Source organism: Bdellovibrionales bacterium, assembly GCA_016714165.1.
GTDB lineage: Bacteria > Bdellovibrionota > Bdellovibrionia > Bdellovibrionales > UBA1609 > JADJVA01.
Genome location: JADJNU010000002.1, coordinates 634,386 through 692,056 on the forward strand (window position 1 = coordinate 634,386; position 57,671 = coordinate 692,056).

Below are 57,671 nucleotides of genomic sequence, written 5' to 3' on the forward strand. Positions count from 1 at the left end.
TGATTTTCTGACTCGATTTCGTCAAAAATTCGGCGGCCATCTCCCGCGACACCGCCATTCCCCTCTTGCAGACCCTTTTCCAAGCGATGATGGGCCTTCGACCAATGATGAATCAGACGATCAATTTTTAAATCAAAATCTCTCAAAGGGAACCCGCGTTCGACATCCCACATTCGGAGATGGTTCGATCTTTGCGGTTGAGGGACAAGGAGAGAACCAAAAAGTATCTGTTCTCTTCCACAATTCATTTACAAAAAAATTTGTTGTCAAATTCGCGCGGTTACAAATTCTTGGATGAGCTCGGCAACTCAAGATTTTTTAGGGAAAGTGTGAGAGTGAATTTGGCAATTGGCTCACTTCCAAAAAGAGAAGGCACTGTCGCGTAAACTTCAACGGGAAGACTCATCCGCTCAAAACTAGAGGCCACCCTCTGCACAAAGTCAGAAATCTCTTTGCCTTTTTCGCAGGTGAAAAACACATCGGCTTCAGCTCGTTTAAGATAATCGGCCTTAAAGTCCTTAAAAAGAAATTCAATATCCTTTCCGGTCTTCTCGATGTACCTGTGGGCCATCGTCCCGACAACCAAATCCGCTCCTATCGCCATGGATCCAAAATACATCGAACCCAAGTGATTCTTACTTCGATAGTTCAGCGGAATACGAACTGTCATTTTATCTTCAGTCACTTCCACGACTCGTGGAGACAAAAATGCGATCATTGGAATTTTCCATATAGTGAAGGCATTAATTCTAATGGTCTCCTTGAGACTTGGAGGAACAAAGCCCCAATAGGTTTCAACGCTCGACAGAACCTTCTCTTTTATTCCCAGAATTTGTTGATTGAGATTCACCGTTTAACCTCCGGTCGTGTGGGACTGAGCCATAGACACCATTGCGAATGGCCGCCCATTCAGCAATGTACTGATTGACATCCTCAGGGGTCAAGATCTCCGAAAAATCCGGACTTATGTACTCCTGTTCCACACCATCCCAGCCTCTGTAGGAACGAGACTTCACTGAGCGGCCCACCTCAAAGTCGGGGACCAATCCAACCTTGCCACCTCCCCCAGGGATATCGAGAGAAAGGTTTGGCAAAGCCAATCCCGACAATCTCCCCCAGAGTTCCCGTTGAATCTCCAGTGAATTCTCAACGGATGTGCGCAAGTGATCAGTTCCCTCTGAAGGGTCGCACTGAAACATATAATATGGCTTAACGCGAAGATAGAGCAGACGACGTGACAAGGCCTGAACGATAGCTGGATGATTGTTTACCCCGTTCAAAAGAACCATTTGATTCATGACGGGAATACCGTGGTCAACAAGATATCCCAATGCCTCTGCTGCTTCAGCAGTCAGTTCCCGAGGATGGTTAAAGTGAGCCATAAAGAAGACAGGTGAAAATCGACGCATCATTTGCGCCAATTGTTTTGTGATTCGCATGGGACATACCACTGGCATTCGTGATCCAATCCGAATGATCTCAACATGCTCTATGGATCGCAAATCAGAAAGAACTCTTTCCAGTTTGAGATCGCTGAGTGTAAGAGGGTCCCCGCCACTGAGTATCACCTCCCGAATCCCCGGACGTGACTTTATATAAGACAAAGCCTCATCATACTCTGAAGCAGAAGGAAAGGCGCGGTCCTTGCCAGTAAAGTGTTTTCTTGTGCAGTATCTGCAGTAAACGCTGCAAAAATCCGTCACCAAAAATAGAGCCCGGTCGGGATAGCGATGAATGATTCGAGAGGTGGGCCGATTTAAGTTTTCTCCCAGTGGATCACGCATGGCCTGATTTCCAGGTATCAATTCAGACTGAAAAGGCATCAATATGCGACGAATAGGATCAAGTGGATTTATTGTGTCTGCCAATCGAGCATAGTAGGGAGTCGCCCGAATCTGAAATATCTCACTCGTACCAATAAAAGCCTCTTTCTCTTGAGAGGACAGGACAAATCGGCTTTCGAAGTCCGCCAAGGTGGTGAGGCAATTTCTCATCTGCCAATTGGGATTTTCCCAATCCTCTTTTGATATCCCCTGAAATGGAATGAGATGTTTAAACTCTAGCTTCATGTCGCATCTCTTAGCCCGAAATCTGGAGACTCACAAATCATTTGCCCATAATTTTAGGCACTTACCACGATAGCCCATTTTCGCCACCGGGCCTGTATCGACATCGCACACCTCTAACCGGCTGAAATAACGAACTTTTTTTCTCGAAAAAGAATAACTGTCACGAGATGGGCATTTGCGGGCTCTCTCTCTTGGGGGAGCAAAATGAATAAATACCATGTGAATTCAGAGACTTACTTTTACTTTAGAAAATTGGACGAGTTTTTGGAAGACAAAGATCAGAAGGCTACTTGCCTCTGATGGGTAAGTAGATACGGAGGTCTCTTTGTATGAAGGCTCGATCCAAAAATCACATGGGACTCAAAGTTCTCCTGGTGCTGATGGTGGCACTCAATATGTCCTGGGTACAAAAGGTATTCGACAACAACACCAATACCATCGAGATGGCCTCGAGCACTACTCCTTCTGACGCTGCAGACTCCATCGTTGCGAATCCTGCGACCAAGTCTGTGACATACAACCGGCAAATTCGGGTCAGAACCGGAAGAACGACAGAAGATCAGCAGTGGAATGTGAGGATCACTAAAGCAGAAATCGCGAAAACAGATCCATGGACAGGAAAAAATGAAGGAAAAGAGGAAGTTTATCAGGTCTCTGCTCAGGCGGAAGGCTGCTACGGAATGAATTGCCAGGCCAGCGCCACGTTCAGGACAGCTGATATCGGAGGGAACACTTCTGATGTCGCAACAGTTGTCGCGCAAATTCAGCAAAGATTTGATCCTACGCTGGATAGAAAGGCATCACTGAAAAGCAAAGAAGCCGAAGAAGCCCGAGCCGAAGAAGAAAAGGAAAAGAAAGAGGCAAAGAGACTTGAAAAATTGGAACGCGCAATCGCCGATTGCAAGGCCGACCCAGATACTGAAAAGCCATTTCGATCTGAATATGCCCGACTGAGCTGCCGAGCAGAAAAACTCGGATCTAAAGATGGAGCTGAAGCCGAAGGAGAATTTGCTGAAATTCGCGAAGATCTTCGTGCCCTCTTAACCAATGGGAATCCCAGCGAGATGGCCAGAGCGAAGGAGCTCTTAGGAAGCATGAATAGCGACAGCAGTTTGCCCCGCTCAATGAGAGCACAATTGAGTGCCATGAGGGCTGGCTCGTATTATAACGAGCAGTATCCGCAAGCACTCCAAAACTACCTGACAACACGTAACCCTATACAAATGCAGATATCCTTAGGAAAAATGAAACAACTCGATCAAGGGTTTAAGGCGGACACGGCTCGATTTGGAAATTCCTTTTACGGAAGTGATGAATTCACTTTTTGGCAAAATGAGCTTCAACACAATATGGACCTTGTCCTCAAAGATCCACGCACGGCCCTCATCGGTAACAGAGAATATTCCAATGGATCTGATTTCCAAAGTCAGAGCTTTAACATTGAGGGGAGGTTGGCGCGAGGAAGAGCCCAATCGGCCTCAGCTGGCACAGGTTATTTAGGAGGCTCGCAAGGACAATTTTGGCGCGGAGGAGATGCAAATGGATCACGCACTCCCCTCTATGATCGGAACTCTTCCATTGGCAGTAGAGGTGCAACATCATCGGTAGGGGGAATTCCACAGCTAGGTCAGTCTGTGAGTGGGCACTGAAACTCAGCGCCCCCTCTTAGTTTCGGCTCACAGTAAAATAGTCGACCCAAGAATCGAGTTTCAATCCGAGAGCCACAAAGGCCTGGCCCCATACTTCACCCCGATGGCCAAAGCCGGCTCTCACTTCAAATTTTAAGTCCATTTTTGGGTGAACCGTTGTGGTGAGTCCATAGCCGATTCCTCCAGCGAGCCTCTTCTCCTTGCGATCCTCATCATGAAGGTTGATTACACCTACGAAAATTCTTCCCAGAGGAGATACCTGAGAGGGAAAATTAACAAATTGCCAACGAAGTGAGGCCAGACCAAGCCCAATCGTCACTCCCTCAGCTCCCCCTACTCCGCCCAAAATATCGAGATATTGCTGACAGCTTTGGCTCAATGAAAATAGGCATCTGCCCACATGAAACCCTAGCTCTCCTCCCAGCCAATACATATTTTTTCTCTCCCACATCGAACCAATATCAAGGAAGTACTCCTGGTTTTGAGGAATATAAGTCTGAAGATCGACCCATTTTCCCTGCGAGGATTTTCTGCCTCCAAACGTCTCTTGAACGGTTGCAAATCCGACATTTTCTTCAGAATGAGCTTGATTCCAAATGACCGGCCACAATATGTGACTAAATATCAAAATGAGAGTGCTCAAATAAAATCGATAACAAATGCGTGAATTGAACATCTTGTTGATTCTCCTTTGCAGGGATCTCTTTTGTCACTATTTGCCTGAGGTATTGACCTGGTTTTTCAATGGAAAATAAAAAATCCAGGGGTTTCCCCCTGGACCATCCACCATCGACCCATAAGATATTTTCAGGACGAATTACTCAGTTGTTCATCTCAGCTGTATTCAAAGACGGATATAATTAAAAGCTGATGGCGGCCTTTGTTGACATTCCATAACTAAATTTTGAATCAAGAGTTCCATCCCCCTCAAAAGCTTTGCCTGGCATTAAAAGACCAAGACCTGTCTGCCAGACGACTCCTTTTTTAAGAGCATAGCTCAATTTAAAATCCAATTCGTAGCCCAAATCAGATTCCACCTCCACATTGAGGAGTGGATCTCGATTGAGATACCCGGTTACGACTGAGGATGCCAATTCCCATTTCTCATCTATTTTATATTGGAGGTAAGGAGCAAAATAAACGACGTTGCTGATGGCTTCTGTATCAACCCCTTGGAGAGTAGGATCTGCGCCTGCGCCTGAGCCAGACAAAGTCGTTCTTAAAAAGTCTCTCTTCCGAGAGGATGGTTAAATAACAAAATAGCCACGTCATAATTCTTGTTAAAAACGAAACCCTCATATTTGGAATCGGTGCTAGGATCATCCCCACTGGCAATACCGGCTTTAATGCCATATCTCAGATTCTTGGAATCAGGCCGGTATTCAAACTCCCCAGCTATTCCAAAGGCTGAAACCGAAGTCCTTTCACCATCAGCAGCTCGAACCCCTAATCTTCCTCCCTGAAAACTCACCTCAACCCCCACTCTCATGCTCTCGCGGTCGCGAACAACATAAAGACTCGTGTTCTGAAGATCTACTTTATCGCGACCGGTAGCAGCCCCTCCCAAGTTCTCTCCTGGACTTGTCCCCAAGGGAGCATCACTTCCGCTCTCGTTCGAGGTGCGCACTTGATGAAAAATACCCATTTCCAGATCAGTTTCAGGATTTTCGTATTGAAGTTGAATCAAATACTCCGTGACGTCATCGCTACGGCTGACAGTCCCCTCATTGATTTTGGCCAACATAGGCAAAAGATAAAAATTACCCATCATAATTTTGTATCCAATTAAATCGCGAGTGTCATACCAATGATCAAAAAGACCATTCCCGGAATTGTACGTCATCCCTAAGCCAAAATGCACGGGCGCTCTTCCTGCAATCAGAGCACCATGCTCCTGAACATAAGTTAAGTACAGTTGGGTCACCTCAAGAGATTGAGCCTTTTGCCTTTGAGACAATACATTGGAATCATTCACGTTTGAAGGAGTGCCATCTCCAAGTCCACTACCAAAAAATTGGCCTGCTTGCGAGTTACTGGTGAGAGTCCCCGCGTCTGAATTGAACAAATCAAAGCGACCATAAATAGTGAGACCATCGCCGGCAACAATTTTCGGTTTCAGAACCAAATGATGCAAACCGTATCCCTGTTCTCTGTTGCTGCCAGAGAGTTCGGAATTCACCAAATGATAGCCCTCGATCCGATAAATGCCGGTCCAATCAAGATCTACAGCCCCCGCAGAACAAAGGATCCCAGTTGTACCAAATAGCCCAATAAATACCAGAAGTGCTTTGCGTATCATATCTACTCTACCTCGTATGAATGGGCTCCCTCCAATGCGCCAGGAAGCCACGAAAACTAACAGAGTGGCTGTCAGGCGTTGGTCACTCCGAGAACATCTCCCTCGCGTAAAATCAGCAATTTCTGACCGTCTACTTCAATTTGGTCTCCCGCATACTTTGGAAATAGGACGCGATCTCCAACTTTAACATCCACCGGTCTGACTCGACCTTTTGCGCTCCGATGTCCTCTCCCCACAGCCACAACAGTGCCCATCTGAGGCTTCTCATTAACAGAATCTGGAATAATAATCCCTCCAGCCGTGACAGTGGCTGCTTCAACTGGCTGAACAACCAAACGATCATCTAATGGTGAAAAAACGAGCGACCAATTTTGTAATTTTCTTGAACTGCCTGCTGAATTTTGCTTTTTTTCCGTCGCCTTCAGAACAAATGAGCTCGATCGAGATTTTACAACTTCCTTTACCTTTGGTTTAGGAACCGCGTGAACTGTTTTTTTCTTAGCCGAAGCTTTGATTGCTACAACAGGCTTGGTTTTGCCCGCCCCTTTTTTCGCCGCCTTCTTTGCTGGAACGGCCTTCGCCTTTGCAACAGCCTTGCCCTTAGATGATTTCTTCACGGGAGCGGATTTAATTGATTTCTTTTCCTTGGCCAACTTCTTAGCAGAAGTGAGCATCTTTTTTTCTGCTTTAGTTGCAGTTTTTTTGTTTTGAGATTTTCTAGTTGCCACGTCTCTTCATCTCCTCTTGGAAGTATTTACTGTATAACACGTCCCATTCGGGACTTCCCTCTTGAACGCCTCTTTTTAAACTATTCACCTTTTCTCGAGCAAAAATGTCGAGCGCCTCAAGCTCTGCAACAAAGGCCGAGACCGCCTGCTTGCCAACGCGCATCGCTTTGTCCTCGTCCGTGTAGTCAACCATGTCATCATTCCAAATGCCATCAACCACAATGCGTGCAAGGTGAGATTGCCTTTCCTCCGAAATAGTCACAAGACGATCCCTTTCTCTTTAGCGAGTCTCTTCTTGAGTAAAGTAAACATCTTGAAGCGCTGAAAACTTCCCGGATTTTGCCTTTCAAGATCATCTATCATCTTGTTGACTTCAATATCTAAGGACCTCTCTCTTGCGAAATCGGACTTTAAAATATCCAGGGCCCGTTGTCGAACCTTCTCCTCAGTTTCCTTTAAGACAAGTACCTTCTGCTCAATTAATTTATCTATGATGAGTTTAGCCAAACGGCCCATTTGTTTGTCTGTCATTTTCATAACTTTGACTAAACGAATCCCTGGACCTATTGTCAATAATAACTTCTAGGGAATTACTTTGTTTACTATTTCTTCTCGTTATAAAAAGTTCCTCATTGTTCCACTCCTAGGGATCATTCTCCTTTTCGCATCCATTATCCTGTGGGTAGTTAAACTTGATAATGAGTTACGTGGGCGAATAGAGGGTTCCTGGTTTGCACCCCCCGTCGAAATTTATTCGGCTCCCACTCAGATCAAACGCGGCCAATTGCTTTCCCCCGAGGAATTGACTCAATACCTCGTAAAATTTGGAATGCGTCAACGAGATCCCGACCTGAGACTCTTCTCTGGTGACTTTGCAATCTGGAACAAGGATCAATGCCAGCTCCAATTAAATCAGACGATTCCTTCAGATGCGAGCGTTTGCGTCACATTTGTTTTCAAAACCAAGTCTCCCCAATTTTACCCATACCAGTCAGGTCTCCCCCTCTCAGTTGTTGTTTTTTCTGGCGAAGGCTCTGTCCTTTCTATCTTTGGAGGAAACCCGATATCCATGAAGGATAGCCTTGAACTTGATTCACACTTGTTTGCAGAATTCTACGCAGGCGAACCTATCCTTCGCCAAATCGTTCAAATTGGCGAAGTTCCCCTCTACTGTCTGCAGGGTATCACCGCAATAGAAGACAGTGATTTTCTGGAACACCGAGGCATAAGCCCGTCGGGGCTATTTCGAGCATTGACAAAAAATCTCGTGCAAGGGCGCTATGCACAGGGAGGCTCAACAATCACCCAGCAACTGATTAAAATTTATTTTTTGAATAGCCAAAAAACTTTGAAGAGAAAAATAACTGAATTGATCATGGCAATATTGCTCGAGACCCGTATTGAAAAAGATAAGATACTTGTCAACTATCTGAATGCTGTTTACATGGGACAAAACGGTCCATTTCAAATCATGGGATTTGGTGCCGCCGCTCAACATTATTTCCAAAAGTCAACGAGCGACTTAAACCTTTCAGAATGTGCCCTGCTCTCAGCAATGGTTAACAGTCCTGGAAGATACAGTCCTTTTGCGTCCAGCCAAAATGCGATGAAGCGCCGTCAAAAAGTATTAGACCGCATGCTCGAAATGAAGATGATTAACCAGGATCAAACTAAGCAAGCCAACGAATTCCCCCTTCCTGAGCGACCTCCACGTTCTTTGACCGATCCCGCTCCCTATTTTGTCCAATCCGTCGAGCGAGAAATACAATCCCTTCAAATTGACTCAAGTAGTGGCCTAAGAATCTTCACGACTCTTGACGAAAAATCTCAGGAAAAAGCTCAACAGACCATTGGGCAACAAATCGAAAGACTGGAAAGGGACTTCAAATCACTCGCTCAGCTCAAGGCCAAGGGCAAAGAGCTCCAAGCCACTTTGATTTCGGTGGACGTCGCCAGCGGAGAAATCATGGCTCTCGTTGGCGGACGAAGCTACAAAAGGACGCAGTTCAATCGAGCGATCGATGGGCACCGACAAGTGGGCTCCATCATGAAGCCATTTGTCTATTTGGCGGCACTGGAATCGCGCACCCTTGAAGGAGAATTTTACAACCCACTTACTCCCGTTCTCGATGAGGCTTTTGTCTATAAGCAAGGAGGGCAAAAGTGGTCTCCAGAAAACTACGACAAGAAATTTCTTGGAACAATCCCACTGTTTGCAGCCTTAAAAAACTCAATTAACTCGGCGACCGCAAAACTAGGCCTTGATTTAGGTCTAGGAACAATCCTCGACGTCGCTCGTCGTGCAGGAATAAAATCTCCGATGTCCCTGGTGCCCTCTCTGACCCTCGGGGCCTTCGAGCTTTATCCAATGGAGGTGGCTGAAAGCTATCTTACGTTGGCACGCATGGGAAGTTACAAACCTATCAGCCAAATCCGGCGTGTCGAAGATCTCAAGGGCACAATCCTTTACGAACCAAGTCATCGGCCTGAGCAGAGATTTGCTCCAGAAGTTACCGCGGTTCTCATTGGAATGATGAAGCAAACTGTCTTAGCAGGAACTGCCCGGTCTCTTGCAACCCAAGGTTTTAATTATCCTGCTGCGGGCAAAACAGGCACGACCAGCGACACAAAAGACGCCTGGTTCGCTGGTTTTACACCTGAGATTGTCACTGTTGTTTGGGTCGGATACGACGACAACACTCCCCATGGCCTCACCGGTGCATCAGGTGCCTTGCCCATTTGGGCAGAATTCATGAAATCCGAATCACAACGAAGACCTCAGCGGGATTTTGACTGGCCCGAAGGAACCGTTCTCTACCCCCTTTCGGTTATGAAATACAATTCACTCCTCAAGTACCCCGAAGACCTTCCCTTCACGGAATTTACCCTGGTCTTCCGAACGGGGGAACAGCCGGGTTTCTAGTTCTCCCAATTTTCTTGGATGGATTCTTGATGATTTAAGGACAAGGCTTCTTTCCTCCGATAAGATATTTGTGTTCCACCTCAAGATTTACTTACTTGTTATAATTACTTTTGTGAAATGTGAACCTTCTGCATGGTCCCAAGAACACTCCTCACGCAAACTCAAGGGACTCTCGCTCAAAAAAGAAACTATCGGCAACGAGTCCACACCAAGACCTGTTGTGGTTCAGGCGATCCCAAGGCGACTCCCTAAAAAGCGGGGGCCCGCTTCGCTGAACGCAGGAAGCAGGACCCTGAAAAATCCTTGCCCTTACTATTTTTATCCAAATCCTCTCGAACCCGCGGCAGGAAATCTCAAAGCCGGCACTAAGATCTGGCTGGAAGGCCTCGATTCACAATGGATGCGAGGATTTATCAGGAGAAAATCCATCTATATCCCCGTCAAATGCCTTGAACAGGAATCAGAAACGACGACTGCCGACGAAGAGGGCCAATGACAGCTCGTCATTGGCCGCTCTATGATAACTCACTTCGAAGATTTTTCTTTCTCTCCACACTTTTCATTTTCCGAACACTTTTCTTTCTCTGATTTTTCTGAACACTTATCTTTGTTTCCACACTTCTCACAGCTCATGGACTTTGAGTTCTCTGTCCCACGGTCTTTCCCGCAAGAGTGGTGACCAAAATGCCCACATGAGGCGGTTAAAAATAAGATGAAAAAATTGACTGTAATGAAAAATACTAGATTTTTTGACTTGGTCATAAACTCTCCTTTTATTAAAAAGTCGAGTACATCTTAAAGTTCTTTCACAATCAAGACTTCATTCTCCAAAAGGAACCAATTCCAGACGCAACGAGAATCGAACCTCGACTCACCAAGGATCACGAGCATATGTGGAGTCCTCCTTGGTGACGTTTTCGGTCATACACCTTACAAGGAAAATGACGTTTGCCGGCAAAGCAAAGGGCCACCCACCATTTGAAGCCTAAAGGCTCTCTGAAGAGGAAGTATGGCGTCACCTCATTTGATCTTTCAGTTGGCGGTCACATTCCAAACGGATTCAAACTCAAATTCGGAAGACGAGTGTCGCATGTTCGGGAGCAGAAAATAATCTCGCAGATACATCGTTAGAATAATCGCGGTTGGTCCAATGAGCGCATCGCGAATCGCTTAACTGCGCGGCGAGTGCCTCCGTCACGAGGGGGCACCAAGTGGTATGGCGCGACCATCGGGAAAATATTGGCCCGGACATCAAGTCAGTAAAGGTACGTTGCTCACTTTCCTGAAGAGATCCTCTTAATCGCTTCACTGGCCGGCATTGCTCCCACCGATGAGGCAGTTCTTGACGGAGATTTATCCGAAGGAACATAAGCGCCAAATACCTTTGCAGAGATTCCTTCCCCAAGGACCGATTTCTCGCTGCGAATTCGAACATTCAATTTTTCAGTTAGATTCAACTCGACGACCCCGCCTTTCGCTTTACCGATTTCTTTGGCGCCCTTGAATTCGGTAAAGCTCACATAAAGTGTTCCTTGATGGGTTTGAAATGTAATAACCTCACCATCCGCGGAAGAACCCTCAGTCCACACTCGTCCCGCGTTATCTGTAATGATGACGTTTACAAGAGACATAGGCGTGTAAGTCAATTTCATCGCGGCACTTTCATCTGAAATGAGCGGCGTAAAACGAGTGACTACTCGGCCAGCAGATGTCGACTCACTCACCCACGACACGCTTCCAAAATCAGACAAAGTGAATGTCTCTGATCGACCTTTTCCTTCTTTGGTCACTTTGCCCGTGCTCGTGTCAAATTCAACGGAGGCATATTGGGTAATCGCGAGGCTCATGCTCTTGTCAGCATTTATTTTGAAAGTGAAATCGAGTCTTACGGCTGAAAAGTCCTTAGGATTGTCCATGTAAACGCTGGAAATATCGCCTCGCTTTACCTGTAGGGAATATCTGCTCTGGCTTGAGCTGATGTACTCAATTTGTCTCCCGCTTTGGTCGGTTGTGAATGTTTGAACCTGGAGGATAACTTGCGGGCGCAATTCATCGGCCGAAATGACATCCTTTGCCCGCGCCACGGCTCCAATCAATATCAAAAAAATGAAAATTAGATTCTTCACAAAAGCTCCTTTGCTTAGTTGCCTGCAAGGTTCTTGACGGAAACCATGGCTAAAGTTGCAGAAAATTCTTCTTGATTTTGTTGTTGGCCCATTTTCAAGAAAAATCCGGTGACGATAATTCCTATTGCAAGCCCTGCTGCGAAACTTAGAGACAGACGATAAAAATTACGTCGGTTGTTCTTTTTTTGCTGAATGGCCAGAAACCATTTCAACGATTGTTCCGAAGTTGGCTCTATCGCTTGAAATTGTTTAATCAATTGTTCAAGCTTTTCGTCTTGATCGGTCATAACACTCCCCATCTTTTCATCTTGAATCTAACATTCTCTTTCGCTCGATGGATATGGCTTTTAATTGTTCCTTCGGGCATCGCAAGTGCCGAACTGATCTCTGAGATTTTCATGTCGGCCAATAAACATTGAAGAATTGTCTTTTCGGGCTCACCCAAATCGCTGATCGCCTTTTTCATCGCGATTAAGTCCGCAGAAAGATCATCATTTTTAGTTGCAGGGTCGACTGCTTGATTTGGACATTCATCATCGACAAGAGTTTCAACAAATCGCAGTTTCCGTCGCGCTTCTTTTCGGAGATTGACCGCGATTCCCCAAGCGAAAGCCTCTACGCTTCCAAGTTCGCTTCTAAAGGCCGCGCTACTGAATTTATCCAATAGGCGCGCAAACACCTCTTGAACGGATTCTTCAGCATGCGCTTTTGAATTTTGGGAAAGAAAAAACCGATAAAGTTTTGGCCCCAATTTCTGAACTAGAACTATCCATTCCTCATCACTCATGCGGAGTAAGTGATTTGGAACTCGCAATAAGTTGCAAAAATAATTGAGACCGTTTAAAGTTAAAAAACATAAATAATTTCAATAACTTACCTAAATTGTGGACTCGATGAGACGTGACACGAACCACTTCCCGGTAGCACTTACGCACCTGGATTCAATAGAGTTTTTCCAGAAGTGCTACTGGAAAAACACCGTCAACTACAGCGATCTTTTCCTCAACCAAGGCCTTTCCGCTGCGCAGATCGGCGAGAAACTCGAAATTCCGAAACAGACGGCACTCAATCAGCCGAAACGAGAAGGCATTCGCCTTGGCACCAACAAAGGCCGACTCGTCAACCCGGATAATTACTGCCTTTCCTACGCCCCATACGGCTTCTCGAAAAAAGATAGGCGAATGGTCCCGAACAATGCCAAATTGAAAATCTGCCGGCTCATCGTTTAGCTCCGCAACAATTCGAAAATGTCATTTCAAGACATCGCACGGGACCTCGAAGGGTGATGATCAGTCCACAAACGACCGGCCCGCCCATCATCAGGCCGGAAGGTTTTTTGCTTCGGTTCATTCTCTCTCCCCATAGCTATCGAATACATTTTTGCAATGACGACACCAAAATAGGGGCCTCCGATGATAAAATTGCGACGGTCGCAGCGAGGACTCCCAATATGCTAATCTGACTGATGGCAGTGAACATTGTTTCTCCTTGTCTTTGTTAATTTTATGTCGATTTAATTCCAAGAGCCTTCATTAGAACACCCCGATCCAAGGGTAAGAAACAAAACGTGATCCCAAATTCAAAAACTGCCAGCTATGCGGTGTTTTCTAACGGAAGAAAATATGATTTGCGACCAGAAGATTGGGATGCAATCTTAGCGAAAATCTCTGAAAAGTCGGAGATCTATGCCGGCTCCTCTTCCGCTGTCGCTGTGGCAAAGCCAACTCTCAATGAGAGTGGAGGCGCGAAATAGAGATATTTATTGATTGAGCATCGCGCCTTTACCGAAATCTCTTTCACCCACCCACCAGTATGATCCTTGCTCCGACTTTGCTGTGGTGACATTTTTAGTCATAATATTCGAAGGACAATGACAGATTCCGCTAAAAGAGAAGCTTATCCAAACTAGGAGGTCTGAAAAAGCTCTTTAGGGACGGGCACAGGGATTGCATTTTTCCCCGCTGATTGGAGTGTCTATGAATACATACCCTAACTTTGTATTGTCTGTTCTAGTGGGAATCCTTCTGTTTAATGCTGCCCTCATCGGTTGCGGACCAGACAATGGGAAGCGAAGGCAAAGAATTCGAAAGGACCAAGGAGTTGCGGGCAAACAGCAAGTCAAGCCAGCACAAGCAGCACAGGCAGCAGCGACGGCCGATCCTTCAAAACAAGCATCAACAGCGGCCGATCCCTCAAAACAACAGCCACCAACAACTCCTCCGGCGGGCACTCAACAAAAGGAACAAACCAATCCCGCCCCCGGCGGCAGCTCTCCGCCACCATCGACTCAAGAATCCACGACAGTGGTGCCGCCCACAGGTGAAAATACATCAGTAACTACCCGCATTGAAAATGAACTTAAGGCTCTTAAAACAGGTAAGCCGACTTCAATTCAAAATATTCCTGAAGGTCAATTTGTTCTCACTCAGATATTTGGAAAATCAAGCTACAAAGAAAATCCTGTTTACCAAGCACTCTTAATTTCAGACCTGAGCTGTCAGGATAAGACATCGCCGACAGTGCAAATTACGCAGGAAGAGTTTTTAAATAATGCCCCTAGCCATGGTAGCCAGACCCCATTGACGAGCGAGTTAACGATCCCTTGCTTCATCAAGAAGGATCCTGGTAGCAGCCTTGTTTTCGAAAAGGATATAGACCTTAAGTTTGTCATTGAAAATGGAGACACTGGAAAATTGGAGCAAACCAGCAGTCCAACGAGTGGTGCTCCCTCCAAGCCTGGAGGAATTCTTGCCATTACCCTTGATGATAAGAACGTGAAAAAACCGGCAAGTCCAGGCGACTCTGATCCTGGTGTTACCTACGCGGTCGACTCCGGCCCAGATTCCGGTGCCCAAGTTGAATTCGAAGTGACTCAGGGCGAGGTTAGCGAAATTCGCGTGTTTGTGGATCCCCCTGAAAAGAACAAGACTATCAGTCACTTTGTATTGATCTATCAAAAGCCAACCCCGTCCAAATAGGGTCATTTTGACACCAACGAAGTATTTTGGTGAAAAATTATCACTGGATTCTTCCTGTTTGTAATGAAAATTGCTGCCTATGGGCCACAGGTTTGAATAGGCGCATCTGATCGTTCTCGTTCTGGTGGCAAAGAGATTGCTCTATGTTCCAATAGGGAAGACTCCTGGGGTAAATGTGAACCTAAGACGATTTTACAATTTAGTGGCTCTACGAACCTCATCAGGTGAATCGATTGGATTTCATCCCGGAAGACTTGAGGTAGCATCCCTTGATCAGCAGGCTTGGGAGGCCTCTGCTCGCCCTTACGACAAGGAATCATCTGCAGTCCAGGAGCTTCTCAACTGGAGTCAGGAGCTGGCCAACACCCTTCTCTCTGAGAATGGCGCTCAGGTTCAAGTGACAGATTTTTCCTTGAATTTGGCTCAGATTTGCAACCTCCGTTGCACCTATTGTGGAGCGGGGGACGGAAGCTACGGAGGCCAAAAATTTCGGGCTGACTTGGGCCTCGTAGAAAAGCAATTGAGGGGTTTTCTCTCTCAGCTCACTTCTGGGGAAAGCTTTCGCGTTCAGTTTCTGGGTGGAGAACCTCTTTTGTACCCCCATGATCTTGTTAAAATCACGAAGACTGCCAAAAGAATCGCTCTCGAAAATGGAGTGAAAATCGAGTTTTCGATTATTACCAACGGCACTCTCATAACGAAAGATATCGCTTCATTTTTAGGCCAGGAGAACTTCCAGGTCACACTCAGCTGGGATGGTCCCTCCGATGTCCAAGACCAATTCCGACCAACTAAATCTGGCGGCGGCTCGTCTAAAGATGTACGTCGCGGTCTTGATTTGCTTTTAGAAAATCGGTCGGGCCTCCGTTCTCTTCATGTTAATTCTGTCATGGGAGTCCACAATCAGGACGTCGTGAGCTCTTACGAGTTTTTGAGATCCTTTGATTTTGATCTCTACAATTTTGGATTTGCTTCGACAGCTCAGGATGAGGCCGCATCCTCCAGCTATATCAGACACATGACGGTTCTGGCTGAGAAGGTTTACAAATCTGAGGGCATCAACGGACTCGCAAAAATCACCCCCTTCGGTCGTTTTCTGCGAACACTCGATCAGCAACGACCCGTTAAGAACTTTTGCGGAGCCGGAAAAAATTTTATTCACTCCGACACCGAAGGGCGTCTTTATTCCTGTAATTGGTTCTCCGGAAATTCGAAAGAACAAATTGGCGAAATAGACCAACTGGATCTTACGAGGCGATCTCAGTGGCTCGATCCTCTCACCACTCGCCACAACTGTGGTGCCTGTTGGGCTAAAACCCTGTGCGGAGGAGGTTGTGCCTTCGTTTTTAAAACTAAGAACTCTGACTCAGAGCATCGTGATAGGCAATTTTGTGATCGAATCACCCACCTTGCTGCATTAAGCGTCCTTTATTTTGGAAAAGAATTAGAAAAACTGACTGAAGGAGGAAAAAATGAAACACGTTAAAAAACTCAACCCCAAGCCTATTGATAGTGGAACAAACACCACAACGCCAGCCGGAGGAGATGGAAGCATCCCTCCCGTCGTGGCAACAGGACCTAACCCCGGCTGCATTCCTCTCGGCACCTAAAAAAAATAGAGTTCTGAGTGAAGATTTGGAAATTATTGATTTTACATAAGTCCTGGCTCGCTCCCATGGTGCGGGTCGGGGTGGCACTTCTCATCGCCTTTCTGCTCACCCGAGTTCCGATGGAATATCTGGAAGCCTGGAGTTACGATCTCAGAGTAAAGACCAAAACCCTCACCCCACCCTCAGGCAAGTTGGTGCTCATTGCTATTGATCCATTGACAATCGAAGGCCTCAAGCGCGATCCAAACGCCATGGACCATGTTCGTTTGCTCAATGCACTGTCAATGAGTCGGCCGCGGGCCGTTGTTTATGTCCAATCGCCAAACGATCTTGAAGGCAGCAACGATGATTTGAGGGCTTTCGCCCTGGCAACTAAAAATTTGGATCATTTTTTTGTCGTGGCCAACCAGATTCCTATGAGAGGGCAGGAAGATCAACTGAGGCTCGAACCACCACTTCAATCTCTCAGAGTCGTACCAGGTCCTAAAACTTCGGACTTGACCAGCTTTGCAAAGGACGATGTGACCCGACGAATGATCATATCCTATCGTGGGCTGCCCAGTGTTCATGCGCTTCTTGCGGATACCCTACATGGGCAAGAACACGAGGAAAACAGAGGTATCAACCTTTACCGCGGAATCTTCGAGTTTTTCGGAACCCAGCAGAATTACATTGATTTTCGACCCTCAGGAACCTACAAACCAATATCATTTATTAAGATTCTCCAGGGCGCTTTTTCTCCGAATCAGTTTCACGATAAGATTATCTTTGTTGGAACCGATACCGTCATGTCTTCCTCAGATTATATACGCACTCCATTCTCGAGAGACGTCGTCGCCATGAGCACTCTCGAGATGCACGCGAATATGACTGACACTCTGATCAAAAATTCCGCACCTCAGAAGACTCCAGTATGGCTGGATTCTCTGCTAACTGGATTGATCTCAGTTCTGACGGTCTTTGTTGTCCTGACGGCCCGACCCGCCAAAGGACTTCTTATTTTAGTGACAACATTTTCGCTATTTTCTTTGGCCTGTTACCTGGCTTTTAACTATTTTGGATATTGGGTCGCAATGGCTCATCCCATCTTAACTCTCTTTGTTTGTTATTATTTTTTTATTCCCTATCGTCTCATCATGGAAAATCGAATGAGCTGGGAATATTTTCAACGAAATCAGCTCCTCACCCAAGTTGAAGAGCTCAAAAGCAATTTTCTGAGAATGATGTCCCATGATTTAAAGACTCCTTTGGCTCGAATTCAGGGTATGACAGAAATGGTGAAGTCAGATTCGAATCCGCTGAGTTTAAAACAGAGGGAAGCCATCGACAGGATCCATCAGTCAAGCAAGGAACTATCTGATTTTATTAGTTCAATTCTGAGTTTAGGTCGAATCGAATCGAAAGAAATCAAGCTCCAACTAAAAAGTAAGGATATCAATACTTTGCTTAGCGAGGTGATTCAGCAATGCGAATACCTTGCTGGCACAAAAAATATTGAGATAAGGACTGAATTTGAACCCTTATTTAGTATTAAAATCGATGAAGACTTACTTCGTCAGGTGTTTACCAACCTCATAGAAAATGCTATCAAGTATAGCCTTGATAACTCGAGAATTTTGGTGAGCACAGAAGAGGTGAACGAGGTCTTGATCATCCAAGTTGCCGATCATGGAATCGGAATACCTGATGAAGCATTACCTCATGTTTTTTCTAAGTTTTATCGGTCGTTAGAGGTAAAGAATTCCTCAGTTAAAGGATCTGGACTGGGGCTTTATTTGGCAAAATATTTCGTGGAACTGCATCAAGGAACACTTTCAGTAGAAAGTGAAATTGACAAAGGATCTACTTTCACTGTGAAGCTTCCGATGGTATTGGAAAGTGAAGGACCTTTGCCAATTTGAACTTTGAGCTGAAGGAGATAGAAATGTTTAAAATTTTAGTCGTAGATGACGATTCTGGACTGCGACTATCAGTGAAATCCACACTTCAGGCCACCAAAAGATTTGAAGTCGATGAGGCTTATGATGGCCTCGATGCCCTAGAAAAAGTGAAGTGTCAGAATTACAATGCCGTGCTCCTTGATGTGGATATGCCAAGAATGTCGGGAGTGGAGGCACTCAGAGCAATAAAGGAACACGACCCCTCTATTATCGTGTTGATCATGACAGCCTACGCAACCATTGATGATGCCGTAAAATCTGTCAGAGATGGCGCCTATAACTACGTTTCCAAACCCGTCAAGGGAGATGAACTGACCCAGATGGTAGACAGGGCGATTCGAGCCCATGAGCTTATCTCTGAAGTGGCAAGAAGTGCTCCCATTCTCCACGAGGCAGGGCGCAAAATCGTGGGCAATACAGCTCAAATGCAGAAGGTATTTAATATTATTCTCCGCCTCTCGAAGGTGGAAACACCCGTGCTCATTCGGGGTGCTTCGGGCACAGGCAAGGAACTGGTCGCTCGGGCTATTCATTGCAACGGAGGAAACAAAGATGGCAAATTCGTCGCCATCAATTGTTCAGCAATTCCTGAAAATCTATTTGAAAGTGAATTATTTGGCCATGAGAAGGGTGCCTTTACCGGGGCTGAACAGCGCAAGATAGGGAAATTTCAATTTGCTGAAGGAGGAACTCTTTTCCTCGATGAAATTGGTGATATGCCCCTCTTGATGCAAGTCAAACTTTTGCGCGTGTTGCAGGAAAAGCTATTTACTCCTGTGGGATCCAATCGAGAAATTGAAACCAATGTCAGAATCATCGCGGCAACTAACCGCCCTCTAGAAGAGATGAATAAAAATGGTTCCTTTCGGGAAGATCTCTACTACCGGTTAAATGTCATGCCGATTTTTCTACCTTCTTTGGCTGAGCGACGCGATGATCTCGATCACCTCATCCATACTTTCATTAAAAAATTCAATTTGATTCAAAAGAAAAAGATTATTGGAATTACACCCAGCACTCTCGCCGCCTTAAAAAGATATGATTGGCCAGGAAACATTCGAGAATTGGAAAATGTTATCGAGCACGCCTTCATTCTTGAAGAATCCAACCATCTGACAATTGGTTCTTTGCCAGAGTCGTTTCTACGCTCCACTGGCATTCATTTGGAAAATCTCCTTTCAAAGAGTTTATCGAGGCAAGATTTGGCAGACGAGGAATCTGAAGAGTTTTTTGACCTCGATAGCCTCGACGATGGAGAGGCAACTGGAATTGAAAATGAAGAAGTACACCTGCCTGGAGGGTCCGCTCTCGATTTTAATGTTCATAAAGAGGCTTTTGAGAAGGAATTCATTGTGAAAGCTTTGAAGGCTTTTAAGGGACGAATTAACCAGACTGCCTTGCATGCCAACATTCCGAAAAAAACGCTGCTACGAAAAATAGAAAAATACGGAATTGTAGCAAAGGATTACGCTTAGTATACGACGCAGGAGACTTTGATAAGAGATTGTCGGCCAAACTTTAAACGCTGGCATCCTGCCATTCTTGTCAAGAAAGAAGAACTTATGGGAATTAATAATTTTTTCTGTTTTCAGTTCTCACTTCTTTCCATTTGAATGACCAGAAGATTTGTCCTAATGTATATCGTCCATGGCTACATCAAGTGCTCCCCCACAAGCTTATACGCGCGAAACATTAGCTCAGGCTTATATCTGGCTGAAATCTCAACCAGAATCCATTAAGGACCGGGCTAAGAACGCTGACTCTCTGGTAAGTCTTTATTTACATGCCTGTCGGCATGGTCTCGACGTTTTTAAGGAAACCTCTTCGTCCTCAGCAGATGCCCCTCGCTCGACAGAAAACTTCAGAAATACGCTCAAGGATTTAAGCGAAGGATTTCGGCAATTTGACGAACCTGCCGAGGCTCCTGCCAAAATCAGCCATTTAAATGTAGCACCCGCGATGCCCACTTCCGTACCCCATCAAACTCCCCCTTCCGTCTCAACTGAAGCAAATGTCCGTCCTCATCCAGAGACAAATACTCTTCACGGAAACAGAAGTTTTGCTCAGGATAGAACCGGTCCGGTCCCATCTCAACAAAGAGGTCCGACGTCTTACCAGCCGAATCATTCTTCAGACGAAGAAATGATGAATCAACAACAGGTCCGAGTTCATCAACAACAGGCTCCCACTCAGACTCCACAGCAACCAAGGGACCCCCTTTCCAACCTATCGCGCCTACCTCCAAGATGACGAATGGGCTCGTCAGACCGGACACTCTGTGTCACTCGACCCTCCATTTCCGCCTTTTGCAAATCCGGCCAGCGAACTGACAGTCGATTCGAGAAGTCATGAAATACTCAGGCGCGTGCGCAGAAAGATGAACCTGAGTTCAGAAAATGAGGCGCTCAGGATGCTCATCAGCCTTGGATTCGAAAGACTTCGAGATATTGTTCCCTAGGATTTTTGCTTGCGACTATTTGGAGCCCTCATTGCGGGGTCTCACTTATTGACAAGGCGCGTTTTGTGACCTAGGTTTGGCGAATTCAATGAGGAGCAGCATCGCCGTGGCAGATAACTTCGCAGATCATTATAAGAATTCTATTCACCTTCCAAAAACCAGTTTTCCCATGAAAGGGAATCTTCCGCAAACTGAACCACAAAAAATAGAAGATTGGGCCCAGATTGGTATTTATGAAAAACTCATCAAGCGCAATGAGGGACGACCACTGTTCGTCATGCCTGACGGTCCTCCCTATGCAAACGGATCTCTTCACTTGGGACATGTTCTGAATAAAGTTCTCAAGGATATTGTTATTAAATTTAAAAATATGTCAGGTTATCAAGCGGCCTTCATTCCAGGCTGGGATTGTCACGGTCTGCCGATCGAACTCAACGTCACAAAAAAGCTCGGAGACAAAAGAGCTCACATGTCAGATGCCGAGGTTCGCCAATTGTGTCGGCAGGAAGCCCTTAGTTGGGTAGAAAAGCAAAAAAAGCAATTCGTGAGACTCGGAATTCTTGGTGATTGGGACCACCCCTATCTCACCCTGCAACCGAAATACGAAGCCGAAGAAGTGCGAGTCTTGGCGCAAATTCTAGAAAATGGAGTGCTTTATCGCGGAGAAAAGCCAGTCTATTGGTGTCCCGCTCTTCAGACGGCCCTGGCCGCAGCCGAAGTCGAATACCTCGACCACAAAAGTCCCTCGGTCTATGTCAAATTTTCCCTTGAAAATGAGAGTGACCTTAAAAAAATTGGTTGCCCTCAAAAACCTGTGTCCTTTGTTATCTGGACAACCACTCCTTGGACTCTGCCAGCCAATTATGGAATCTGTGTTAACGCCAGTTTTGATTATGGATTATTCGACAGCGGCTCTGAGTTATTGATTATAGCCGAAGAGTTACAAGGTGATTTTGAGAAGAACACCGGTCTTTCATTGACAAAAACAGCCAGTTTTAAAGGTATCGATTTTGAATTGATGAAAGCCCGTCACCCATTTATGGGAAGAGACTCATTGATTATGATCGGAGACCACGTCACTCTCGATGCTGGAACCGGTTGCGTTCACACGGCCCCTGGACATGGTCTGGAAGACTACCAAGTTGGGTTGAAGTACGGGCTCCCGATACATAGCCCAGTTGATAAATCTGGCCGATTTACTCAGGATGTCGAGCAGTACAAGGGCATCAAAATCTGGGAAGGAAACAAACTGATTGTTGCAGATTTAGAAAAATCGGGTCACCTTCTGGGCTACAAAGAAATCAGCCATAGCTATCCCCATAACCCACGATCAAAAACGCCTTTGATTTTTCGCTCTACGCCCCAATGGTTTATTCGCCTGGACGACGATAAATTTCCGGTGAGAAAAATGGCTCTGGCTGCGGCCGAAAGAGATATTCAATATTTTCCAAGCTGGGGAAGTCAGCGTCTGATCTCGATGATAGCCAACTCCCCTGACTGGTGTCTCAGTCGTCAGAGAATTTGGGGAGTTCCAATCCCCGTCTTTTATTGTACACAATGTGAAGAACCTTTGGCAGATCCAGCAGTCGTGCGTCGAATTGCCGACCAAATGGAACAGTCAGGTGAAGGACTCGAGTCTTATTACCGCCTTCCCTGCTCAAGCTTCACAGCTGGCAAGAGGTGCAACAATTGTGGGAGCGAGGAATTTGCGAAGGGCCAGGATATTCTCGATGTCTGGTTTGACAGTGGAGTCTGCCATTCGGCAGTTCAGCGCAGCCGAGAAAAAATGGCTTTCCCTGCTGATATTTATCTGGAAGGAAGCGACCAACACAGGGGTTGGTTTCAGACAAGTCTCATATCCGCCATTGCTTCAGTTGGAAAGACCCCTTACAAGGCCCTCATCACTCATGGCTTTGTCACGGATTCTTCCGGGTATAAGATGAGTAAATCAGAAGGCAATGTCATTGATCCCTCTGAAGTCATCAATAAGGCCGGAGCCGAAATACTGCGATTGTGGGTGGCCCATGAAGATTATGGTCAGGACGTCAATGTGGGCGATGAAATCTTTCAACGAGTCACCGAAACCTATCGCCGTTTTCGAAACACCTTTCGCTTTATGTTGGGAAATTTGGATGACTTCAATTTTAATAAGGACGGTATCCCCTTTGAAAAGATGCCGGAGCTAGACCAGTGGGCTTTGGTCCGCTTGAATGATTTGATTAAAAGGGTGCAATCGGCATATGAAAATTATGAGTTCTACAAAGTCTTTCATGCTCTGAATAATTTCTTCACGACAGACTTGTCCGCAACCTATTTGGATATTTTGAAAGATCGACTTTACACCTGGAAAACTGATGGCCTGGGCAGAAGATCGGCTCAGACAGTTCTTTTTGAAATGACCGAAAAAACTCTCGTCATGATGGCCCCCATTCTCTCTTTTCTATCGGAAGAGGTTTATTCCCATTTTCCGGGAAAGACGAGTGAGAGCGTTTTTCTTTGTGAATTTCCGAAAACTAATCCACAGTGGAGCAAGCCTGGTATCGAGGCCAGGTTCCTCGATCTCCTCGAAATTCGCTCGCTCGTACAAAAGGTTTTGGAAGATCTCAGAACCAGTCGCGTTATCGGATCAAGCCTAGAAGCACAAGTGACCATCACCGCAGAGGGATCCCGCCTCGAAACTCTGAAGGCATGCATGAAGGACCTGAAGGAGTTTTTTATCGTTTCTTCAGTGACCCTCACCGAGGGTGCCGGACCCAAAGTCGAGGCTAAACGTGCCGAGGGAACCAAATGTTTGCGTTGCTGGCACTACAGCATTGATACTGGAAAGAATCTTAGTTTTCCGGGCACCTGTCCAAAATGTGTTGAGGCTTTAGGATGAAAATTGGCCGAAGATATTTTTTTTTGGCGGCTCTCGCTGGTGCTGTTGTTACTCTCGATCAACTGACCAAAATGTATATTCACACTCAGTTCTACCTCGGCGAAACAGTCCCACTGCTGGAAGATTTTTTTAACTTCACCTACGTAAGAAACACAGGAGCAGCCTTCGGTATTTTTCGGGATGCACCGGATTCCTTTCGAGACATTTTTTTTCTGTCGATGCCACCCCTCGCCATTCTTGTTATTCTTTCTATTTTATGGAATGTAGAGGACCGCGATCATCTCCAAATCTTCGCTCTCAGCAGTATTTTTGGAGGAGCGATCGGCAATTACATCGATCGCCTTCGATTTGGCTATGTTATAGATTTTCTCGATTTGCACTTTAAGCACATCTATACTTGGCCGGCATTTAATATTGCTGACTCCTGCATTGTCGGAGGAGTTTTCATTCTGCTACTTATTATGGTAAAGCAGTACGTTTCCGACCGCTCAAGAGCACGTGCTACTCAAAATGATATCCTCCCGAATTCAGCTTCTGACGTCCAAAAAGCAAATAAAACTACCTAGAGCGAAGGATCCGAAGTTTTGTATCCAGAAATTCATTTAACTTCTGAGTTTTCCCTGCCCACGTACCTGGTCACAGTCAGTTTAACCTACTGTCTGGGACTTTTGTGGTTGGTGAGGCGTGCAGCGCGCAAAGATATGGATCGAGCCACTTCCTTGGATCTTGCTCTTGCTGTCATGGTGGGAGGATTTCTTGGCGCCCGGCTGTTTCATGTCTTTTATGAATTGCCCGAGTACTACAGGGCACACCCGATAGAAATTTTTAAGTTTTGGAACGGTGGTTTTGTTTTTTACGGAGGAGCCTTTCTCGCTTTTGCCTCCGGATTTGCCTTGATAAAGTGGAAGCGGCAACAGGCAGGTCCTTGGGCAGATCTCTTTGCTCCCGTGGCTGCCTTGGGATACGCACTCGGCCGTATTGGCTGCCTTCTTAATGGGTGTTGCTACGGAAAATATTGCGATCTCCCCTGGAATATCAATGGCCGCCACCCCGCCCCAGCCTATGCAACTCTTTTGGAATTTTGTATTTTGGGGATCTTGCTTTTTTGCGAACGAATACAGTCCAGGTCACCCAAAACGTGGCTATCACTCAACCAACCTGGTCGACTTTTTGTCCTTTGGATGGGACTTCATGGAATCAGTCGCCTCTTCCTGGAATCTGTAAGGGCCGACGAAAGGGGCCCCTCACTGATTTTCGATCTCAGTATTTCATCATGGATAAGTCTCATCTTTGTCGGATTCTCCGTTGTCGTTTTCTTGAGAGACTTTATTCTCAATATGAGATCATCAAGCGTCTCCATATAATTTCGTCCCCATATGACTCATATATGTCTGTCGATTTCATTTACGAAAAATCACAACTAGACGGTTTTCTCCCATTAGCATCCCGTTGATTGCTTAGCTATGGCACTAGAATTGAAGCTTGTCTTCTCCAGGGACCAGGGGAGGGCTCGATGAAAGGCAGACGGATCTTTGCAATACATCTAATAGCCATCCTGCTACTTATTTCTGGCTCATTATTTAATTCTTGTTCAGACATCAAATTTTCGGGTGCTCAATTCACAAACACAGATCCCGATCAAACGGGAACTGACCTTGGAGATCGAACCTGCAGGGGCAAAGAATGCGAACCATGCTATGAAAGTTTCTCTGCCAACTGCGAAGACCCAAAAGTTCCTGTTCCACATGAAACCTCCTATACCGTCCCGGTCTCCTCCTCAAAGGTAGATATTTTAGCTGTGATAGACAATAGCGGCTCCATGACAGAGGAGCACCAAAAGCTATCAGATCGACTTGAAAATCTCATTGATGTCTTAAATGCGGCTTCGATCGACTGGCAGATCTGTTACACATTAACTCACGTAACCAACCGCAGAAATGAAGTTCTCAGCGATGCGGGCGCCATTCATGACTGGTTCAAACGGAAAGCAAACAACAATGGGGATTTCGAGTCCACAGGATTGAGACTCCTAAGGAAAGACACGCCCGACTCTAAACGAATATTTTCGGATACGCTAGACACCATTGGTGTTTTTGATTCAGGTAGCGGCAGCGGTTCTGAGCAGGCTGTAGCAGCAGCTCGCTATGCGGTCGAACGACAGAGCAATGACATTTGCTTCCGTCCTGACGCAGCTCTTGCCATGATCACAGTCACCGATGAAGATGAACGAAGTTGCGGAGGACGTTGCCAAGTCACTCCGGATGAATTCGTGCCATTTCCAGGAAGACCCTTAATTGATTATACAGGACAGTATCGCCCCCTTACTGACATGGATAACCCCGAAAAGCTCATGAAGGATATTCAGGATAAATGGCCAGGCAAACCATTCACTGCTCACTCCATCTCCATTCTTCGGGGAGACAAAGCCTGTTACGACCAACAGGACGCAGATCACCCTGCCTTTTATGGCTATGTCTATCAAGCTTTGAGTGATCTTACAGATGGTATCAAAGGAAATATTTGCTCGAATGATTATTCATCACAACTCACCAGTATAGGCGAGCGAACAGTTAAGTCTCTCAATGCTCTTACGCTTGAATGTGCTCCCCAGTCGATCGAAGAACTCACAATCGATCCCAACAATGGGAACACCTGGACCCTCAGTGGAGACAAAATCTATTTTAATCCAGCTCTCACCGAGGGAACTAGGGTCTCAATCAAGTACACCTGTCTTGAATAAAAGAACTACTTCTTAGTAGCGCGATGATCTTCCGCCGCCACCACCGTAGCCGCCGCCACCGCTTCGGCCGCCACCGCCACCGTAGCCACCGCCACCACTTCGGCCACCGCCGCCCTCACGGGGAGCTTGAGGTTTTGCCTCACTCACATTGATCGCACGACCTGATTGCTCAGTGCCATTGAGTTTCGCGATGGCTTCTGATGCCTCACTGTCTGCTGACATTTCAACAAACGCAAAGCCTTTGCTACGGCCGGAATCCCGATCTGTAACTACTCGAGCGGACTCTACAGTGCCAAACTCAGAGAAGAGAGATGCCAAAGACTGGTCATCCATGTTATAGGACAGGTTACCGACATATATTTTTTTTCCCATTTAAGCCTCCATTGAAAGCTAGGGGCCATTCGCAAAAGACAATAGAACATCTAGTGAATTACGAGAACGGACATTGAACTCTACTAGAAACATGATTCGGGTAGGAAAGCCAGATAATTCTCCCCAATACCCTTTGTTCGACAGGAGAAATGGGTATCCCGCAAGACAAAAGTGTGGATATTTCAAAAAATGGGATCCATTCGAACCCAGGCTCCTCTTGACAGTCTACGTCTCTCAAAGGAAATTGCACAGCATAAATCTATTCCATTCTCCTGAAATCGCAAGAAGGAGGCCTTTGTTATGCGATTTATACGGAAAACAAGCGCACTCTTTCTAATCGTCCTTTTCATTTTTGGGTCTTCCGTCGGATTGGCCCACAGTCGCCGTATGGGGGCAGATCTCGGCATCGGATGGAGGTCTGACTATGGACTTTTGGGGCTTGGTGGACGTTACTTTATTGCTGAAACCCAAGATTTTCATTTGACCGCCGGATTTGATGTCATCGGCCTTATTTTAGGTCTCGGATCTCGACGTTATTTTCAACCCAACCATACACATTGTTTTTTTATGTTTGAATGTGAGCCCCGGTACTTCATCGGCGTAACGCTCCTTAAGGCAAATGGTGCGAGCATTTCCATAGAGGGGGACGGCTTAAATGGAAAATACAGCGAAAGCGGCGGGTATGGAGCTAATTTCAGCACGGGGTTTTACGACACTTTTGGAGAGTCCTTCACGATGGGGTTAGAAGTGGGATACCGCTTGTGGCTTGATCGACCTACCATTCATTTTGAATCCGGCACCTATCTTAAAAAACACCAGAATTCGTTGGAAGAATTTCTTGATGACTCTTTTACAGCTAGCCTAACTTTTGGCTGGTCATTTTTGTGATGAGGCATAATTGCTTTTCCTATGAAATCTGCTCGGCAAGTGAAAATATAGATAGTTTAAGTTCATGAGGCATTTATGTGATCGAAATGGCTCTTAGTTTCTCATAAATCTCATTCGCGGTTTCTGCCAATGAAGGACTAAACTCCGCAGTTATATCTGCTTTGCGCATCTCGAACAAATATTCCCCATCAAATGAGATTTCAATATGTTCGCAGAGATGTTTCCATATTGATTTGGAATTTCCACAAAGATCCTCATAACATACAAAAAGTAGCCTTCCATTTTTTCGCTCAAAGTTTGTTTTCAACAGATAACTATGTATGAAAATCCACTGCTCCAACCAATAATCCAAACTATCTTTATTTCCATTTGGTATGGAAGACGGATCCACAACAAACGGTCTTTGGTCAATTCCAAATTCATGGTGGGCTAACCAGCTCATATATTTTTCTATAAATGCATTTCGAGATTGAAGCTTAATTAAATTTTGATGTTGTGTTAAGAGCGAAAAGGAATGCTGGATCGGCTGTCGAAATGGAATGAGAATTGAGGCGTTTGGAAAGGCGCTATGAAGAGTCTTCAGCCTCAAAATGTTATTATTATTCTTCGAGAGGTATCTGTCTGTATTGTATCTTAGCCTGATTAAAGCAACGTATACCCTGAAAAGTTGAACCAGTTCTGAATCCGGAACATGAGGAACGAGTCTGTCCTGAAAAATATAGTTTTTTCCCGCAAAGGCTCGCCAAAAAACTTCCTCCAGAGCTTCAGGGCTATCGCAATCAATTATTAATCCATCTCCGTGGATTCTCATCTGTTTTTCAATTTGCCTCTTGGAGAAATTCCCAATCTTGGCCCACAAATTGGGAGCCAATACGAAGGGCATATCTTTGTAAGTAAGAGAACAAAATTTCTCAGATCCGTAAATTGCCCTCATTAAAATGGTAGATCCAGATCTTGCAAGGCCGCTCACAAAAACATGGTGAAAATGGGACTCTCTGTTAAATCGACATTCGTTTGCAAGTCTTTCCATTTCAAATGAAGCCTGGATTCTTGCTGGTGAATTCAAGGCCCAACGATGCAGCCATTTCGATGCTAAGCTATAAGACATTGTACAACCCTATTTTCTACCGTCATTTAGAATAGGAAAAGGCAAAATCTGAATACTGATTGCTGGGTTTTAATTAAACCGTTCGCCTAACTCTCACCTTCAACTGAAGGATCATTGGTCTTCCTCCACTTACTTTTAAACATTCTTTTTATTGGGTAGTAAATAACAACCACAAATGTGAGAAATATCGAAGCTATAGTTCCAAAAACAAAGCCTAAAGTACCCACTCCAATGCCTGGTCCCAAATAGCCCTCGGCTGGCAGGATCAATAGCAAAGACGACAAAATAAAAAGTACCTTTTTCATGTTACCCTCCTTCACATTGTTGATAAGCTAACTGGGAGACAATCTGATTTCCCAACTTCGAATCGATCATTCTACTTCCATTTAAAACATAAATCGTTCCGTTAGAAGCTCTGTTGACAAAGCTCCAAACGACTTCCCCATTCTTGCTAGTTCGCAAAAGCCTACCGTAGTTTTGTTCCTCAACAAAGAGATCGCCATTGGAAAGGATTTCTGCAACGCCTTCTGTTTTGGTCTTTACTTGATTTAAACTTAATGCATCGTTATAGCGCTTTGATAGCTTATCGGTTTTAAAATCGTATTCAATAACTTCATTGTATCCACTTACAAGAAAGGTTGATTTGGTCTCAATAATATTATTATTAAAAATTGAAATTCGAGAGGAGTCTAAAATATCGACGTCGTGCTGCCCATTCCATGGCCCTTGCCGATGCCAAACAATTTTGTTTGTGCGCGGTCGATACAGAACGATCATGGATAAATTCCTAAAGCTAAGAAAAACATCCCCCTTTTTCCAATACTTGCTATCCTCTTTCACGGGTTCAACATCATTCAAGTGAATAGGATCGTCTGTCGCCCTTCCCGCAGCATAAACCAAATAAGCGAACCCGTTATCGATCAGTATTTGCGCCACTGATTTTTCAAAAATAATCCTCCCTTCCCTTGATATTTTTGAAATTGAATTGTCTTTGAAATTGCTCCCTGTCCCTGGAATTGAACTAGGAAAAATATGACCTGGTGTCCAAATGTTGCCATCCCAATCGAATTCCAAGCTATGATGAAAAATTCCGTTTATAGTCTGGATATTTTGGCTGCACCAATTGACTCTAAATATGCTGGAACCATCATGAAAATAAAGTGACCCGTCAAAGGCCAATAAGGGACTATGCATCCGCATTGCGGAGGGATGAAAACGACTAATGTGATAACCCACGTCATCGTTGAAATGCCCTATTTTTTTAAGGATATTGAAGTCCGGCCGCCAAGCATGCACTATCTCTTGCTTATTGAGGTCAACCAACTCAACCACGCTACTCGACCGATCTCGATCATACCTACTCAAGAGCAAGTAGCCAGCCTCAGAATTGCTGGCTTGCGGATATGCAAAGAAAAAGCCTCCCTTACCTTTAAATCGCTGCTTAAAAGGGAGAAACATAGAGGAATGGCCTTCGCTCATTTCAATCCAGGGATTGGGTCCCACCAGTTTAGACAGGTTTGATGGAATTTCGGCAAATTCCAAGGCTATCCTGGCGGCTCTCCCATAGTTAGAACCCTCAGCCAATATCTTTTTGATCCAGGCCCCGTAGGAAATCAGCAAAATGAAACCAATAATAACCGTAAGAATCAGTTGCCATAGTTCAAGCTTTTTGAACAGAAATCGCTCCACTCAAGGACCTCCCAACTGAATCTGCTACCTCTCCTGTTAATATGACTTTGAATGTTATGAACCATTCTTCTATTCATCACTCACTTCAACACGGACTTGTGCGTACTGGCAATATACGGGTTGCGAGCATGTAGCCACACCAATTGCACCGCGAGAAAGGGTTTTCCTAGCCAATTTTGGTCACACTGTGTGCCCTTTTTCTTTTAATGGGCCGTCTCGACGGCCCATAAGGCAATATATGCGATCTCATTTGGTACATTTACTGAATTCTCTCTTGGTGATTTGGACCGCCGTCTCTTGGAGAGAGGTCTCTATCGACGCTTTAAATTGTGTTTTAAGTGGCTTATTGGAGCTACGGGAGAGAGTAACCATGCCTTCACAAGTGAGAACCGTTCTTGGGAGAACCCTTCTTTCTTTTGCTGTCTCTATCCTTACCATAACGGTCTTTGTGGGTTGCGGTGGCAAAAGCAAATCTGGCAGTCCGGCACCGGCACCAGCCCCAGCACCAACTACCACTTGCGCCACTGGACAAATTTGGTCTCCCCAACACAATGCTTGTCTCCAACAATGTGCCCAAGCTGGATACGGACTAGATCCAGCGACCAACCAATGCGTTTATGTTCAGGGTGGGGTCACCGGAAATAACTCATCCTTTACAAATATTTGGGGCGGAAGAATGATTATCACTGACCAAGAGCTTTACCGCGAATTCCTGCGCGACTATGCACGCGTGTGCGATCCCTATATTGGGTGGAATTGGGGTTCCTATAGCTGTGAAGCCTGGGACAGCGTAGGAAGTTTCAGTTTGGTCTCTCTTGGAACAAGTCTGCCTGTTTATGGGGCTGCGACTATTTATGCCTACAATGATTACTCGCCTGGGTATTATGTTCCGATTTCTATCAATGGAAACTTTGAACCCATTAATGACAATACCGGATTCGAACTGCGCCGAACGGGTTATGGCGGAACACCAAGCTACAATAATCTTTTGAGTGTCCAGGCCGACCCAGGAAAATTGACAGATTCAACGCTATATATATACCTCTTATATGACGGTTATGAGTTTGCGAGAATTGAAGCGAAGAAATAAGGATTGCTTGCAACGGAGCGCGCCATCTGCCACGTCCAATTTTTTCAGTTCACCTAGGTCATGAGGAGAAGTTCAGGATTTTGGCGCTGTTTGTTTCAGCCAATGGTATTATCTGTCAAGTGAATCTCAAAAAAAACAAATCACTCGACCAAAATCAAAAAAGCCATTGACCCTAGGCCCAATTAAAAGTTCAATTTCTATACTTAATAAATTCACCAACCTAGTTTTTCAACGGGAGTAATTCAGAATGAACAAAGCGCAACTTATCGAAAGAGTCGCTGCCGACACACACATGACAAAAGCTCAAGCTGAGCGTGTTTTGGATACCACCATAGACACAATCAGAAAGTCTGTTAAAAAAGGCGATGATGTAAAGCTTGTTGGCTTTGGCACTTTCACGAAAACCAAGCGCAAAGCCCGCGTCGGCCGCAATCCACAAACTGGAAAAGCAATTAAAATACCTGCTGGCTGGTATCCTAAGTTCCGTCCTGGTGCTGAGTTTAAAGAATCCATCCGCTAGTTGAATCTCATCTTATCAACTGAAAAAAGGCCAATTTTGACATCAAATTTGGCCTTTTTTTTCCTCTTTTGATCTTTTTAAAAAAGTTTAACTTTTTTTTGACAAGAAAATGATCCATATTGATCGTCTATGCCAACATTTAATTCTTCCAATCTAAAAAAAATAGGCGTCTTCACAAGCGGTGGCGATGCGCCTGGAATGAACGCTGCCATTCGCGCCGTCGTTCGTTCCGCAATAGGTTCAGGAATTCAAGTCGACGCCATTTACCAGGGCTACAAGGGAATGCTAAATGGTGATTTTGAAACGCTCGGACTTCGTTCAATGGCAAATACAATTCAGCGAGGTGGGACTGTCATTAAAACTGGGCGCTGCATGGAATTTCATCGACCGGAGGAAAGGCGCCGTGCGGCTGAAAATCTTCGGCAAAGAGAAATTCAGGCCCTTGTCTGTATTGGTGGCGATGGTTCCTTTACAGGCGCCCATGCCTTGTGGGTTGAGCAAAAAGTTCCCTATGTTGGAATTCCTGGAACGATTGACAACGATATCTTTGGTACAGACCTGACGATTGGATTTGATACGGCGGTCAATACGGCCCTTGAAGTCATTGATCGAATCCGTGATACAGCTGCAAGTCATGATCGACTGTTTATTGTCGAGGTCATGGGGCGTGACTCAGGATACATCGCTGTTGATGTAGGCATTGCTGGAGGAGCGGAGGGCGTTTTTATTCCAGAATCCCCTTTGTCTGTAGATTCTGCGATCGAAAAAATAAGATCTGGAATCAAAGCAGGAAAGACTTCAAGTATTCTTGTTGCAGCTGAGGGGCAAAAGCCAGGCCGCGCTTACGATCTTGCAGAAGCGATCCGAAAAAAATCTGGATTTGAAGCTAAGGTTTGCATCCTGGGACATATCCAGAGAGGTGGCGCCCCCACAGCAGTCGATCGAATTCTAGGAAGTCGTCTTGGTGCTCAAGCGGTCCATAGCCTTCGCCAAGGGGTCTGTGATATTATGGTGGGAATTCAGGCTGGACAGATAATCGAAAGGGAGATGGCCAAATGCCTGGGACAAAAAAAAGCTCTCCCACCGGGAATTCGTGGTTTAGTTGATCAACTCTCTCATTAGCTACCTGAAGAGGGTCGTAACAACAGCAATGACAATGACACACATGAGCACTCTCTATGGTGGATAATAACCACCACGTTTGACGAAAAATTGGCGAGTTGTTAAGAACGGCTTTATTCGTCCAGCTGGGGAGCGTTTCAATTATGACAAATGGACTTAAAAAAGGGCTAGCTTGTCTGGCGATTCTTGGGCCACTTGTGCTCTCATCCTGCCTCTTAAATCGAGATCCAAGGCTGGAAAATCAAAAAACCGTTCGCGTTGGCAGCTTTCTTTCGCTTACAGGTCCGGATGCTTCATTCGGATGGAGCACTCGCAAAGGCCTGGAGCTTGCCGTGTCCCAAATAAATGAAAATGGAGGAGTGAGCGGGAAACTCTTGAGCTCATCATTCGAGATGACGGCGGGAAGACAGATAAGGCCATCAAGGCGGTTGATGATTTTGGATCTGATCCCTCATTTGTTGCGATTCTTGGGCAGGCTGCAAGTCAGCTATCGCTGGCGGCAGCGCCTCATGCCCAGAAATATGGAATCCCCATGATAAGCCCTAGCTCTACAAACCCACGAGTCACAGAAGTAGGGGATTTTATTTTTAGAGTCTGTTTTATTGATCCCTTTCAGGGCTACGTCATGGCAAAATTCGCTCGGGAAAACTTGAAAGCTTCACGGGTTGCGATCATTCGCGATCGTCGATCCGAATACAGCATGGGGCTTGCCGAATATTTCGATCGGACATTTAGGTCTATGGGCGGATCCATCGTCGCAGAAGAAGAGTTCGTGGCAGGAGACACTGATTTTAGCAAACAACTCAGTCACATCCGCTCCAAGGGCCCTGAAGCGATATTCATTCCCGGCTACTATTCAGAAGTGGCCCTCATTGCAAAACAGGCGCGACTGATGAGAATTCGGACCCGCTTGCTGGGGGGCGATGGTTGGGATTCTGGAAAATTATTTGAACTCACCCAAGGAGCTCTCAACGGAGCCTACTTTTCCAGTCATTTTTCTCCCGAAAGAAATTCGACTCAGGTCAAAAAATTTGTTGAAACGTATAGGGCAAAATTCAATGAAAGCCCTGATGGTTTTGCAGCAATGGCTTACGATGCGGCCTTTATCTTGGTTGACGCAATCAAAAAAGCGAGGCCTTTCACCCGAAGACAAGTTCGTGACCAAATCGCATTGACTCGAAATTTCCCTGGTGTTACGGGCTCCATCTCGTTGAATTCAAATAGAAATGCTGACAAATCCGCCGTCATTTTTAGAATTGACGGCCCCAATAACCGCTTTGTCACAACAGTCGAGCCCAACTGAGGCTCCTCTGAAGCGCTCCCGAAATGCCGTCCCTCAATTCCATAACTGTAAAATATTCCTATTGCAGCAACGGGCATGACGCGTCAGAATAGGCCCGGAGGTCTGCATAGAGTCCATTCTGTTCTAAATCTACACCAGCAGGGCCCGGAATTTTCCAAAATAAGGAAGAGCAGATGTACATTTTTCGAATCCTTCTTTTGACCCTTGCCATTTTGCTGGCCTCCTTTCGGTCGTCCGCTCAAAATCAAAATTTGGAGGAGCTATCCAACTCTTCGGTCATTAATCAAAAAAATCTCTCTTTTAAGACTTGCAGGGAGAATCATCGCTTTTCCACCAACTCCCAATCGAGTATTTTGAGAATCTGCCTTTCTTCTAATAACGAATTTCGTGATGCCATAAATGATTTTCAAATCTTTACAGTTGTTTATGTAAATGGATCAGTTGCGGAATATACACTTTCCTCTTTCAAAGTTGATCAGTTAAATTCTCATAGATTTGATAGCAATGTGATGAAGGGAATCCTCTTAAATAGAGTTCAAAGTCCTGGTTCGGACCCTGGTATTTTGGTTGAGGGAGCTGTTTTCTTGGTTTTCAAGAAAGGCCAGGAATCGTCAACTACAAGCCCACCCATCATCGTCGGACGCACACCACTTGACGAGCCCTTTTTTGTACCGCAATAAAGAAGCCTCTGAGCCCGAGCTAGGCCATAGAAAGGCCTTTCGCCGCAACCAATCATAAAAAAATCGAGACAAAAGACAAATCCATCGTTATGTTCCTCCCGCTCTGGAGGGAGGGAGAATGTCCACATCTCAACCTATAAGAAGGAATGCAAAATGAAAAACTGTTTTTATGGCCTATGTGCCGCAGTCCTAGCTGCCTCCATGCTTCAATCGCAGGCAAATCCGTCAGAAGGATTTGAATATACCGGGTATTTCCGATCAGGAACGGGGACTAATTCCTTGGGCGGAAACTATGAATGCTTTAACAACAAGAAAACGAGCGGAAACGAATTTCGCATCGGAAATGAATGCGCGACCTATGGCGAAGCCACATTTACCTTTCACCACCTCAAGAGTGAAAAAAATGATCCCTTCTTTAAGAGCCAAATTCGCTTGGCCTATGTCGCCAATGATTTTGGAAAGCCCGGAACAGGCGCACCGGTCACCTATACAAATAATGGCGATGCCACGTTTTCATTGGCAGAAGCTTATGTCCAAGGCGGGAAATTTCAAGATGTTCCCTATACCTTTTGGGCAGGAAAGCGATTCTACCGCGAGCCCGATCTTTTTATGAACGATTGGTTCTATTACGGAAACACGGTTGGCAACGGAGCCGGCGTTGAAGAAATACCAGTGGGCATTGGAAAACTTGCCATTGCCCAGCTTCGCCAGGTGAACACGGATCCTGCTGATGGTGGCAGAACCGAATCGGGAAGACCAGGTATCACATTGTGGGATGCACGTCTCAAAAACATCGCGATCACCGAAAATGACAAGCTTGAATTTTGGGTGGCCTATGGGCATTCGCCTGAGGGCACAAATGCTTTGACTCCCACTACCGTTTATGAAAAAGGCACTGGTTTTATTGTTGGCGCTAAAAATCACTATGAATTTGATGGTGGTTTCTATGATGCTGCATTGATTCGGGGTTCGGGCCTCATGGAATCGCTTGAATTGTCAGGGGATTCTCATCCAGTAAAGGGTACGAGCACGCAACAAGATGCTCTCCGTTGGCGTTTGGTCAATCATGTCCAATATGAGATTCCTAATAGCAAATGGGCCTTTCATGCGGGAATCAGTCACGAACGTTGGGATAATGGAAAAACTGCGAACAATTTAGGGAAATGGACCAGTGTCGGAATCCTCCCTGTTTATTTCCTCACCGACCATGTTCAATTGACTGGCCAATTGGGAGCTTCACTCGTTGATGACGAAAGTGAGCTTGTCAGCGGTAATCCGTTGGGACAACGCACTCTTTACCGAGCGACTATCGCCCCACAGATCGCCATCAATACGAAATTGAGCGCGCGTCCTGTTTTAAGAGCTTACTACACTCAGAGCTGGTGGAACGACAAGAATAAGGGAGGGACATACATTGGAGCAAATGCACCCTCATTTGCCGACAAAACCAGCGGCGCTTCCTACGGTTTCCAAGCTGAAGTTTGGTTTTAAACTGAGTCAGCTTAGCTGGATAAATATCATTTCATTTTGAAAACACAGAAACGGGCCATTTAGGCCCGTTTCTTTTTTGGTTGAACTTTAGCTTAGTTTCTCATTTCATCTCAGACTTCTCATTAACGCTTCAGATTGATCACCTCGGCCAATAATTCATCTGTGGTGGTGATTGTCTTGGCATTCGCTTGAAATCCTCTCTGATTTTGTATGAGATTGACGAATTCTAGGGCTAGATCTACCGTTGACCGCTCCAGTGATTTAGCAAAGATTTTCCCGCGGCCGGCACGATTTGGTTTTCCAACAGCGGGAGATCCCGAGTCACGAGCTTCCTTCAATCGGTTGTTTCCCACTTTGAAAAGGGCTTCTGGATTTTCAAATTTAGCAAGGGCAATCTGGGCCAAATCCTTAGTTGCGCCATTGCTGTACAAAGCCGTGAGAACACCTTCATCGTTGAAAGAAAGGTTGGTGATGGTTCCTGCCGCTGACCCGTCTTGATTCCAACTCATCATATCGGAGTCTTTGCCATACTGCTTCGTACCGTCAAGCCCCTTTCCTTTATCAGTTGTGATGGAATCACCAAAATCAACCTTGATTTGCTGATTCTGAAAGGCTCCACCCTTAAAATTAAAAGTTGAGGAAACCATTTCTTCTGTATCTAATTTCCCGTCAACAGTGAAGGTGAGTTTCCCCTTGCACGCTTCACTCAATCCATCGTCAGCTCCTCCCATCATCTCTTTTCCGTCTACCATTCCTCGATATTCCCAAGTTCTATCAGCCAATTTATTGAAGAACATTGTCATTAAATGTTTGTTCCCTTGTGAGTCGTAAATCTCGACTCCCGTCGAATAATTGGAGCTATCGTAGGGATTTTTTGGATCGAAGACCTTCACCATACCTGGTTCTTGTGCCACTCGAGAATCAAGATTGAGCTCCATCCGAATCTTAGTTGTTCCCTTGGCCGGAATTAAGGCCCGAGGAAATTTGATATCTTCCACTTTATTAATGACAGTCCCATTTTCATCCGCCTCGAACCCCTGCACCCGCTGATTATCATTTGTCACCAAATAGCCTTCCTTATCAAAATGAAAGGAGCCGTCTCGAGAAAAGGATTCACCGTCAGAACCCTTTAAGATGTAGTAGCCGTCGCCAGAGATGGCGAGATCTGTCGCTTTCTCGGTTGCATCGACATTTCCTTGAACGAGAATAGGATTGACGGCTCCAATTTTCACACCGCGACCAATTTGGTTTCCACCCAAAATACCTTTTAAACTTTTTGAGATAATATCTTGAAATTCCGCCCGACTGGCTTTGAATCCAATTGTATTTGCATTGGCGATGTTATCACCAATAACACCCAAGGCTTCACCTTGTGCGCTCAAACCGGACACACCGGTGTAAAGTGAAGAAAGAACACCCATATAAGACCTCCATGTCTTCCGCCACCTCAATCAATCAGTGACGTCTACGGAGGGGCCCCCTCTACGAGGTCCAGCCCCTATTATTTTTTAAAGCACCCAAACATCCTGTCCAGTCCTTACGAATCCAAATCAAATGACGACAGTGGAGTCGATGTTAGTAAATACATTGTCCTTCAATGAATTCCTGTCCATCACTGTCACTACCGTATTATTTTTCACGCTCACAATCATTGCTGAGTCATCAGTCAATATGAGAGTTTCCTTTGCCCCCTTTCCAGCGGCTCTTTCAACAGCGCTTTCAATTTTTCCCAAATATTCAGGTGAGAATGCAATCCCTCGGGCCTGCATTCTCTCAACGGCATGATTAGAGAATCGAATACTCTCCGAGGAAGAATTTTCTCCACGTAGAGCCGATTGGCCTCCAGCTCCCTGATTGATTTGACGCAGAGTCTGTCTAAACCCGCCTTTTTCATCCAATCCCTTTGGAGCCAAAACAGTGTCTCTTTGTCTCTGTAGGCCCTCAAGTGACTGAATCTTTCCAGTATTTAAAACTTGACTCACAATCCCGCCTCGATCCCCTGCTTTTTCATCTCATTCACCATTTCGCGACTCATGCCCACCGTTTCCAAATTGTTCTCTAATTGAGAAGAAACCGAGCCCGAAGATTCTGCAACCGATGGCCTTTTTGCTTGCGGGCCAGACTTCTGAGTAGTGGGTAAAACCGTATTGACTTGTCTTGCCACTTTCCCCTGAGTCAATTGCGAAGGATCCACAATTTTCTTAACATCACTCAAGTGAATACTTTGATTGCCCACAATAAGAAGTGGTCCCTTAGGAGTGAAATTCACCCCGCTGATTGTTCCCTCAAATTTTGTCTCAGTGCCAACCTTGACCCCATTGGAGGCGAGGGCTTCAAATACAATTCGATACTCTCCCGCACGAGCTGGCTGTCCATCTTCAGTTAATCCGTTCCAACTCAACTCATTTTTACCTTTTTTGACATCGCTCAAACTCAACTCTCGAATAGTTTGATTATTGGCATCCATAATTTTGACTTTGACATCGCTTGCATCGCCCAAGAGATCATAAACCACATCGTGAGTTTCTTTTTCGTCAGTTCGGCTGATTCGTGACGAATCCCCGCTGACCCCCTTTCCTATGAGGCCGAGGGCTGCGAAATCATTTTTCGGACTTGTGGCCTTTGTGAGATCTCCAATCCCTTTGTCAATATTTCCCAGACTTTCAAGAGACGAAAACTGGGCCAATTGTGCTGCCATTTCATGATTTTCCATCGGATTTGTTGGATCCTGATTTTTCAATTGAGCGAGAAGTAGTTTTAAAAAAGCATCCCGATCCAGCTCATTGTTTCCGACTCTCCTCGTTTTTGCTGGATCGACCCAATTTGGATCGGCCACTTTATTTAAAACCTCACCGAGGTCTTTGTTCCCAAAGGCCTTTTTGTAATCTTCTGGGGAAACCTCATTTCCAACGGCCGGCTTCAATGCTGATTGCTGAACTGAATTTGACCAGGTTTGAGTGGAGTTCTTAATGTTAATCATTCAAGCTCCGGTCGTTCATCATGCCACCAAATCCAATCTTCGACTCCCATTTCTAGGCTTTGATCTCATCGATGGAATTGATTGATCCACACTGTCATCCTGAGCTTGTGATCGATAATTTTTCATTGCAGGCATATCCACGAAGCCTTGGCGCCAATTTTGATTGTTCTGCCGAAATTCCTCAAGGAACTGACGAACATGACTTTGATTTTGATCCTGCATATTCTGATCCATGTGCTTCGAAATGTTATCAGGAGAACCAATTTTGATTTGGTCAACATTTATACGATGTGAAGAAAAGGTCTCCCTGAGATCAGCAAGCCCGTTTTCCAAAAGTTTCTTTGTATTCGCGTTTGACGCAATCATCTCGATATTGATTCGACCGCCGTCGCTCATGACTTTGAGTGTAACCTCGCCGACCCCTTCCGGATTCAGCTTGATTTTCATTTCTCCACCACCGTTTTTAACCAAGACTTGGGCCTGATCAACAACATCACGAACATTGGAAGATTCTTGAGCTGAAGTCATTTTCGGCATTTGAATTAAAAATTGATTGCCCTTTGCCCCTTCATGCTTCGGAGTATTTGCCAAGCCAGAAATCTGATCAGAGAGCTGATCAGAAAGTTGCTGTTCGCCCTGAAACTCCCTTTTTCCTTCCCTTTGGTTCTCAGCTCTTGACTGAGAAATTGAATGTGCCGACAAATCGTTCTTCTCAGATTTCCGAGTACCCCACTCAGGACCAGTGAAGCGAGTTTCCGCCTGATTAAGAACACCATCAAGGTCTTGCGACTCAAATGATTTATCCTGGGATTCTTCCTGAGCAAGGCCGGAGAGATTCACCGGAAATGCCATTGTTTGATCAGCTTCCGTGTTTTGCGAAAATGCCGAAACTTCACTTCGAATAGCCGGAATTTCTGCTTCGCTCAAATGCGCAGCATTGGCGCCCTGGTCAGATTGTCCAGACGCTTTCACTTCTGAATTCAACATATCTGATTCACTCGCAGTTGCCTCGATGGATCGATTATCTCCCACGAATGTCTCAAAGCCACGAGGCCTTGCCCCACTTGCAGTATTCCGGCTCGTGGACAATTCAGCCCCGAGATCCGAAGTAAATCCTTGTGGAATAATTTGGCCGCTCTCAGCGACTGAAAGTATTCCGTTTGAGGGGCTCATTCCGGTAGAAGAAGAGTTTCTTGAATCAAACTCACTGACAACACCCTTTTTGCCTCCCATTGGTCCAATCGTTTCGTCATTTTTGGTTTCCTTATCCTGGCGCACTATTTGATTGTCTACAAAAAAAGCCTGCGACATTCTGTCTAAGGACGCACTGAGGGCCTTCTTTCGAGCTTCGTCTGCTGAAATAACTTCAAGCGAAACCTGCCGATCATTTCCATTTAGATATTCCCCAACATTGGACGGCGACGTCTGCTTAAGCAAGTTTTGAAAGAGCTCAAGGGCACGACCTCTTTCACTGCTTTCAAGCCCCAGTTGATCGACGATTTTTTCTACTGATGCCTCTGGTGGGGCTACAAGATCATTAGCCGAAAGCTGAGAAAAGGCCGCCACAATTTGACCTGCATCAACTCCGACATCCTCTTCCATCTTTTTCAAAAAGCCCTGCATCGCCAGACGGCGAGTCAATTGATCCACCGAAGGGTTCAATCGACTTTGCAATTCTGGATTTGCTCCTTCGGACGAGTCCTCGATCTCTTCCATGACATTCTGAGAATTTGGTTTCCCGGCGTCTGCTATTTCTCCACTTGGAGATTCTGTCAGCTTCATCTGCTTTTCGATATTTTTTCTAAAATCGCGAGCCACTTTCGAATCGCCCTGACGAATGGGCGAAGTCATTCTATCTGACTGATCTCTCGGAATCTGGTTGGCACTCAATGCTGACAAGTTGTTTACCATATTGAACTATCGCCTTTTATATCCTGCAAATTTTTCTGAAATAATCTGTGCCTTGCTCGGTTCAAGCAAGTTCATAATCTCCGCGGCATTCTTTTTCTTCATTTGACCCAGAACCTCGATAGCGAGGTCTTCGTTCAAAGTCCCGATTACCTTTGCAGCTTGTTGCGGTTTCATATTCGAATAAAACTCCACCAATGTTTTCACTTTTTGCTGGTCAACTTCAACTTTATCTTTCAGGACCCCGGCAATTTGAACTCGGATCCTCTCCAGATGTTGAATACGTTCTTCAATCTCACTCTTCTGCTTATGCAATTCCTCTTCCAACTCGTTCAGCTCCTTTTCTCTTAGGTCCAACTCCTTTTTCCTCTCATTTAACTTACTGAAATAACTTAGGTCTTTAGAGTCTATTGTTTTTGAAGAATCGGCTTCGTGACTAAGGTCAGAGGATTTTTTTTCCGCATCTGAATCTTTGCCAGCGGATATTTTTTCCGGTTCCTTATCGGACTTTTGAGCCGATCCAGGACTTGGTTCATTCGCAAAAACTTCCGAAAAAACTCCGAATTCGATCCGATCAATGAACTTTTCTAAAATTCCTGGTTCAGAGACAAACAGAACCAAGAATCCAAATCCTGACATAAGGAGCAAGGAAATGGTCAAAAAAGCAGGATTCAGTTTAATTCTCTTTGAACTTCTCCGCTTTATTCCAAAAGCTTTTCGAAGGGACTGTTCAGTTTCTATAGAGCCAGCGGGACCGTGACTGGAAACCGAATTCGAATTCAATCCTCGACCAAGAGACATGTTCACAGCCTTTTTTGAAGGAACTTGCCCAGAATTTTCTTTTGCCTTTTTAAAAAAATGATCATATCCCGAATTCATTCTGATGCCTCCCTTTTGTGCCGCATCGTTACCATTTCATCGATGTCCTTGATTTCGTCTCGCCTCATTTTTCGAACAAAATCAAAGTATCTTCGAGACTTTAGTTTTTCTAAAGATTTGAATTGCTTCACGGCTTCAAGAAGAGCCTCATGCTTGGATTCTGCCTCCATCATGAGTGCTCTAACACTTATTCTCTCGGCTTCAATTTTGGATTTTATTCCAATTAGAAAATCAACTCGCATCTGGATAGACGCTACTTGTCCGCTCTCCAAACTTTGGATTTCCTGTATTTCAAGGCGTGTTCGATCTGTGAGGAGATACAATTCGTTGATCCGATCAAGCGCATCATCAACCCTCTTTTTTGCTTGATAATATTGAATCTGAGCTTCCTCTTTGAGACGCTGTCGATACGCAAGGGCCGATTGGAGAGGAAATCGGAATTTCAATCCCTTATCCTCCTAAAATTCGTTGCATCAGTTTCAAGGTCTGGAGTGGAGCACTTGTCTCACGCTCTCCTTGTCGCAAAAATTCATCGATAGATTCATGAACGTCTACAGCGCGATCAATTTTGGCATTGGAACCCGCCTTGTAGGCTCCAATATTAATAAGATCCTCTGCCTCTCCGTAAATAGCTAGATTTTCACGCAGAGCAAGAGCAAGTGCCTGGTGCTCCTCTGATATAATATGCCTCATGACACGGCTTGTGCTCTGTAAAACGTCAATCGCCGGAAAGTGTCCTCTTTGCGCCATTGAGCGACTCAATACGATGTGGCCATCCACAATTGAACGAACCGAATCAGCGATTGGGTCATCCATATCGTCTCCCTCAACCAAAACCGTGTACAGGCCTGTGATTGATCCACAATTCTCAAACCTTCCGGCCCGCTCAAGTAATTTTGGTAGAAGCGAAAAAACACTCGGAGTGTAACCCTTTTGCGCAGGTGGCTCTCCTGTGCTCAAGCCAATTTCCCTTTGGGCCATTCCGAATCGAGTCAAGGAATCCATCATCAAAAGAACATTTTGGCCCTGTTCACAAAAGAACTCCGCAATTGTTGTCGCAAAAAAGGCGGCTCTCATTCGCAAGAGCGGACTTTGGTCCGGAGTTGCCACAATAACAACAGATTTCTTAAGACCCTCGGGGCCCAGGTTTTGCTCCATAAATTCACGAACTTCTCGCCCTCGCTCACCAATAAGAGCAATGACGTTTATGTCGGCCGTTGTATTTCGCGCGATCATTCCCAACAATACAGATTTTCCAACACCTGAACCTGCCATGATGCCCACTCTTTGCCCCTGTCCTATCGTCAGCAACCCATCAATGGCCCTCACGCCAAGGCTCAAAGGGGTATCAATGGGTGGGCGAAATAGGGGGTTCGTGATATCATTGTAGAGCGGTCTATCTCCCGATACGTTTAGGTCACCTTTGCCATCAATTGCCTTTCCCAGACCATCAACCACCCTTCCCAACAGTTCCGGTCCCGTAGGCACAGTGGCTCTCAGCCGCAAGAGTTCAATTTTCGAACCCAAGCCCACTCCCCTCATCTCTCCGAGTGGCATCAGTACGATCTGTCTATCTTGAAAGCCAACAACCTCGGCAAAAAATGAGGATTTCAGTCCACTCGGATAAACCGCACAAACACTCCCGACACATGCTCCAGGTAAAAATCCCTTCAAAGTAAAACCGGTTACTTGTGTGATTTTTCCAATATCTTTTGTCACTTTGGTCATTGATAGGGCCGAAAGATACTTTTGCGCATCAAATTCCGCTTGATTCATGATTTATCTGTTCTCTCCACCCGCGGATACTTTTGGCATGCGATCGCGTAGATCAGCCAAAACTCGGTCAACTCGCTGTTCGATTGTCGCATCTATGGCTCCGTAATTTGTCTCAACCAAGCATCCGCCTGACCGAATACCATCACCGACTTCCAGTTTTATTCGTTTGAGCTCCTCAGACTTTTTCCCACCTTTTTTTCGAAACTCCTCAATTGTCGCCAGATCCTCTGCCGACACAAATAATGTGATATCCTCATCTTTATGAACATCCGCCATGACTACCTGAAGTGTATAAAATATGCTTTGTGGATCATCGGAAATTTGGCGAAGGGCTATACGACCGGCCACCTGGATAAGTAATTCCATGAGTTGCCTCTCATTTTCTGCCAAAAATCGATTTCTCAAATTTTCAAAATGATTAAGTAGACCATCAAGTTTTACGAGCCTCTCTTCAATTTCCGACTTCTTCTCCCCAAAAGCGAGCTCTCTGCCCTCAATCAGACCAAGGTCAAAGGCCTCACGATATCCCTTTTCCTCAAACTCCTTAACCTTTTGTAAAACCAATTCTTCGATCTTGTCGTCAATTCCCTTCTTCTGAAGGTCCGCCATCCTTGTTTGAGTTAAAACTAAATCAGAAATCTTGAAATCAGAAGCCATGGAACCTTGGGACGATAGAAAATCACTCGTCTGCTCACTCACAGCCATGGGGAATGTCTTTGGATGATAATCGAAAATAATTTTTTCGGAATTTTCACTTTTTACAATGCTTGAGCTCTGTTTCATACAGTCCCGCCTGTAAATTGATTACACAAGAGCATCTTCAGATCCACCGCGTGCAATAAGAATTTTACCTTCGGTTTCAAGTCTTCTCGCCACATTTACAATCTCCACTTGCGCCGTTTCAACATCGGAGAGTCGAGAAGGTCCCAAATTTGATAAATCATCTTTAAGAAGGTTTGCAGCTCTCTGCGAAATATTTTTGAAGATTTTAAGCCGAATTTCCTCGTTCGCAGTCTTCAAAGCCAACAATAGTTTGTCGTTAGGAACTTCCTTGAGAAGCGTTTGAATGCCCCGATCGTCGATTTTAACAATGTCCTCAAACACAAACATGAGTTTGCGAATTTCTTCGGCAAGTATCGGATCTTTTTCTTCGATTCTTGCCATAATAGCTGTCTCGGTGTTTTTATCCATAACGTTCAGCATTTCAGCAACCGGCTGAACCCCACCAAGAGCAGCCTGTTCAACCGTTCCTACGCTTGCCAATTCGGCCTTGAGCACGCGGTCTACTTCTGCAATAAGTTCAGGAGCAACATGATCCAGGTTTGCCAAACGCAAGACCACTTCAGACTGCAGAGTTTCAGGCAATCTCTTAAGTACCTCACCCTTTTTTTCTGGCTCTAGATGAGCCAAAATCACCGCAATCGTCTGTGGATGCTCATTGATAAGAAAGTTAGACAGAGATTTTGCATCTACCATTTCCAAACTTTCCAACTGCCGTTGAGCAGGAGAGTTGACATTCAAGTGCCCTAATATTCCACGTGCACGTTCCTCTCCAACTGCATCAACAACAGTCTCCTTATTGGTCGTTTTTTCCGAGAAAATGTACTCTGAAGTTTCACTCACCATCTCGTAGTATTCCTCAAGAACACGCTTAGTCACCTCCACCGGCACAATTCTGTACTTCTGCATGGTCGCGAGTAGTTTTCGAATTTCAGCGTCTTCAGTGTGCTTGAAGAGAGTTTTTGCTGCTTCTGCACCCAAATAGTTGAGTAATATGGCAGCTTTTTCAAATCCACGAAGGTTACCGAACTGAATATCCTCAACTTTAATTAATCGCACCACTTAAGAATCCCTCTTTGATAGCCATAAAGAAAAGGCTCCCGCTGCCTTTTCCTGATCCTGCTCCAAATGAGCCAGGATTCGTTCTTTCAGCAATTCACTCTCCGCCTTATTTGGATCTATTGAATCATTCATAATCGGAAGAGCTCCCGACATTCCTGGCAGGGAATTATCGACTGACTGTAGTTCTTCCAGCTCTTCGATCGTTCGTGGCAACATATCCTCCACTGTTTCCTGAAAGGAATCCGTAATCCATCGCATAAATGGTCTAATTACGATAAAGAAGAAAAGCGCGAGACTTAAGCTGAGAATCGACCATTTGAAAAGGGAATGTAATAACTTCTTCCTTTCGAGATTCGTTAACAGTCTTTCTGATTCTGTAAAATCTTCTGTCTGAAATGCTATGTTCTCTATCTTAACACTATCTCCCCTTGCTGCAGAAAAACCGATCGCATTTTTTACGATCGTCTCATATTTGATCAAATCATCTGCTGATCGAGCCACATATTTGTCAGTTAAATCCCCTTGTTCGTTTTTTTCTCGAACCATTATACCGTCCACCAATACGGCCACTGTAATCCGCTCAATGCTACCTGCTGCCTCTTTTACATTTCTTACAGTTTTTGGTACGGAAAAGTTGGTGGTTTTCATCTCCTTACGGACGTTTTGCTTAAAGCCCACCTCACCTGTCTCCTCGGCACCAGGTAAATTCGCCCGAGACCCGGGTATTCCTGTAGGGTTTGTTCGCGATCCATCCAATAGTTCTTCCTCAACAGCTGAACTGCTGACAGCAGTCATTTCGGGATCGACCTTCTCTTCTACCATATTGGATTGTTTCATATTGAGAGTGGCATCAACTCTGGCAACTATTTTTCCTGACCCAAGAACCTTGGACAATATCCCCTCGATACGTTCTTCTAGATTCTCTTCGACCTTTCGTTTCAGATCGAGCAGATCAGAAGATTCGCCGGCCTCGCCGCCCATCTTTCTGGATAACAATTTGCCACGAGAATCCAGTACCGTGATTCTATCTGGATCCAGGGATTCTACAGCACTTCCAATCAAATTCGTTATACCTCGAACTTGTTCTGGGCTCAGATGTTTTCCTGGATGAAGATCGAGTACAACCGAAGCTGACGGCTGTCCTCCCTCTTCAAGAAATGTTTTCTTGGGAGGAATCGCAAGGATCACTTTTGATTGCTTAACCGAAGCGAGCGTATTGATGGCACGCATGAGCTCACCTTGAAGAGCCCTTTGATAATTTATCCGTTGAGCATAGGAAGTGACTCCAAAGTCCTGCTTTTCAAATAACTCTAATCCCACTTGACCAACCTGGGAACTACCAATTTCAGTCATTACCGCCATTTGTGTGGAGTGCAAAAGATCTGAGGGCACAAGTACGGTCGAACCTCCCTCCTCTAGCTTAAATGGAATATTGTTCTTCTGTAGTTTATCTAAAATCAAAGCGAGACGATCAGGAGGGATATTTTTAAAAAGAGCCACATGGTGCGTTCCACTAAGCATGGCCATAACTATTGAAACCGAAATGATCACCATTACCGATGCGGCAAGGAGGGACATCCTTTTCATGGGAGTCAGTCCCTGATAAAACTCTTTAAACTGAGAGACTATCTGGCCAAACAGTTTCTGCAAAATCTACCTCCTAAAATCGGAAACAAGGACCATGAGACACAATTTAGCTATTCATTCTTTAAACTTGCATTTTCATCACTTCATGATACGCATCAATAATCTTATTTCTCACTTGCATCATCAACTTTAAGGCAATATCTGCCTTTTCGGTGGCAATCATCACTTCCGGAATATTTTTCGATTCGCCAGTTGCTAATTTTTGCATCGCCACATCTGCGTCTTTTTGTAAGGTATTGACTGACTGAACTGCCGATTTCAGGGTTTCCGCGAAGGTTTTCTGGCTTGGGTCACTTGGAATTCCAGCTTCCTGGTTTATTTTTGTTGTCCTCTGCTCGCTGAGTGTCCGACCCGTGTGCAGTAGATTCTCGGCATTGCTTATGGTCAAACCATCCATTGCTCACCTCCCTAACTAGTTTATCAAAGACTCTTAAAACTTTCTCTATACATCTTAGAATTAGCGACCAATCTCCAGCGCGCTGATCGCCATGTCTTTACTCGCTTGCATAGCCGAGACGTTTGCCTCGTATGATCGCGTCGCTTGAATCATATTTGCCATTTCTTCCATGAGATTAATATTCGGATAGGCAACGTAGCCTTGATCATTGGCATCTGGGTGATCTGGTTCGTATTTGAGAACGGGGGCCTTCCGATCGACAGTCACGTCAGTCACCTGGACTCTTTGAATATTTCGATCCGGCAGACTCGTGACAATTTCACCAAAGTTTCTGGTCTCAGGCATCGACTCGAAAACAACGTCCTTTCGTCGATATGGCCCCCCTTCGGGAGTTTTTGTTGTATTGATATTGGCGATATTTGATGAGATCGTGTTCATTCTCATTCTTTGCGCCGTCAGTCCACTGGCCGAGACGTTCATTGAATTAGAAAAATCCATTACCTGTTACCCTCTGTCACAGCGTACTTGTATCCAGGCGTTTCAGCATTGGCAATATTTGCCGATGTCACTGATTGGCGAAGAAGTCTCAGATTAATCGATGCCCCCAGGGCGCTCGTTGTCTTGTCAAAAAGATTATTACTCACGGATTCAAAGTCCTTTCGCATCCACGGTATTCCCTAATTTTGTTTCTCAAAGTCCGAATGCTAATCCCAAGTAAATCTGCCGCCTGAGTTCGATTATGTCCCGTGTGTTCAAGGGTTTTCAAAATTAGTACCTTTTCCATTTCTGATACAGTCATCCCGGCCTGAACTCTGTCCTCTTGCCGACTTTCCTGATAGTCAGAAATCATTATGGAATGAGGAGATAATTCTGTATCCTCGCTCAACAACACAGATCGCTCTATGACATTTTTCAGTTCACGGACATTGCCTGGCCAATCCCAACTCTGGAGTTTTTTGGACGCCTCGGCTCCAATACGCTTAAGGGGAATACCGTTCTCACGGCAGGAGATCTCAATAAACCATCGACTGAGAAATTCAATATCCTTTGGGCGCTCCCGAAGAGGAGGCAACACCAAAGGAATTGCGTTGAGGCGATAGAAGAGATCCTCGCGAAACTGATTTCGACGAACCATATCTTTCAAGTCGCGATTGGTGGCCGCAAGGATTCGAACATTTATCTTGATCGGCGCTGCTCCACCCAATCGCTCTACTTCTCCCTCTTGTATGACCCTTAAGAGCTTTGCTTGGAGCACCAGCGGCATTTCGCTGATTTCATCAAGCAAAAATGTACTGTGATTGGCCATTTCAAACCGTCCCACTCTCCGTGAATCAGCGCCTGTAAACGCTCCCCTCTCATGTCCAAAGAGCTCACTTTCGAGAAGTCCCTCGGGTACCGCCGCACAATTCAGGGCCGAGAATCGCTGAGAGGCTCGTGGACTCAACGCATGAATGTAGCGAGCAAGTAGCTCCTTGCCAGTCCCACTTTCTCCCTGAATTAATACGGAAGCACGGCTCGATGCGATACTCTCGACGATTTCTAATATTCGTTTCATCCGTGGATCAGCAGTTTGAATCAGTCCGGTCTTTCGATCATCCATCCTTTACTCCCCTTTGACACCAGACATAGCTGGAATTCTGTTGAGATATTTCTTATAGGAATCTTGCCATTCCGCTTGCTGAAGCCGTTCGGCGGCTAGCTTCTTATAGATCTGACCACTCTCATCCTTCAGTAGTCCCCAAACCTTTTCGGCCGCCCGTATATCTCCCGTTTCATAGAGTATCGATCCCACTTTATAACGAACATAGGCAACGGGACGCCTGTTTTCGAATTGATCCAAAAGCTCGAGGTACGCTTCCACAGCTCCTATGGTCTTTTTTTGTTGATACAGAACATCTCCCCGCTTTTCTAAGGCTGAGATCCACACGTCATCTGCCACTGGCATCTTCTGGACCTTCATCGCTCGAATGAGATTCAAAGTAGTCTCGGCATCAGGCCACTGCTTTTGACGAATCTGCATTTCAGCCAACTTCAAGTAAACAGGGGCGAGCATTTCGGGAGATTTCTTCCAAGCCTCAATCAGCTCCAACAGGTATTTTACGACCTCCTCAGTTTGCCCTTTTTCTTCGGCGACTTTTGCCAAATTTCCCATCCACTCAATTCTTGATTGCGCAGAAAAAGCTTCAGGATTTTTTATTTCTTTCAAATATCTATGCGCTTTGGTGATATCTCTTTGGAGCAAGCAGTTCGTCGAAAGCCGCAAATAGAGCTCGTCAAACTGAGGAAGGTGCTCTATGACTCGCCTTTCTTTCTCTTCCTGAGTACCCTTTATCTTTTGCAGATTTAGGAGAAGCTCTGAATAAATCTTCTCTGACTCATTGTATACGCCAGCCTGCTCATAGGCCTGTCCAAGAAAATAGGGAATATCCAGCCGATCCGGCTTCTTCAACCAAGTCGCTGAAAGCTTAGAAAATTTTCCCAACACATCCATATATCTCTTTTCTTCAGCCATCTTTTTTAGGTCATCAGTGATATTCCTTAATATTCGCTTGTGGAAGAAAGGTAAGCTCGACGAAGTCGGATGACTTTGATAGAAGCTCACTAGGTATCCGAGGGCTCTCTCATATTCTCCACGACGATAATATCCGTCAGAAACCATAAGATTTATGAATTCATCCATCTTAGGCAGCGACGATTTGACCGCGATCTCGTTCATTTCATCAACAGCACGTTTGAGTTCCTTTTCCTTCATTCCCTTCATCTGTTGACTGAGCATTCTAACTCTTGCCACACCAGCTCCTGGACTATCATGAAATCTGAAGTAACTTTCTAGATAGCCACCCATCACTCTGCTTTGGTCAACTCCCATAATCTCCATGAGTTCCCCAACTCGGGTCATCGCATACCCATCGTGATCGTGGTTTGGAAAATATTTGAGAAAATTGACGTAGGCTTCAAGACTGTTCCGATAGTCTCCTGTCCAAAAATAACTTTCTGCCATATTATAGAGAGCATTTGGAAATCTCTTTTCAAAACTCGGCAAAGAATTCAATGCCGCTTGATACAGAGAAATGGCCTCTTTGTAATCACGCCGCGAAAAAGCGACATCCCCTAAACGATAGGTCGCCTCATTTGAAAACATCTTATCTTTGGCGGTTTTCCCTAGATTTTCGTAGGTTCGTGTGGCTTCCTCATATTTTCCCAACTGAACATAGACGGCACCAATTGCGCGTCTAACTGGATCCGTGTGTGGGGATTCTGGATATTTCTCTAAGAATCGTTGAAGATTCTGAAGCGCCGTGAGAGCTTCTCCCCGTTCTAGAACCGAATAACTCAGAATGAGTTCCGTTCGCTCCGCCAAAGGTGAATCCGGATACCTTGCCAGAAGATATTGGTACTCGTCATAGGCCCTCTGAAAGTGATAAGTCAATTTTTCATCCTGATAGAGGGAATAATGTATCTCAGCAGCCATATTGCGCACGATTTCGTCATAGATGCTTTTCGGAAACTTACGATTGAAATACTCGTATGTCTTAAGAAATGCAGCCTTTCGACCCTTTAAGAATAGGGTCAATAAAAAGCGGGCCTGCTTATTTTCATCGTCATTTCGTGGAGCAATGACGTACTCAGGACTATTTTCCAAAAGCTTTGGTAACTCGCTGGACGACATTTGCAGCATGGGAAATCTAATAAAGATATTTTGCTTGCTCGCTATTATCGCATCCTCTTTAATCTCAAATTCCTTTACTCGAAATCGATTGTAGTCGGGATCATTTCCATCAAAAACGCCGCCCGTTTGTGTAAGTGTTTTTTTGGTTTGATCGGAGGTCTTTTCTCCCGCTTGCTCCGCGGCTAGCAATTCACTCCCAGCAGGAGATCGCTGAAGACTCTTCTTTACGTAGTCCGCTCGCCCCACTGCTAATTTTTTTACTCCTCTTCCTTGCTTCCTCGGATTTTTTATCTTCTGGATTCGGAGTCGTTGTATTCACGCTGTTCTTTATTTGTGGATTTGGAGCCTCTCGATAGATATCAATAATGAGCCGCGAGGGATCATCTGTAAGATAGTCGAAGCTATCAATATTGTTTTCAGTCAAGTTAAACGTCAAAATGTATTTTCCGTCCGCTCCCGCTTTGTCCAATTCAACTGAAGATACGAGGGCATCAGACCAAGCTTTGAGCTTTGCTTCGGTTGGCAAATCAAATGACGATAAGGCCAAACGAATTCGCTTTCCCACTCGGGTAACTTCGTAGTCCCACTGATTTTGACCCCGAAACTCAATGTGGGTGGCATCCCCTATTCTGGAAATTTCTCCCGAGACTCCAGTAGCAAAGGCTGGACCAGGCGTAAATAAATATAATAGAGGAAGAACCAGGGCCTTCATCAGAGAGTGAGACCAAAATGAGCCGTCAAAATGGCGACTGAAACTCGTGCGAATCAACCATGGTCGAGGCCGAGCTTTGCCGTAGATTTTCAATAAGTTAATCTGTGCTTTGTCAATTTTTCTCACCATGACCAAGCTCGCCCCCTTGACGTCACAACATATAAGCAGAAGGAATGCCAAGTCTGATCTCTATTGGGGTTGGCAATCGCGCCCATATGGAGTATTTTGACCAGCCGAATTCTTGTCACTAACGACAAAGACCTGACACTCAACCAAGGTCAGTAAGTTGACGCCGAGTACAGGTCTTGGGTACTTTCATTTCAATTTAACTCAAAGGGACAAACTATAATTCCGATAAATGGAAAGAAACATGGAAGGGCAAAATGTCCAGTTTGTTAACCAACACCGTTAGGACCGCAATAAGTCTTCTTTTGATCACAGGCGTCTCCAACTCGTGTGTGTCTATTGATATCTCGAAAACAAATCAGGTAAGGGATAACAATATCAAGATCCAAGCCCCAGACAAGCCCTATCAAGTTGTCCCCCTCTCCTCAGTTGATGGCGCCTGGAGAAACACTGAGACCGGAGATAGTATTTCCTACATTTCTGAGTGCGATAGCGCTGCCGACCCCTCTCTCGACTCAATTCACAAGGGCATTTTACAAGGAATTGAAAATCTCAAAATTGTTAGTTCGGAATACAAAAAATACAATAATCGACAGGCTCTTTTTACGAAAGTAAATGGCGAATTGGATGGCATTGGAACTCAAATGCAATTCGTCATCTTCAAGAAGAATCAGTGTATCTATGTCCTCACTAACATTTCATATATGAAAAGCGAGAACCCAAACGGAACCTCTTCTCCTCGGGACTTTCAGATGTTTCTTGAAAAGTTTGAGGTTCCCTGATGAAAATCCTTTGGCCCAGCATTCGCATTGTTGAGTTTCTTGGCGGAACATTTCTCCTTGCCCGCCAAACTTTCAAGGAAGGCTTCGTAGGTCCAACTTATCCGGCACTCATTGTTGAACAAATATATTTGATAGGTGTAAAATCACTCCCGTTGATCATCGTCGTCTCAGCCAGCACGGGAATGGTCATGGCGCTTCAATTTGGTATTGGCCTTGAAAAATTTGGTGGTGAGCTCTATGTTCCAAATATTGTTTCTGTCTCGATAATTCGGGAACTAGGGCCAGTGTTTGCATCTCTCATGCTCGCAGCACGAGTTGGAGCTGGAATCACAAGCGAAATTGGCTCAATGAAGGTGAGCCAGCAAATTGATGCAATCAGAGCGCTCGGAACATCACCCATCAAAAAAATTGTTTTCCCTCGAGTGCTCGCGTGCCTGATTTCAGTCCCTCTCGTCTGCGTCGTTGCAAATTCAGTCGGAGTCCTTGGCGGACTCGTCGTTGGTACTATTGATTTAGGAATTGAGCCCAATTTCTATTTCAACAAAATAGTCTCGACGGTTGGATTTTCGGACTATATTTCTGGGCTTGGAAAAACGGTTTTTTTTGCGCTCTTTATTTCTATTCCTGCATGTTACTACTGTTTGAGGGCTAAGGGTGGGACTCAAGGAGTTGGACAGGCGACAACCAAGTCCGTGGTAACTTCTTCAATTTTTATTGTTGTGGGTGACTTCTTTCTCACCAAGTTATTTTATCTCATTGAAAGGTGGATAGGGTGATTAGCGTAAGAAAATTTCGCAAGTCATTTGATCGAAAAATAATCCATCGAGGAGTTACTTTTGACGTCAATGAAGGAGAATGCCTCGGATTGGTCGGCGGTTCTGGTTCGGGAAAAAGTGTCATTTTAAGAAGCCTCATTGGCCTAGAGAAGCCGGATGCGGGTGAAATTTTCATCAATCAGGAGAATATCGTACCGTTCAGTGAGCAAGAGCTTTTGCCAATCAGAAAAAAAGTGGCATACGTGTTCCAAAATGGAGCTCTCTTTGATTCGATGACTGTTTACGACAACCTTGCTTATCCCCTTCGGGCCCACACAAGCATGAGTAAAGTGGAAATTCGAGACCGGATAGACGAGCAACTCGAGGAATTTGGCTTGTCTGGAACGGAAAATCTTTATCCGGCGGAGCTCTCTGGAGGCATGCAAAAACGAGTGGGACTTGCAAGAGCCATTGTCAATCGCCCCTCTATTGTGCTCTACGATGAACCAACAGCAGGTCTCGACCCCTTTAACACCAAAAAGCTTCAGGAGATGATTCTGCGGCTCAAGCAAAGAGGAGTCACCTCTATCTTTGTAACCCACGATATGCCCAGTGCTTTCGTTGTTTGCGATCGAATTGCCTTGTTATTGAATGGCGAAATTATCACTACTGGAACAATAGAGGAAATGAAGTCCGATCCCGAGGGAATTCTACAAAGATTTATTAACGGATCTTTTGCTTATTAGATTGAGTTGGAGAATAAGATATGGAGTCTTTAGGAAAAAATGAAATTCGCGTTGGCTTATTTGTGGCGGGAAGTCTGGCCCTTCTTCTGACTTCCATTTTACTTTTAGGTGGAGATAAGTATTTGTTTCGGGATACTTACCAGCTGCGAACAAAAATGAATCATGTCCAAGGCTTAGTCGAAGGCAGCGTGGTCAGTTTGTCCGGAATCAATATTGGCGTGGTGAAGAAAATGAATTTCACTTCCGATTCAAAATTGGATTTAAACTTACACCTCGACAGAGATTTCTCCGATCGCATTACCGAAAACTCCGTTGCTTCAATTAGAACTCAGGGAGCACTTGGCGACAAATATATTTACATCGAACCTGGTCCTGCAGGTAAACGACCCCTTAAAGATGGCGAATACATAACCGCTGATCTTTCGGGCGATATTTTTGATCTCATAAAGGAGAAAGGCAGCGAACTAGGGCACCTCGTTGACGTCATAAGGGAAGTTCACATTCTACTAAAGGGACTCAACGACGAAAATCGCGCGGCCGTCCTTATGTCTAATATGGTCTCATCGAGTGAGAATCTGAATAAGCTTCTTCTCGACGCACGGGGGGCCATCCAAGATATTCGTGGTGATAAGAGCGAAAAGGGAGGAATCAAGCTTGCCGTAAATTATTTGGTAAACATCCTCGAAAAAGTCGATTCGGGTAAAGGGACGCTCGGTGAGATCATCAACAATCCTTCGATTCATGAGCGACTGATTTCATTATTGGGCGATTCTCCCCGAAATAAGTTTTTAAAGCCGCTTATTCGTGAAAGTGTCGCTCCGAAAAGTAGCGAGCCCTAAAGAGCGACGAATTTTCTAGAGAAACACCACGCACAAAGACAAAAAATTATTCACGATCTGCTTCGCCTGGTCGAAATGGCTTCGAGAGAAAAGCCCGAACATTCTCGTCGCTGCCATCAATACTAGGAACGGATTTTCGATCGGTCGTGAATCTTAGCGAATAAACCCATCGTCGCCCTAAATGATCATTCACTTTTTGGATGAGCACGTCTTTGACATAATGAAGATCTTGAATTCGCGCTGGATGATCCACCCAAATGATCAAGGTTCCTCCCTGATATCCAACGGGATTGGTTGTCTTGGCCAGTTCTGACCCAACCACCTGGGGCCACTGGCGCCAAAGACGCCATCTCTGAAATCCTTCTACAAGACCTGACTTGCCTTCCGTCAAAAGACTCTGTAGGACATCGCTAGCAGTATTAAGTCTATTGTTGTGATTGTTTTTTTTTGTTTTCATACTATATAAGGCCTAACATGAGTTCAGTGAGACAGCCAGTTCATATCGTAGGGGCGGGGCTTGCGGGAAGCGAGTGTGCCTTTCAGTTAGCTGAGCGCGGACACTCTGTCATATTGTATGAAATGCGCGAAAAGACTATGACTCCGGCCCACTTAACTGGCTTTTTTGGAGAGCTGGTTTGCTCTAATTCCTTTGGCAGCCAAACGGATTATTCGGCTCCAGGACAACTCAAATGGGAGGCCGATAAGCTCGGGAGCTTGGTCTTACGCACTGCCAGAGAATGCGCTGTTCCAGCGGGCATGGCGCTTGGAGTTGATCGGACTCTGTTTGCCCGCACCTTGACTCAACTGCTTGAGTCTCATCCTCATATTGAGGTGCGCCGAGAGCTGATCTCAGATTTTTCTGCGATCCCAAGACCAGTTGTGATCGCAACTGGCCCCCTCACTCACGATCCCCTTGCCCAGGCAATGGCCAGGCACTTTGGCAAGGATTTTCTCTATTTTTTCGATGCCATAGCACCCATCATCGACAAAGACAGCATCAATCTTAAGATTGCTTGGCGAGAGGATCGATGGGGAAAAGGAAGTGGCGATTACCTCAATTGTCCCTTAAATAAAGAGCAATATTTCGACTTTGTAAATGAAATCAAAAGCGCTCGCAAGGTCGAACCAAAAGATTTTGAAAAGACTCCCTACTTCGAATCTTGTATGCCAATTGAAGTTATGGCCGACAGAGGCATCGAGACTTTGCGATTTGGGCCACTGTCGCCAAAAGGCTTGGTAAATCCTCACAGTGAAGAACGCCCCTACGCGGTTGTTCAGCTTCGGCAGGATAACCTCGCTGGAACTGCCTATAATATGGTTGGGTTTCAGAATAAAATGGCTTATCCGGAACAAAAGCGAATTTTCCAAATGATTCCAGGATTGGAGGAAGCCGAGTTTCTCAAATTGGGTAGCATGCACAAAAATCTCTACATCCATTCCCCAAAAATGCTCACCCAAACCTTAGCCAGTCGTCAAGATCCAGATCTCTACTTTGCTGGACAGATTACTGGAGTCGAGGGATACTTTGAATCTACTTGCATCGGGCTACTAGTCGCACTGTTTATACATCAAAAACTCAACAATCATAAATTTTTACCTCCTCCTCGTTCAAGCGCGATGGGATCTCTTCTAACAGCTATCACAGAAGATAAGGAACAATTTCAACCCACAAACATAAACTTCGGATTGCTTCCCGAGCCACCTTCGAAAGGCAAACAGCAAGGAAAAAATCGGCGTGAAGCAAAAAGGGATCAACAGATACAAGAAGCCAAAAATTCCTTTACCACTTGGCTCCATCTCTTAGAGAAATAGATGATTCTTACCACCTATTCAACTGTCACCGACTTTGCCAAGTTCCGTGGCTGATCAACGTCGTGACCAAGACTGGATGCCACATGATAGGCAAGGAGTTGAAGAGGAATAACTATCAACAAAGGATTTACGGTCCATG

At 45.2% G+C, this 57,671-nt stretch carries 60 protein-coding genes and 1 pseudogene (2 of these 61 cut by a window edge); 28 read left to right on the plus strand and 33 right to left on the minus strand.

Going from position 1 to position 57,671, the window contains the following annotated elements; translation table 11 throughout:
• Nucleotides 1-298: the 3' portion of a UvrD-helicase domain-containing protein gene (locus tag IPJ71_14280; protein ID MBK7844829.1), read on the plus strand. Its footprint begins 1,973 nt before the window's first position; 298 of the gene's 2,271 nt are visible here — the last part of the coding sequence; its start codon lies off the left edge, out of view; its stop codon occupies nucleotides 296-298.
• On the opposite strand, the gene IPJ71_14285 is transcribed toward IPJ71_14280, so the two are convergent.
• Together IPJ71_14285 and IPJ71_14290 are read right to left on the minus strand one after the other, a co-directional pair.
• Nucleotides 281-850: a YiiD C-terminal domain-containing protein gene (locus IPJ71_14285; protein MBK7844830.1), complete on the minus strand. Its 570-nt coding sequence runs from the start codon at nucleotides 848-850 to the stop codon at nucleotides 281-283. The two genes, IPJ71_14280 and IPJ71_14285, sit on opposite strands and share 18 nt — an antisense overlap.
• The gene (locus IPJ71_14290; GenBank protein MBK7844831.1) at nucleotides 795-2,069 is read right to left on the minus strand and encodes a KamA family radical SAM protein; all 1,275 of its coding nucleotides are present in this window, start codon (nucleotides 2,067-2,069) and stop codon (nucleotides 795-797) included. Before IPJ71_14290 ends, IPJ71_14285 begins: the two co-directional genes overlap by 56 nt.
• A gap of 329 nt (nucleotides 2,070-2,398) precedes the next feature.
• On the opposite strand from IPJ71_14290, the gene IPJ71_14295 reads away from it, so the two are divergent.
• Nucleotides 2,399-3,718, plus strand: coding sequence for a hypothetical protein (locus IPJ71_14295; GenBank protein ID MBK7844832.1), 1,320 nt, complete (start codon nucleotides 2,399-2,401; stop codon nucleotides 3,716-3,718).
• 16 nt (nucleotides 3,719-3,734) lie between these two features.
• Here the strand turns inward: IPJ71_14295 and IPJ71_14300 are convergent, their stop codons facing one another.
• The 6 genes from IPJ71_14300 to IPJ71_14325 all read right to left on the minus strand — a co-directional run bounded on the left by IPJ71_14300 (nucleotide 3,735) and on the right by IPJ71_14325 (nucleotide 7,282).
• A complete protein-coding gene (locus IPJ71_14300; GenBank protein ID MBK7844833.1) occupies nucleotides 3,735-4,394 on the minus strand; it encodes a hypothetical protein in 660 nt (219 codons plus the stop codon).
• Between the two features lie 184 nt (nucleotides 4,395-4,578).
• Nucleotides 4,579-4,929, minus strand: a complete 351-nt coding sequence (locus IPJ71_14305; protein ID MBK7844834.1) for a hypothetical protein — start codon at nucleotides 4,927-4,929, stop codon at nucleotides 4,579-4,581.
• A gap of 8 nt (nucleotides 4,930-4,937) precedes the next feature.
• Nucleotides 4,938-6,017 (minus strand): hypothetical protein, encoded by a 1,080-nt coding sequence (locus IPJ71_14310; protein MBK7844835.1) that lies wholly within the window; start codon nucleotides 6,015-6,017, stop codon nucleotides 4,938-4,940.
• A gap of 71 nt (nucleotides 6,018-6,088) precedes the next feature.
• Complete coding sequence (locus IPJ71_14315) at nucleotides 6,089-6,691, minus strand: co-chaperone GroES (GenBank protein ID MBK7844836.1); 603 nt, start codon at nucleotides 6,689-6,691, stop codon at nucleotides 6,089-6,091.
• A gap of 43 nt (nucleotides 6,692-6,734) precedes the next feature.
• Entirely contained in the window at nucleotides 6,735-7,007 is a 273-nt protein-coding gene (locus tag IPJ71_14320; protein ID MBK7844837.1) for a DUF507 family protein, read from the minus strand.
• Nucleotides 7,004-7,282 (minus strand): DUF507 family protein, encoded by a 279-nt coding sequence (locus IPJ71_14325; protein ID MBK7844838.1) that lies wholly within the window; start codon nucleotides 7,280-7,282, stop codon nucleotides 7,004-7,006. Before IPJ71_14325 ends, IPJ71_14320 begins: the two co-directional genes overlap by 4 nt.
• 58 nt (nucleotides 7,283-7,340) lie before the next feature.
• On the opposite strand from IPJ71_14325, the gene IPJ71_14330 reads away from it, so the two are divergent.
• Both IPJ71_14330 and IPJ71_14335 read left to right on the plus strand, forming a co-directional pair.
• Nucleotides 7,341-9,668: a transglycosylase domain-containing protein gene (locus IPJ71_14330; GenBank protein MBK7844839.1), complete on the plus strand. Its 2,328-nt coding sequence runs from the start codon at nucleotides 7,341-7,343 to the stop codon at nucleotides 9,666-9,668.
• Nucleotides 9,669-9,780: 112 nt separating this feature from the next.
• Complete coding sequence (locus IPJ71_14335) at nucleotides 9,781-10,164, plus strand: hypothetical protein (protein MBK7844840.1); 384 nt, start codon at nucleotides 9,781-9,783, stop codon at nucleotides 10,162-10,164.
• A 778-nt stretch (nucleotides 10,165-10,942) separates the two neighbouring features.
• On the opposite strand, the gene IPJ71_14340 is transcribed toward IPJ71_14335, so the two are convergent.
• Genes IPJ71_14340 through IPJ71_14350 form a run of 3 tightly spaced genes read right to left on the minus strand, consistent with a single transcriptional unit; the run spans nucleotide 10,943 to nucleotide 12,581 of the window.
• Nucleotides 10,943-11,794, minus strand: coding sequence for a hypothetical protein (locus tag IPJ71_14340; protein MBK7844841.1), 852 nt, complete (start codon nucleotides 11,792-11,794; stop codon nucleotides 10,943-10,945).
• Nucleotides 11,795-11,808: 14 nt separating this feature from the next.
• Nucleotides 11,809-12,081 (minus strand): hypothetical protein, encoded by a 273-nt coding sequence (locus tag IPJ71_14345; GenBank protein MBK7844842.1) that lies wholly within the window; start codon nucleotides 12,079-12,081, stop codon nucleotides 11,809-11,811.
• On the minus strand, nucleotides 12,078-12,581 hold the full coding sequence (locus IPJ71_14350) for a sigma-70 family RNA polymerase sigma factor (protein MBK7844843.1): 504 nt from the start codon (nucleotides 12,579-12,581) through the stop codon (nucleotides 12,078-12,080). Before IPJ71_14350 ends, IPJ71_14345 begins: the two co-directional genes overlap by 4 nt.
• Before the next feature lie 106 nt (nucleotides 12,582-12,687).
• Between IPJ71_14350 and IPJ71_14355 the strand changes: the two genes are divergently transcribed.
• From IPJ71_14355 to IPJ71_14410, 12 genes are all read left to right on the plus strand, one after another.
• Nucleotides 12,688-13,023 (plus strand): hypothetical protein, encoded by a 336-nt coding sequence (locus IPJ71_14355; protein MBK7844844.1) that lies wholly within the window; start codon nucleotides 12,688-12,690, stop codon nucleotides 13,021-13,023.
• Between the two features lie 338 nt (nucleotides 13,024-13,361).
• The gene (locus IPJ71_14360; protein MBK7844845.1) at nucleotides 13,362-13,547 is read left to right on the plus strand and encodes a hypothetical protein; all 186 of its coding nucleotides are present in this window, start codon (nucleotides 13,362-13,364) and stop codon (nucleotides 13,545-13,547) included.
• 223 nt (nucleotides 13,548-13,770) lie between these two features.
• Nucleotides 13,771-14,772 (plus strand): hypothetical protein, encoded by a 1,002-nt coding sequence (locus IPJ71_14365; protein MBK7844846.1) that lies wholly within the window; start codon nucleotides 13,771-13,773, stop codon nucleotides 14,770-14,772.
• 124 nt (nucleotides 14,773-14,896) lie between these two features.
• Complete coding sequence (locus tag IPJ71_14370) at nucleotides 14,897-16,258, plus strand: radical SAM protein (protein ID MBK7844847.1); 1,362 nt, start codon at nucleotides 14,897-14,899, stop codon at nucleotides 16,256-16,258.
• Nucleotides 16,245-16,382, plus strand: a complete 138-nt coding sequence (locus IPJ71_14375; GenBank protein MBK7844848.1) for a hypothetical protein — start codon at nucleotides 16,245-16,247, stop codon at nucleotides 16,380-16,382. The genes IPJ71_14370 and IPJ71_14375 overlap by 14 nt, the downstream gene beginning before the upstream one ends.
• 17 nt (nucleotides 16,383-16,399) lie before the next feature.
• Nucleotides 16,400-18,283: a CHASE2 domain-containing protein gene (locus IPJ71_14380; GenBank protein ID MBK7844849.1), complete on the plus strand. Its 1,884-nt coding sequence runs from the start codon at nucleotides 16,400-16,402 to the stop codon at nucleotides 18,281-18,283.
• Nucleotides 18,284-18,306: 23 nt separating this feature from the next.
• A complete protein-coding gene (locus tag IPJ71_14385; protein ID MBK7844850.1) occupies nucleotides 18,307-19,797 on the plus strand; it encodes a sigma-54-dependent Fis family transcriptional regulator in 1,491 nt (496 codons plus the stop codon).
• A gap of 172 nt (nucleotides 19,798-19,969) precedes the next feature.
• A complete protein-coding gene (locus tag IPJ71_14390; GenBank protein ID MBK7844851.1) occupies nucleotides 19,970-20,572 on the plus strand; it encodes a hypothetical protein in 603 nt (200 codons plus the stop codon).
• Between the two features lie 314 nt (nucleotides 20,573-20,886).
• Nucleotides 20,887-23,658: an isoleucine--tRNA ligase gene (ileS, locus tag IPJ71_14395; GenBank protein ID MBK7844852.1), complete on the plus strand. Its 2,772-nt coding sequence runs from the start codon at nucleotides 20,887-20,889 to the stop codon at nucleotides 23,656-23,658.
• 2 nt (nucleotides 23,659-23,660) lie between these two features.
• Nucleotides 23,661-24,224 carry a signal peptidase II gene (gene lspA, locus IPJ71_14400; protein ID MBK7844853.1) on the plus strand — a complete coding sequence of 188 codons (564 nt, stop codon included), beginning with the start codon at nucleotides 23,661-23,663 and terminating at the stop codon, nucleotides 24,222-24,224.
• An 18-nt stretch (nucleotides 24,225-24,242) separates the two neighbouring features.
• Nucleotides 24,243-25,022, plus strand: a complete 780-nt coding sequence (locus IPJ71_14405) for a prolipoprotein diacylglyceryl transferase (GenBank protein MBK7844854.1) — start codon at nucleotides 24,243-24,245, stop codon at nucleotides 25,020-25,022.
• Between the two features lie 149 nt (nucleotides 25,023-25,171).
• Complete coding sequence (locus IPJ71_14410; protein ID MBK7844855.1) at nucleotides 25,172-26,398, plus strand: hypothetical protein; 1,227 nt, start codon at nucleotides 25,172-25,174, stop codon at nucleotides 26,396-26,398.
• A 12-nt stretch (nucleotides 26,399-26,410) separates the two neighbouring features.
• Here the strand turns inward: IPJ71_14410 and IPJ71_14415 are convergent, their stop codons facing one another.
• Complete coding sequence (locus tag IPJ71_14415) at nucleotides 26,411-26,770, minus strand: RNA-binding protein (GenBank protein ID MBK7844856.1); 360 nt, start codon at nucleotides 26,768-26,770, stop codon at nucleotides 26,411-26,413.
• 300 nt (nucleotides 26,771-27,070) lie between these two features.
• Here IPJ71_14415 and IPJ71_14420 point away from each other — a divergent pair, with 300 nt between their 5' ends.
• A complete protein-coding gene (locus IPJ71_14420; GenBank protein ID MBK7844857.1) occupies nucleotides 27,071-27,658 on the plus strand; it encodes a hypothetical protein in 588 nt (195 codons plus the stop codon).
• Between the two features lie 73 nt (nucleotides 27,659-27,731).
• Here IPJ71_14420 and IPJ71_14425 read toward each other — a convergent pair whose 3' ends face one another.
• The 3 genes from IPJ71_14425 to IPJ71_14435 all read right to left on the minus strand — a co-directional run bounded on the left by IPJ71_14425 (nucleotide 27,732) and on the right by IPJ71_14435 (nucleotide 30,455).
• The gene (locus IPJ71_14425) at nucleotides 27,732-28,766 is read right to left on the minus strand and encodes a sulfotransferase (protein ID MBK7844858.1); all 1,035 of its coding nucleotides are present in this window, start codon (nucleotides 28,764-28,766) and stop codon (nucleotides 27,732-27,734) included.
• An 86-nt stretch (nucleotides 28,767-28,852) separates the two neighbouring features.
• The gene (locus tag IPJ71_14430) at nucleotides 28,853-29,071 is read right to left on the minus strand and encodes a hypothetical protein (protein ID MBK7844859.1); all 219 of its coding nucleotides are present in this window, start codon (nucleotides 29,069-29,071) and stop codon (nucleotides 28,853-28,855) included.
• 1 nt (nucleotide 29,072) lies between these two features.
• Nucleotides 29,073-30,455 carry a hypothetical protein gene (locus IPJ71_14435; GenBank protein MBK7844860.1) on the minus strand — a complete coding sequence of 461 codons (1,383 nt, stop codon included), beginning with the start codon at nucleotides 30,453-30,455 and terminating at the stop codon, nucleotides 29,073-29,075.
• A gap of 370 nt (nucleotides 30,456-30,825) precedes the next feature.
• Here IPJ71_14435 and IPJ71_14440 point away from each other — a divergent pair, with 370 nt between their 5' ends.
• The 6 genes and pseudogenes from IPJ71_14440 to IPJ71_14465 all read left to right on the plus strand — a co-directional run bounded on the left by IPJ71_14440 (nucleotide 30,826) and on the right by IPJ71_14465 (nucleotide 36,661).
• Nucleotides 30,826-31,545, plus strand: a complete 720-nt coding sequence (locus IPJ71_14440) for a hypothetical protein (protein ID MBK7844861.1) — start codon at nucleotides 30,826-30,828, stop codon at nucleotides 31,543-31,545.
• A 247-nt stretch (nucleotides 31,546-31,792) separates the two neighbouring features.
• Nucleotides 31,793-32,065: an HU family DNA-binding protein gene (locus IPJ71_14445; GenBank protein ID MBK7844862.1), complete on the plus strand. Its 273-nt coding sequence runs from the start codon at nucleotides 31,793-31,795 to the stop codon at nucleotides 32,063-32,065.
• 129 nt (nucleotides 32,066-32,194) lie between these two features.
• Nucleotides 32,195-33,187, plus strand: coding sequence for a 6-phosphofructokinase (gene pfkA, locus IPJ71_14450; GenBank protein ID MBK7844863.1), 993 nt, complete (start codon nucleotides 32,195-32,197; stop codon nucleotides 33,185-33,187).
• Between the two features lie 143 nt (nucleotides 33,188-33,330).
• Nucleotides 33,331-34,490 (plus strand): annotated as a pseudogene (locus IPJ71_14455) (ABC transporter substrate-binding protein).
• 173 nt (nucleotides 34,491-34,663) lie between these two features.
• A complete protein-coding gene (locus IPJ71_14460) occupies nucleotides 34,664-35,170 on the plus strand; it encodes a hypothetical protein (protein ID MBK7844864.1) in 507 nt (168 codons plus the stop codon).
• Between the two features lie 153 nt (nucleotides 35,171-35,323).
• The gene (locus tag IPJ71_14465) at nucleotides 35,324-36,661 is read left to right on the plus strand and encodes a carbohydrate porin (GenBank protein MBK7844865.1); all 1,338 of its coding nucleotides are present in this window, start codon (nucleotides 35,324-35,326) and stop codon (nucleotides 36,659-36,661) included.
• 122 nt (nucleotides 36,662-36,783) lie between these two features.
• Here the strand turns inward: IPJ71_14465 and IPJ71_14470 are convergent, their stop codons facing one another.
• The 16 genes from IPJ71_14470 to IPJ71_14545 all read right to left on the minus strand — a co-directional run bounded on the left by IPJ71_14470 (nucleotide 36,784) and on the right by IPJ71_14545 (nucleotide 52,601).
• Complete coding sequence (locus IPJ71_14470; GenBank protein MBK7844866.1) at nucleotides 36,784-38,082, minus strand: flagellar hook protein FlgE; 1,299 nt, start codon at nucleotides 38,080-38,082, stop codon at nucleotides 36,784-36,786.
• 129 nt (nucleotides 38,083-38,211) lie between these two features.
• The gene (locus IPJ71_14475) at nucleotides 38,212-38,574 is read right to left on the minus strand and encodes a hypothetical protein (protein ID MBK7844867.1); all 363 of its coding nucleotides are present in this window, start codon (nucleotides 38,572-38,574) and stop codon (nucleotides 38,212-38,214) included.
• 65 nt (nucleotides 38,575-38,639) lie between these two features.
• Nucleotides 38,640-39,641 carry a flagellar biosynthesis protein FlgD gene (locus IPJ71_14480; GenBank protein MBK7844868.1) on the minus strand — a complete coding sequence of 334 codons (1,002 nt, stop codon included), beginning with the start codon at nucleotides 39,639-39,641 and terminating at the stop codon, nucleotides 38,640-38,642.
• A gap of 18 nt (nucleotides 39,642-39,659) precedes the next feature.
• Entirely contained in the window at nucleotides 39,660-41,540 is a 1,881-nt protein-coding gene (locus IPJ71_14485; GenBank protein MBK7844869.1) for a flagellar hook-length control protein FliK, read from the minus strand.
• An 18-nt stretch (nucleotides 41,541-41,558) separates the two neighbouring features.
• Nucleotides 41,559-42,428: a hypothetical protein gene (locus tag IPJ71_14490; GenBank protein ID MBK7844870.1), complete on the minus strand. Its 870-nt coding sequence runs from the start codon at nucleotides 42,426-42,428 to the stop codon at nucleotides 41,559-41,561.
• Nucleotides 42,425-42,874 (minus strand): flagellar export protein FliJ, encoded by a 450-nt coding sequence (gene fliJ / locus IPJ71_14495; protein ID MBK7844871.1) that lies wholly within the window; start codon nucleotides 42,872-42,874, stop codon nucleotides 42,425-42,427. Before fliJ ends, IPJ71_14490 begins: the two co-directional genes overlap by 4 nt.
• A gap of 4 nt (nucleotides 42,875-42,878) precedes the next feature.
• Entirely contained in the window at nucleotides 42,879-44,204 is a 1,326-nt protein-coding gene (locus IPJ71_14500; GenBank protein MBK7844872.1) for a FliI/YscN family ATPase, read from the minus strand.
• Nucleotides 44,205-44,207: 3 nt separating this feature from the next.
• A complete protein-coding gene (locus tag IPJ71_14505) occupies nucleotides 44,208-44,987 on the minus strand; it encodes a hypothetical protein (protein ID MBK7844873.1) in 780 nt (259 codons plus the stop codon).
• 21 nt (nucleotides 44,988-45,008) lie between these two features.
• Nucleotides 45,009-46,043: a flagellar motor switch protein FliG gene (gene fliG / locus IPJ71_14510; protein ID MBK7844874.1), complete on the minus strand. Its 1,035-nt coding sequence runs from the start codon at nucleotides 46,041-46,043 to the stop codon at nucleotides 45,009-45,011.
• 3 nt (nucleotides 46,044-46,046) lie between these two features.
• The gene (gene fliF / locus IPJ71_14515; protein ID MBK7844875.1) at nucleotides 46,047-47,696 is read right to left on the minus strand and encodes a flagellar M-ring protein FliF; all 1,650 of its coding nucleotides are present in this window, start codon (nucleotides 47,694-47,696) and stop codon (nucleotides 46,047-46,049) included.
• A gap of 58 nt (nucleotides 47,697-47,754) precedes the next feature.
• Nucleotides 47,755-48,090: a flagellar hook-basal body complex protein FliE gene (fliE, locus tag IPJ71_14520; protein ID MBK7844876.1), complete on the minus strand. Its 336-nt coding sequence runs from the start codon at nucleotides 48,088-48,090 to the stop codon at nucleotides 47,755-47,757.
• A 60-nt stretch (nucleotides 48,091-48,150) separates the two neighbouring features.
• Nucleotides 48,151-48,588 (minus strand): flagellar basal body rod protein FlgC, encoded by a 438-nt coding sequence (gene flgC / locus IPJ71_14525; GenBank protein ID MBK7844877.1) that lies wholly within the window; start codon nucleotides 48,586-48,588, stop codon nucleotides 48,151-48,153.
• A complete protein-coding gene (locus tag IPJ71_14530; protein MBK7844878.1) occupies nucleotides 48,588-48,755 on the minus strand; it encodes a hypothetical protein in 168 nt (55 codons plus the stop codon). The genes flgC and IPJ71_14530 overlap by 1 nt, the downstream gene beginning before the upstream one ends.
• The gene (locus IPJ71_14535) at nucleotides 48,731-49,690 is read right to left on the minus strand and encodes a sigma-54-dependent Fis family transcriptional regulator (GenBank protein MBK7844879.1); all 960 of its coding nucleotides are present in this window, start codon (nucleotides 49,688-49,690) and stop codon (nucleotides 48,731-48,733) included. The genes IPJ71_14530 and IPJ71_14535 overlap by 25 nt, the downstream gene beginning before the upstream one ends.
• A 3-nt stretch (nucleotides 49,691-49,693) precedes the next feature.
• Nucleotides 49,694-52,006: a tetratricopeptide repeat protein gene (locus tag IPJ71_14540; protein MBK7844880.1), complete on the minus strand. Its 2,313-nt coding sequence runs from the start codon at nucleotides 52,004-52,006 to the stop codon at nucleotides 49,694-49,696.
• Nucleotides 51,951-52,601, minus strand: a complete 651-nt coding sequence (locus tag IPJ71_14545) for a hypothetical protein (GenBank protein ID MBK7844881.1) — start codon at nucleotides 52,599-52,601, stop codon at nucleotides 51,951-51,953. Before IPJ71_14545 ends, IPJ71_14540 begins: the two co-directional genes overlap by 56 nt.
• Before the next feature lie 254 nt (nucleotides 52,602-52,855).
• Between IPJ71_14545 and IPJ71_14550 the strand changes: the two genes are divergently transcribed.
• From IPJ71_14550 to IPJ71_14565, 4 genes are read left to right on the plus strand one after another with little or no spacing between them, the layout of a single operon-like run.
• Complete coding sequence (locus IPJ71_14550; protein ID MBK7844882.1) at nucleotides 52,856-53,380, plus strand: hypothetical protein; 525 nt, start codon at nucleotides 52,856-52,858, stop codon at nucleotides 53,378-53,380.
• Nucleotides 53,380-54,156 carry an ABC transporter permease gene (locus tag IPJ71_14555; GenBank protein ID MBK7844883.1) on the plus strand — a complete coding sequence of 259 codons (777 nt, stop codon included), beginning with the start codon at nucleotides 53,380-53,382 and terminating at the stop codon, nucleotides 54,154-54,156. Before IPJ71_14550 ends, IPJ71_14555 begins: the two co-directional genes overlap by 1 nt.
• The gene (locus IPJ71_14560; protein ID MBK7844884.1) at nucleotides 54,153-54,881 is read left to right on the plus strand and encodes an ATP-binding cassette domain-containing protein; all 729 of its coding nucleotides are present in this window, start codon (nucleotides 54,153-54,155) and stop codon (nucleotides 54,879-54,881) included. The genes IPJ71_14555 and IPJ71_14560 overlap by 4 nt, the downstream gene beginning before the upstream one ends.
• A 20-nt stretch (nucleotides 54,882-54,901) precedes the next feature.
• On the plus strand, nucleotides 54,902-55,720 hold the full coding sequence (locus IPJ71_14565; GenBank protein ID MBK7844885.1) for an MCE family protein: 819 nt from the start codon (nucleotides 54,902-54,904) through the stop codon (nucleotides 55,718-55,720).
• Nucleotides 55,721-55,766: 46 nt separating this feature from the next.
• Here IPJ71_14565 and IPJ71_14570 read toward each other — a convergent pair whose 3' ends face one another.
• The gene (locus IPJ71_14570) at nucleotides 55,767-56,177 is read right to left on the minus strand and encodes a DUF721 domain-containing protein (GenBank protein MBK7844886.1); all 411 of its coding nucleotides are present in this window, start codon (nucleotides 56,175-56,177) and stop codon (nucleotides 55,767-55,769) included.
• Between the two features lie 17 nt (nucleotides 56,178-56,194).
• Here IPJ71_14570 and trmFO point away from each other — a divergent pair, with 17 nt between their 5' ends.
• Complete coding sequence (trmFO, locus tag IPJ71_14575; GenBank protein ID MBK7844887.1) at nucleotides 56,195-57,532, plus strand: methylenetetrahydrofolate--tRNA-(uracil(54)-C(5))-methyltransferase (FADH(2)-oxidizing) TrmFO; 1,338 nt, start codon at nucleotides 56,195-56,197, stop codon at nucleotides 57,530-57,532.
• Between the two features lie 14 nt (nucleotides 57,533-57,546).
• Here trmFO and glmS read toward each other — a convergent pair whose 3' ends face one another.
• Nucleotides 57,547-57,671, minus strand: the end of a protein-coding gene (gene glmS / locus IPJ71_14580; GenBank protein MBK7844888.1) for a glutamine--fructose-6-phosphate transaminase (isomerizing). Its footprint extends 1,759 nt past the window's final position; only the last 125 of its 1,884 coding nucleotides appear in the window; its start codon lies off the right edge, out of view — the gene reads right to left on this strand; the stop codon is at nucleotides 57,547-57,549.

Coding starts and splice junctions, on each gene's coding strand:
- IPJ71_14290 (MBK7844831.1), bottom strand. CDS start 2,069: ATGAAGCTAGAGTTTAAACATCTCATTCCATTTCAGGGGATATCAAAA.
- IPJ71_14295 (MBK7844832.1), top strand. CDS start 2,399: ATGAAGGCTCGATCCAAAAATCACATGGGACTCAAAGTTCTCCTGGTG.
- IPJ71_14300 (MBK7844833.1), bottom strand. CDS start 4,394: ATGTTCAATTCACGCATTTGTTATCGATTTTATTTGAGCACTCTCATT.
- IPJ71_14310 (MBK7844835.1), bottom strand. CDS start 6,017: ATGATACGCAAAGCACTTCTGGTATTTATTGGGCTATTTGGTACAACT.
- IPJ71_14315 (MBK7844836.1), bottom strand. CDS start 6,691: ATGCTCACTTCTGCTAAGAAGTTGGCCAAGGAAAAGAAATCAATTAAA.
- IPJ71_14325 (MBK7844838.1), bottom strand. CDS start 7,282: ATGAAAATGACAGACAAACAAATGGGCCGTTTGGCTAAACTCATCATA.
- IPJ71_14345 (MBK7844842.1), bottom strand. CDS start 12,081: ATGACCGATCAAGACGAAAAGCTTGAACAATTGATTAAACAATTTCAA.
- IPJ71_14350 (MBK7844843.1), bottom strand. CDS start 12,581: ATGAGTGATGAGGAATGGATAGTTCTAGTTCAGAAATTGGGGCCAAAA.
- IPJ71_14355 (MBK7844844.1), top strand. CDS start 12,688: ATGAGACGTGACACGAACCACTTCCCGGTAGCACTTACGCACCTGGAT.
- IPJ71_14365 (MBK7844846.1), top strand. CDS start 13,771: ATGAATACATACCCTAACTTTGTATTGTCTGTTCTAGTGGGAATCCTT.
- IPJ71_14375 (MBK7844848.1), top strand. CDS start 16,245: ATGAAACACGTTAAAAAACTCAACCCCAAGCCTATTGATAGTGGAACA.
- IPJ71_14385 (MBK7844850.1), top strand. CDS start 18,307: ATGTTTAAAATTTTAGTCGTAGATGACGATTCTGGACTGCGACTATCA.
- IPJ71_14390 (MBK7844851.1), top strand. CDS start 19,970: ATGGCTACATCAAGTGCTCCCCCACAAGCTTATACGCGCGAAACATTA.
- IPJ71_14410 (MBK7844855.1), top strand. CDS start 25,172: ATGAAAGGCAGACGGATCTTTGCAATACATCTAATAGCCATCCTGCTA.
- IPJ71_14415 (MBK7844856.1), bottom strand. CDS start 26,770: ATGGGAAAAAAAATATATGTCGGTAACCTGTCCTATAACATGGATGAC.
- IPJ71_14420 (MBK7844857.1), top strand. CDS start 27,071: ATGCGATTTATACGGAAAACAAGCGCACTCTTTCTAATCGTCCTTTTC.
- IPJ71_14425 (MBK7844858.1), bottom strand. CDS start 28,766: ATGTCTTATAGCTTAGCATCGAAATGGCTGCATCGTTGGGCCTTGAAT.
- IPJ71_14430 (MBK7844859.1), bottom strand. CDS start 29,071: ATGAAAAAGGTACTTTTTATTTTGTCGTCTTTGCTATTGATCCTGCCA.
- IPJ71_14440 (MBK7844861.1), top strand. CDS start 30,826: ATGCCTTCACAAGTGAGAACCGTTCTTGGGAGAACCCTTCTTTCTTTT.
- IPJ71_14445 (MBK7844862.1), top strand. CDS start 31,793: ATGAACAAAGCGCAACTTATCGAAAGAGTCGCTGCCGACACACACATG.
- pfkA (MBK7844863.1), top strand. CDS start 32,195: ATGCCAACATTTAATTCTTCCAATCTAAAAAAAATAGGCGTCTTCACA.
- IPJ71_14460 (MBK7844864.1), top strand. CDS start 34,664: ATGTACATTTTTCGAATCCTTCTTTTGACCCTTGCCATTTTGCTGGCC.
- IPJ71_14465 (MBK7844865.1), top strand. CDS start 35,324: ATGAAAAACTGTTTTTATGGCCTATGTGCCGCAGTCCTAGCTGCCTCC.
- IPJ71_14470 (MBK7844866.1), bottom strand. CDS start 38,082: ATGGGTGTTCTTTCTTCACTTTACACCGGTGTGTCCGGTTTGAGCGCA.
- IPJ71_14480 (MBK7844868.1), bottom strand. CDS start 39,641: ATGATTAACATTAAGAACTCCACTCAAACCTGGTCAAATTCAGTTCAG.
- IPJ71_14490 (MBK7844870.1), bottom strand. CDS start 42,428: ATGAATTCGGGATATGATCATTTTTTTAAAAAGGCAAAAGAAAATTCT.
- IPJ71_14500 (MBK7844872.1), bottom strand. CDS start 44,204: ATGAATCAAGCGGAATTTGATGCGCAAAAGTATCTTTCGGCCCTATCA.
- IPJ71_14505 (MBK7844873.1), bottom strand. CDS start 44,987: ATGAAACAGAGCTCAAGCATTGTAAAAAGTGAAAATTCCGAAAAAATT.
- fliE (MBK7844876.1), bottom strand. CDS start 48,090: ATGGATGGTTTGACCATAAGCAATGCCGAGAATCTACTGCACACGGGT.
- flgC (MBK7844877.1), bottom strand. CDS start 48,588: ATGGATTTTTCTAATTCAATGAACGTCTCGGCCAGTGGACTGACGGCG.
- IPJ71_14530 (MBK7844878.1), bottom strand. CDS start 48,755: ATGCGAAAGGACTTTGAATCCGTGAGTAATAATCTTTTTGACAAGACA.
- IPJ71_14535 (MBK7844879.1), bottom strand. CDS start 49,690: ATGGATGATCGAAAGACCGGACTGATTCAAACTGCTGATCCACGGATG.
- IPJ71_14545 (MBK7844881.1), bottom strand. CDS start 52,601: ATGGTGAGAAAAATTGACAAAGCACAGATTAACTTATTGAAAATCTAC.
- IPJ71_14550 (MBK7844882.1), top strand. CDS start 52,856: ATGTCCAGTTTGTTAACCAACACCGTTAGGACCGCAATAAGTCTTCTT.
- IPJ71_14555 (MBK7844883.1), top strand. CDS start 53,380: ATGAAAATCCTTTGGCCCAGCATTCGCATTGTTGAGTTTCTTGGCGGA.
- IPJ71_14565 (MBK7844885.1), top strand. CDS start 54,902: ATGGAGTCTTTAGGAAAAAATGAAATTCGCGTTGGCTTATTTGTGGCG.
- IPJ71_14570 (MBK7844886.1), bottom strand. CDS start 56,177: ATGAAAACAAAAAAAAACAATCACAACAATAGACTTAATACTGCTAGC.
- trmFO (MBK7844887.1), top strand. CDS start 56,195: ATGAGTTCAGTGAGACAGCCAGTTCATATCGTAGGGGCGGGGCTTGCG.